This is a genomic window from Polaribacter sp. YIW18, assembly GCF_057219325.1.
Map to the genome: position 1 here is coordinate 57,672 of NZ_JBXVVE010000009.1, position 47,113 is coordinate 104,784.

The 47,113-nt window shown below is 30.0% G+C and carries 49 protein-coding genes, 1 tRNA gene and 2 pseudogenes (1 of these 52 running past the window's edge); 33 read left to right on the plus strand and 19 right to left on the minus strand.

Annotated features, from left to right (window positions below; translation table 11 throughout):
• Window positions 1–581, minus strand: partial view of a hypothetical protein gene (locus AC2D6T_RS10215; protein WP_484681427.1) — the 5' end (the start) only. Its footprint begins 832 nt before the window's first position; the window shows 581 of its 1,413 coding nt (coding positions 1–581); it begins with the start codon at window positions 579–581; its stop codon lies beyond the left edge, outside the window.
• 462 nt (window positions 582–1,043) lie between these two features.
• On the opposite strand from AC2D6T_RS10215, the gene AC2D6T_RS10220 reads away from it, so the two are divergent.
• From AC2D6T_RS10220 to AC2D6T_RS10240, 5 genes are all read left to right on the plus strand, one after another.
• The gene (locus AC2D6T_RS10220; protein ID WP_484681428.1) at window positions 1,044–1,931 is read left to right on the plus strand and encodes an AraC family transcriptional regulator; all 888 of its coding nucleotides are present in this window, start codon (window positions 1,044–1,046) and stop codon (window positions 1,929–1,931) included.
• Between the two features lie 214 nt (window positions 1,932–2,145).
• Window positions 2,146–2,544, plus strand: coding sequence for an IS6 family transposase (locus AC2D6T_RS10225; RefSeq protein WP_484681429.1), 399 nt, complete (start codon window positions 2,146–2,148; stop codon window positions 2,542–2,544).
• Between the two features lie 1,092 nt (window positions 2,545–3,636).
• A complete protein-coding gene (locus AC2D6T_RS10230) occupies window positions 3,637–4,491 on the plus strand; it encodes a hypothetical protein (RefSeq protein WP_484681430.1) in 855 nt (284 codons plus the stop codon).
• Between the two features lie 78 nt (window positions 4,492–4,569).
• Window positions 4,570–4,737 (plus strand): hypothetical protein, encoded by a 168-nt coding sequence (locus AC2D6T_RS10235; protein ID WP_484681431.1) that lies wholly within the window; start codon window positions 4,570–4,572, stop codon window positions 4,735–4,737.
• A gap of 6 nt (window positions 4,738–4,743) precedes the next feature.
• Window positions 4,744–6,336, plus strand: a complete 1,593-nt coding sequence (locus AC2D6T_RS10240; RefSeq protein ID WP_484681432.1) for a recombinase family protein — start codon at window positions 4,744–4,746, stop codon at window positions 6,334–6,336.
• Here the strand turns inward: AC2D6T_RS10240 and AC2D6T_RS10245 are convergent.
• The 3 genes from AC2D6T_RS10245 to AC2D6T_RS10255 all read right to left on the minus strand — a co-directional run bounded on the left by AC2D6T_RS10245 (window position 6,302) and on the right by AC2D6T_RS10255 (window position 6,828).
• Window positions 6,302–6,375: transfer RNA gene (locus AC2D6T_RS10245), tRNA-Arg, on the minus strand. The genes AC2D6T_RS10240 and AC2D6T_RS10245 overlap by 35 nt on opposite strands.
• A 58-nt stretch (window positions 6,376–6,433) precedes the next feature.
• Entirely contained in the window at window positions 6,434–6,664 is a 231-nt protein-coding gene (locus AC2D6T_RS10250) for a putative signal transducing protein (RefSeq protein ID WP_298947074.1), read from the minus strand.
• 11 nt (window positions 6,665–6,675) lie between these two features.
• Window positions 6,676–6,828, minus strand: coding sequence for an SsrA-binding protein (locus AC2D6T_RS10255; protein WP_438989548.1), 153 nt, complete (start codon window positions 6,826–6,828; stop codon window positions 6,676–6,678).
• Between the two features lie 466 nt (window positions 6,829–7,294).
• Between AC2D6T_RS10255 and AC2D6T_RS10260 the strand changes: the two genes are divergently transcribed.
• From AC2D6T_RS10260 to AC2D6T_RS10275, 4 genes are all read left to right on the plus strand, one after another.
• Window positions 7,295–8,245, plus strand: coding sequence for a calcium/sodium antiporter (locus tag AC2D6T_RS10260; RefSeq protein WP_484681433.1), 951 nt, complete (start codon window positions 7,295–7,297; stop codon window positions 8,243–8,245).
• A gap of 448 nt (window positions 8,246–8,693) precedes the next feature.
• Window positions 8,694–13,034: a DNA polymerase III subunit alpha gene (dnaE, locus tag AC2D6T_RS10265; protein WP_484681434.1), complete on the plus strand. Its 4,341-nt coding sequence runs from the start codon at window positions 8,694–8,696 to the stop codon at window positions 13,032–13,034.
• Between the two features lie 152 nt (window positions 13,035–13,186).
• The gene (locus AC2D6T_RS10270) at window positions 13,187–14,512 is read left to right on the plus strand and encodes a D-arabinono-1,4-lactone oxidase (RefSeq protein WP_484681435.1); all 1,326 of its coding nucleotides are present in this window, start codon (window positions 13,187–13,189) and stop codon (window positions 14,510–14,512) included.
• Window positions 14,499–15,158 carry an HAD family hydrolase gene (locus AC2D6T_RS10275; RefSeq protein ID WP_438989216.1) on the plus strand — a complete coding sequence of 220 codons (660 nt, stop codon included), beginning with the start codon at window positions 14,499–14,501 and terminating at the stop codon, window positions 15,156–15,158. Before AC2D6T_RS10270 ends, AC2D6T_RS10275 begins: the two co-directional genes overlap by 14 nt.
• A 185-nt stretch (window positions 15,159–15,343) precedes the next feature.
• Here the strand turns inward: AC2D6T_RS10275 and gldA are convergent, their stop codons facing one another.
• The 4 genes from gldA to AC2D6T_RS10295 form a co-directional block, all read right to left on the minus strand.
• Window positions 15,344–16,237, minus strand: coding sequence for a gliding motility-associated ABC transporter ATP-binding subunit GldA (gene gldA, locus AC2D6T_RS10280; protein WP_438989217.1), 894 nt, complete (start codon window positions 16,235–16,237; stop codon window positions 15,344–15,346).
• Window positions 16,238–16,318: 81 nt separating this feature from the next.
• Window positions 16,319–17,089 (minus strand): hypothetical protein, encoded by a 771-nt coding sequence (locus tag AC2D6T_RS10285; protein ID WP_484681436.1) that lies wholly within the window; start codon window positions 17,087–17,089, stop codon window positions 16,319–16,321.
• Window positions 17,090–17,163: 74 nt separating this feature from the next.
• On the minus strand, window positions 17,164–19,956 hold the full coding sequence (locus AC2D6T_RS10290) for a carboxypeptidase-like regulatory domain-containing protein (RefSeq protein ID WP_484681437.1): 2,793 nt from the start codon (window positions 19,954–19,956) through the stop codon (window positions 17,164–17,166).
• Between the two features lie 23 nt (window positions 19,957–19,979).
• Window positions 19,980–20,855 (minus strand): GLPGLI family protein, encoded by an 876-nt coding sequence (locus AC2D6T_RS10295; protein ID WP_484681438.1) that lies wholly within the window; start codon window positions 20,853–20,855, stop codon window positions 19,980–19,982.
• 175 nt (window positions 20,856–21,030) lie between these two features.
• On the opposite strand from AC2D6T_RS10295, the pseudogene AC2D6T_RS10300 reads away from it, so the two are divergent.
• Window positions 21,031–21,248: pseudogene (locus AC2D6T_RS10300) on the plus strand (winged helix-turn-helix domain-containing protein); the annotation flags it as partial.
• A gap of 65 nt (window positions 21,249–21,313) precedes the next feature.
• Window positions 21,314–21,931: a deoxynucleoside kinase gene (locus AC2D6T_RS10305; protein ID WP_298947091.1), complete on the plus strand. Its 618-nt coding sequence runs from the start codon at window positions 21,314–21,316 to the stop codon at window positions 21,929–21,931.
• 241 nt (window positions 21,932–22,172) lie between these two features.
• On the opposite strand, the gene AC2D6T_RS10310 is transcribed toward AC2D6T_RS10305, so the two are convergent.
• Window positions 22,173–22,628, minus strand: a complete 456-nt coding sequence (locus AC2D6T_RS10310; protein ID WP_298947094.1) for a DinB family protein — start codon at window positions 22,626–22,628, stop codon at window positions 22,173–22,175.
• Window positions 22,629–22,668: 40 nt separating this feature from the next.
• On the opposite strand from AC2D6T_RS10310, the gene AC2D6T_RS10315 reads away from it, so the two are divergent.
• Window positions 22,669–23,016, plus strand: a complete 348-nt coding sequence (locus tag AC2D6T_RS10315; protein WP_298947096.1) for an arsenate reductase family protein — start codon at window positions 22,669–22,671, stop codon at window positions 23,014–23,016.
• Window positions 23,017–23,033: 17 nt separating this feature from the next.
• Here AC2D6T_RS10315 and AC2D6T_RS10320 read toward each other — a convergent pair whose 3' ends face one another.
• From AC2D6T_RS10320 to AC2D6T_RS10330, 3 genes are read right to left on the minus strand one after another with little or no spacing between them, the layout of a single operon-like run.
• Window positions 23,034–23,507 (minus strand): hypothetical protein, encoded by a 474-nt coding sequence (locus AC2D6T_RS10320; protein WP_298947097.1) that lies wholly within the window; start codon window positions 23,505–23,507, stop codon window positions 23,034–23,036.
• A gap of 21 nt (window positions 23,508–23,528) precedes the next feature.
• Window positions 23,529–24,518, minus strand: coding sequence for a glycosyltransferase family 4 protein (locus AC2D6T_RS10325; protein WP_438989220.1), 990 nt, complete (start codon window positions 24,516–24,518; stop codon window positions 23,529–23,531).
• Between the two features lie 47 nt (window positions 24,519–24,565).
• The gene (locus AC2D6T_RS10330) at window positions 24,566–25,420 is read right to left on the minus strand and encodes a hypothetical protein (RefSeq protein WP_438989221.1); all 855 of its coding nucleotides are present in this window, start codon (window positions 25,418–25,420) and stop codon (window positions 24,566–24,568) included.
• 120 nt (window positions 25,421–25,540) lie between these two features.
• Here AC2D6T_RS10330 and AC2D6T_RS10335 point away from each other — a divergent pair, with 120 nt between their 5' ends.
• The 3 genes from AC2D6T_RS10335 to mscL are packed head-to-tail and all read left to right on the plus strand — an operon-like array spanning window position 25,541 to window position 27,766.
• Window positions 25,541–26,200, plus strand: coding sequence for a thymidine kinase (locus tag AC2D6T_RS10335; RefSeq protein WP_484681439.1), 660 nt, complete (start codon window positions 25,541–25,543; stop codon window positions 26,198–26,200).
• A gap of 5 nt (window positions 26,201–26,205) precedes the next feature.
• Window positions 26,206–27,306, plus strand: coding sequence for an alanine racemase (gene alr / locus AC2D6T_RS10340; RefSeq protein ID WP_484681440.1), 1,101 nt, complete (start codon window positions 26,206–26,208; stop codon window positions 27,304–27,306).
• A gap of 46 nt (window positions 27,307–27,352) precedes the next feature.
• The gene (mscL, locus tag AC2D6T_RS10345; protein WP_438989224.1) at window positions 27,353–27,766 is read left to right on the plus strand and encodes a large conductance mechanosensitive channel protein MscL; all 414 of its coding nucleotides are present in this window, start codon (window positions 27,353–27,355) and stop codon (window positions 27,764–27,766) included.
• A gap of 3 nt (window positions 27,767–27,769) precedes the next feature.
• Here the strand turns inward: mscL and AC2D6T_RS10350 are convergent, their stop codons facing one another.
• Both AC2D6T_RS10350 and AC2D6T_RS10355 read right to left on the minus strand, forming a co-directional pair.
• Window positions 27,770–28,300: a TlpA disulfide reductase family protein gene (locus AC2D6T_RS10350; RefSeq protein ID WP_484681441.1), complete on the minus strand. Its 531-nt coding sequence runs from the start codon at window positions 28,298–28,300 to the stop codon at window positions 27,770–27,772.
• Between the two features lie 50 nt (window positions 28,301–28,350).
• Window positions 28,351–29,133: a S1/P1 nuclease gene (locus AC2D6T_RS10355; RefSeq protein WP_438989226.1), complete on the minus strand. Its 783-nt coding sequence runs from the start codon at window positions 29,131–29,133 to the stop codon at window positions 28,351–28,353.
• 122 nt (window positions 29,134–29,255) lie between these two features.
• On the opposite strand from AC2D6T_RS10355, the gene AC2D6T_RS10360 reads away from it, so the two are divergent.
• From AC2D6T_RS10360 to AC2D6T_RS10410, 11 genes are all read left to right on the plus strand, one after another.
• Complete coding sequence (locus AC2D6T_RS10360; RefSeq protein WP_484681442.1) at window positions 29,256–30,116, plus strand: SPFH domain-containing protein; 861 nt, start codon at window positions 29,256–29,258, stop codon at window positions 30,114–30,116.
• Window positions 30,117–30,170: 54 nt separating this feature from the next.
• Window positions 30,171–30,329, plus strand: coding sequence for a DUF4177 domain-containing protein (locus tag AC2D6T_RS10365; protein ID WP_484681443.1), 159 nt, complete (start codon window positions 30,171–30,173; stop codon window positions 30,327–30,329).
• 2 nt (window positions 30,330–30,331) lie between these two features.
• Window positions 30,332–30,829 carry a hypothetical protein gene (locus AC2D6T_RS10370; protein ID WP_484681444.1) on the plus strand — a complete coding sequence of 166 codons (498 nt, stop codon included), beginning with the start codon at window positions 30,332–30,334 and terminating at the stop codon, window positions 30,827–30,829.
• A complete protein-coding gene (locus AC2D6T_RS10375; RefSeq protein ID WP_438989280.1) occupies window positions 30,829–31,275 on the plus strand; it encodes a DUF1648 domain-containing protein in 447 nt (148 codons plus the stop codon). Before AC2D6T_RS10370 ends, AC2D6T_RS10375 begins: the two co-directional genes overlap by 1 nt.
• Window positions 31,272–32,195: an alpha/beta hydrolase gene (locus tag AC2D6T_RS10380; RefSeq protein WP_438989229.1), complete on the plus strand. Its 924-nt coding sequence runs from the start codon at window positions 31,272–31,274 to the stop codon at window positions 32,193–32,195. The genes AC2D6T_RS10375 and AC2D6T_RS10380 overlap by 4 nt, the downstream gene beginning before the upstream one ends.
• Window position 32,196: 1 nt before the next feature.
• Window positions 32,197–32,361, plus strand: coding sequence for a type II toxin-antitoxin system antitoxin (locus tag AC2D6T_RS10385; RefSeq protein ID WP_484681445.1), 165 nt, complete (start codon window positions 32,197–32,199; stop codon window positions 32,359–32,361).
• 118 nt (window positions 32,362–32,479) lie between these two features.
• On the plus strand, window positions 32,480–35,647 hold the full coding sequence (locus AC2D6T_RS10390) for a WD40/YVTN/BNR-like repeat-containing protein (RefSeq protein WP_484681446.1): 3,168 nt from the start codon (window positions 32,480–32,482) through the stop codon (window positions 35,645–35,647).
• A 4-nt stretch (window positions 35,648–35,651) separates the two neighbouring features.
• Complete coding sequence (locus AC2D6T_RS10395; protein WP_484681447.1) at window positions 35,652–36,326, plus strand: DUF2490 domain-containing protein; 675 nt, start codon at window positions 35,652–35,654, stop codon at window positions 36,324–36,326.
• A 3-nt stretch (window positions 36,327–36,329) separates the two neighbouring features.
• A complete protein-coding gene (locus AC2D6T_RS10400; RefSeq protein ID WP_484681448.1) occupies window positions 36,330–37,634 on the plus strand; it encodes a DUF819 family protein in 1,305 nt (434 codons plus the stop codon).
• Between the two features lie 38 nt (window positions 37,635–37,672).
• Window positions 37,673–38,377 carry a DUF4369 domain-containing protein gene (locus tag AC2D6T_RS10405; RefSeq protein ID WP_347186473.1) on the plus strand — a complete coding sequence of 235 codons (705 nt, stop codon included), beginning with the start codon at window positions 37,673–37,675 and terminating at the stop codon, window positions 38,375–38,377.
• 48 nt (window positions 38,378–38,425) lie between these two features.
• Window positions 38,426–38,578 (plus strand): hypothetical protein, encoded by a 153-nt coding sequence (locus AC2D6T_RS10410; RefSeq protein ID WP_298947115.1) that lies wholly within the window; start codon window positions 38,426–38,428, stop codon window positions 38,576–38,578.
• Here the strand turns inward: AC2D6T_RS10410 and AC2D6T_RS10415 are convergent.
• Complete coding sequence (locus tag AC2D6T_RS10415; protein WP_438989234.1) at window positions 38,575–39,030, minus strand: DUF4442 domain-containing protein; 456 nt, start codon at window positions 39,028–39,030, stop codon at window positions 38,575–38,577. The genes AC2D6T_RS10410 and AC2D6T_RS10415 overlap by 4 nt on opposite strands.
• 153 nt (window positions 39,031–39,183) lie before the next feature.
• Here AC2D6T_RS10415 and AC2D6T_RS10420 point away from each other — a divergent pair, with 153 nt between their 5' ends.
• From AC2D6T_RS10420 to AC2D6T_RS10435, 4 genes are all read left to right on the plus strand, one after another.
• Window positions 39,184–39,612, plus strand: a complete 429-nt coding sequence (locus AC2D6T_RS10420; protein ID WP_484681449.1) for a DUF4870 domain-containing protein — start codon at window positions 39,184–39,186, stop codon at window positions 39,610–39,612.
• A 10-nt stretch (window positions 39,613–39,622) separates the two neighbouring features.
• Window positions 39,623–39,967 carry a PadR family transcriptional regulator gene (locus tag AC2D6T_RS10425; RefSeq protein ID WP_298947118.1) on the plus strand — a complete coding sequence of 115 codons (345 nt, stop codon included), beginning with the start codon at window positions 39,623–39,625 and terminating at the stop codon, window positions 39,965–39,967.
• Window positions 39,960–41,633, plus strand: coding sequence for a PspC domain-containing protein (locus AC2D6T_RS10430; protein WP_484681450.1), 1,674 nt, complete (start codon window positions 39,960–39,962; stop codon window positions 41,631–41,633). The genes AC2D6T_RS10425 and AC2D6T_RS10430 overlap by 8 nt, the downstream gene beginning before the upstream one ends.
• A 96-nt stretch (window positions 41,634–41,729) precedes the next feature.
• Entirely contained in the window at window positions 41,730–42,458 is a 729-nt protein-coding gene (locus tag AC2D6T_RS10435; RefSeq protein ID WP_484681451.1) for a head GIN domain-containing protein, read from the plus strand.
• Window positions 42,459–42,609: 151 nt separating this feature from the next.
• On the opposite strand, the gene aat is transcribed toward AC2D6T_RS10435, so the two are convergent.
• Window positions 42,610–43,239, minus strand: a complete 630-nt coding sequence (gene aat, locus AC2D6T_RS10440; protein ID WP_484681452.1) for a leucyl/phenylalanyl-tRNA--protein transferase — start codon at window positions 43,237–43,239, stop codon at window positions 42,610–42,612.
• A gap of 123 nt (window positions 43,240–43,362) precedes the next feature.
• Between aat and AC2D6T_RS10445 the strand changes: the two genes are divergently transcribed.
• Both AC2D6T_RS10445 and AC2D6T_RS10450 read left to right on the plus strand, forming a co-directional pair.
• A complete protein-coding gene (locus AC2D6T_RS10445) occupies window positions 43,363–43,992 on the plus strand; it encodes a YqaA family protein (protein WP_484681453.1) in 630 nt (209 codons plus the stop codon).
• Between the two features lie 17 nt (window positions 43,993–44,009).
• On the plus strand, window positions 44,010–44,255 hold the full coding sequence (locus tag AC2D6T_RS10450; RefSeq protein WP_484681454.1) for a DUF1456 family protein: 246 nt from the start codon (window positions 44,010–44,012) through the stop codon (window positions 44,253–44,255).
• Between the two features lie 121 nt (window positions 44,256–44,376).
• Here AC2D6T_RS10450 and AC2D6T_RS10455 read toward each other — a convergent pair whose 3' ends face one another.
• Both AC2D6T_RS10455 and AC2D6T_RS10460 read right to left on the minus strand, forming a co-directional pair.
• A complete protein-coding gene (locus tag AC2D6T_RS10455) occupies window positions 44,377–44,748 on the minus strand; it encodes a DUF3127 domain-containing protein (RefSeq protein WP_298947125.1) in 372 nt (123 codons plus the stop codon).
• Between the two features lie 14 nt (window positions 44,749–44,762).
• On the minus strand, window positions 44,763–45,623 hold the full coding sequence (locus tag AC2D6T_RS10460) for a flavin reductase family protein (protein WP_484681455.1): 861 nt from the start codon (window positions 45,621–45,623) through the stop codon (window positions 44,763–44,765).
• A gap of 157 nt (window positions 45,624–45,780) precedes the next feature.
• Between AC2D6T_RS10460 and AC2D6T_RS10465 the strand changes: the two genes are divergently transcribed.
• Complete coding sequence (locus tag AC2D6T_RS10465) at window positions 45,781–46,932, plus strand: sensor histidine kinase (protein WP_484681456.1); 1,152 nt, start codon at window positions 45,781–45,783, stop codon at window positions 46,930–46,932.
• A 69-nt stretch (window positions 46,933–47,001) separates the two neighbouring features.
• Here AC2D6T_RS10465 and AC2D6T_RS10470 read toward each other — a convergent pair.
• Window positions 47,002–47,113: pseudogene (locus AC2D6T_RS10470) on the minus strand (IS982 family transposase); the annotation flags it as partial.

Here is a 47,113-nt window from a genome sequence, read left to right on the forward strand (position 1 = left end):
TCTAAAGATTTGCTGTATCTATAAGTAGCCGAACCATTTAAAGCTATTGTTTCATTTAAAATATCACTTTCAATCTTAAACTCAGACAACTCCCTATCAGTTAAATCAACATCAAAACTTATTTCATCACCATTACCTATTAACACGGTAGACGCATCTAAAGGACTATTAACCATTATTACTGGTGCAGCTATATCTTTATCTAAAGTCACCACCACATCTTTTATAGTAGCTACATCACCTGCGTTAGTTACGGTAACAGAAATTTTATGAACACTAAATTCATCTTCGTCATCAGGAACTTTAAAACGATAAGACAAATTATAAATATCCGGCAAAGAATCTTTAACAATTGTTTTATCTAAAAACCATTTATCATAATTAATATTAATAGATTTTACACCTGCTGGGTCAGAAATTACTGCTTCTAAAGTAATTACTTCACCAGGCAAAGAAGAAATATCTTCTAGAAACGAATTAAATTCTGGTTCAGAATCAATCCTTAAAGAATCATCATTACAACTTACTATAACTACTATTAAGTAGAATATGCAAAGTAATTTTGTTTTAACTGTTTTCATTTTTTAATTTAAATTTAAGTTCTACTCTTTTTAATATCGGCATAGAAAAAGAAGCTATAAACTAACTCCATAAAATACCTAATTAATTACAATGACCAAATCTCTTCTTTATTAAAATGATTATTATATTATTAATAAATTGAGAATATCTTACAAAAGTACAACTTACAAGCACTCAAACAATAGACAAAAAAAGCACAAATATGGATAATATCACTTTTAATAGTTGTATATCACTCCAAAAGGAGAATTGAAGAGACTAGAAATTTATGAATTACTAATAAAAAAGGAATCTATTAAATATCCTCAATAAACACAATATAAAATTGAATAAAAAAAAATTAACACGAAGTAAAAACAGTCAATTAAATAAAAAATAAAAAAATGTAATATATTTTGTTATCTTTATTCTATGTAATATTAACTTTATTAAAATCTAAAAAACACATTAATAACAATTAAATGGATGAAAACACTTTAAAAGAAGGGTTTCTTGGACAAAAAATGATAGCTTTTCCAAAATCATTTTTAGTGGATATAAAAAACAATCCTATTTCAAGAAATTTTTACATTAGTGATTTGGGATATTACCCTGTTGCAAGCCATCATTATAGATTAAGAAAAAAAGGGGCTAAAGAATATATTTTTATATACTGTACCAAAGGAAAAGGAATAGTTATTATTGAGGATCAAAAAACTTTAATCTCACCGAATCATTTTTGCATAATACCAAAAAACACTAGACACGAATACAGGGCTGATGATAATGATCCATGGAGTATTTATTGGATTCATTTTCAGGGTTCTTTTAGCGAAAATATATATAATCGATACTCAAAAAGCAATATTAATAACTATAAAAATATCCCTTTCTCAAAAAGCACTATAGACAAATTTAATAAAATTTTCGATTTATTAAATAACAATTATTTATTAAATAGTATTGAATATGCAAATTTATTAGGTCTGAATTTTATAAGCTCATTTGTTTACCATAAACTTAATTCGATTAATACAACACACCCAAAAGAGAATCTAATTAACTCTGTCAAAGAATTTTTAATGAATAATCTAGATAAGAATTTTACACTCGATAATATCGCATCTAAGTTCAATTACTCAAAATCTTACCTACACACAAAATTTAAATTAGAAACCGGTTACCCTATACTTGTATTTTTTAAATTAAAAAAGGTTCAAAAAGCTTGCGAATACCTTAGCTATACAGATTTGAGCATAAAACAAATTAGCTATAAAATTGGTTTTGACGACCCGCTATATTTCTCCAGAACTTTTAAGAATTATATGGGAAAATCTCCCAGAAATTATAAGCAATGTCAAAGAAAATAAATTCAGTTCTATTTCAGTAAAAAATACTTTCTCTTTCATTTAAACTGAAAATTAAGCTATAGAGATCAGTAGTTACTTACCTATTAATTGATTTTAATAATTGTTTCAAAACCATTCTAGGACAAAACTTAGAATCTTTATAACCATCAATAAATACGTTTCTGTCGCATCTAATGTAAGAAAAAATCAATTTTTTATATTTACAATAAAAAAGATGTTCAAAGGTCACTGTTTTCCTAAAGCAATTATATTACAAGCTGTTTACTTCAAATTAAGGTTTAGTCTTAGCTACAGATATGTAGAAGAACTTTTATCTATCAGAGGAACCAAAGTGAATCATGCTAATATTAAACGCTGGGTATTCAAATTCACACCACTTGTAGAACAACAATTCAGAAGAAGAAAAAAATTAGTTGAAAAAAGGTGGAGATTAGATGAAACCAATATTAAGGTAAAGGGTGAGTGGAGATATTTACACAGAGCAGTTGATAAAGAAGTGAATACTGTAGACTTTTTGTTAACTAAAAAAAGACAACGTATATCTGCACAGAAATTTTTAATCAAAGCCATAGAGAATAATGGACTACCTAATAAATTTGGTATAAATTTTTAAGCTACATTTTCATTATTTTAAATGGAACTCTTAATGGGTTTGATACTTTAATTTTATTAAAATATCATCAAAAATAACAAGCACAAACTAACAAAGCAAAACCCCCATAAAATCAATAGTCCAATTGACGATAAAATATAAGGTTCTCAATGAAACCAATGCTTAAAATTAATTGATTTTAAAGATATTGAAATTCACAATGAAAAAAATATTATTTACCTTGTAAAAAAGAAGTAAAAAAGGTAATAAAAACTTAAATATTATCTCCTAGAATAATTTTAAAATATTCAATTCCTTTTTTGACCATGATTGTCATTGTTTTCAATGGAACTTTTAATAGGTTAAATGCTTTAATTTTATTAAAATTAATCAAAAATGATAAGGAAAAACAACCAAAGGAAAATCCCAGTAAAACCAATTGCGGAAGAGGTTTTGAAATAAAAAAAAAACAATGAAAATCAATATGTATTTACTTTAGAATACGTCCTTTACAATAAGTTATTTTTTAACTCTTTTAAAAACCGAGATATCTATTGTTTTTTTTTAGAGTAAAAAATCAAAACGCAGCCTAAATACTGTCAACATCGCTTTATTTTAAAAAAGCCAGTTGCTTTATTTTAAAAATAAAAATTATTTTAGGTTACAAGAAAAAAAGAGTCCCCGGTTTAGTCCCCGAGCGGTTTTTGAGATTGTGAGAAAATAGTGAAATTTTACCCCGTAAACAATTGAAAAGCAATAGTTTCCTTGATATAAAACCAAAAAAGCATCTCTTAAATGAGATGCTTTTGCGGTCTGGACGGCACAATACCAAATTGTATATCAGTTCCGATAACGACACATTATACTTCTCTGCCATACGTTTGAGCATAATCTTCTCATCAGATGCTAATTTTAGACTTAGTGTCAAATTTCTGAATTTTGTCATTTCCTTTTCCATCTCTTTTTACTTTAGATTAATGAGGTACACCTGTAAAATCTAACTCTTTATTTTTAACACCTATTTCAAGGCGTTTTCAATACAAATACACTAATTTTAATTACATGTTTTAGTTTTTTATATTTTATTTATTACATTTGTGTAAAATATAATTAATGAAAGACCATATTACTCTTAAAAATAACCTTCTAGAACAACGGTATACAATACCAAAACATCTTGGTATTAGTTCACGCATGGTAACCTACTGGAAGAGCAAACACATCCTACCTTTTTTTCAGGCACGTAAAAACGGACGCATGAATATTCCTCAGGCTGTTTGGCTTCATTTAATCCAAGAGCTAAGTGCATTTGGAATCAATACTAAGAAACTATCGGAACTTGCCAGTTTGGTATGGCAGACTCCACGTGAAAGAGGCTACTTTAAACAAAAACTTGAGAAGGCCATTTTATCTCTTGAAAGAAAAAAGGGTTCTAATGAGGCTTTAGAAGCTTATAAGAGTATTATCAAAGACTCCATACTTTTAGATACATTAGGTCAGGAAATCAATCCTTTTGTCGATGCAGTTATAGATAGTATTTTAATTGATAAAAAACCGTTGTCCTTCTACTACTTTCCTAAAAGTGGCGAATGTTATGTCAGGGATGGCAACTCACTGATTAGTGAAAAGCTTATAGGTATGATTAAAGATGAAGCTTACCTGTGTATTCCACTTATGGGATTTATCAAAAGTATTGTTAGCGTAGAATTTAAATACGTTAAAAAAGATCTTGACTACCTGTCTCAGGTGGAAAATCAAATACGGGAGATTATTATGTTTAAATCACCTAAATATATCGAATTGCTTGTTGATGATAATTCTATCAAACCACTAATCATTAGAGAAGATCATAAAAAAGCTGAACAATTGGCAACTTTCTTTTTAAATAACAAGCTACCGAGAACAGCAAGACTACTCATTGAGCCTAGAGCACAGAATAATTATAAGCTCACAATTTTAACCAAATAAACAATTCATTAATCATGAAAATAGATGTATCACCTTATCGGTCCCTGAGAATCCAGCCCGAGTTAACATTAGCTCGTTATGGACCAAAGAGATTCTTATACATTAGAAGATGATAAACTTACCAAACAGAAAAGAGAGGCTGCAAAACAAAAGCTTTCTCTTATCTGTGGAAAAGATGATGATATCAATGAGATTTTGAATTCGCTAGAGGCCTATTGCCTCATAATATTAAATACCATTAAATAATTATACATGAAAACGCTGGAGAGATTCAAAGATTTTGCACCTAAGAAGCATCAGCTTGGTCAGAATAGAAATGCTATCATCTATACACGAGTTTCCACAAAAGAGCAGGCTGACACAAACACATCCCTTGAAACCCAAAAAAAGTATTGTGAGAACTACGCAAAATCAAACGGTTATAAGGTTGTGGGCTATTTTGGAGGAACTTACGAGTCTGCAAAGAGTGATGAACGCAAAGAGTTTAAGAGAATGCTAAAATATGTCAAGCAGAGTAGTTCGGTTGGATATATTATCGTGTACTCATACGATAGGTTTTCAAGAACAGGTAGCAGTGCTGCTCAGATATCTCAAGAGCTCTTTGAAAGGGGTATCCAAGTCAAGGCAGTCACACAAGAGGTAGATACAACTTCTGCTGCTGGTAAGTTTCAGCAAAATTTATTTTTCATGTTTAGTCAATTCGATAACGAGCTCAGAAGGGACAAGACCGTTACCGCTATGACAGACCTTTTGCGCAAAGGCTATTGGTTGTGGAACCCTCCAATCGGTTATGTAAATAAAAAGAAATATCACAAAGCTGTAGACTGGGAAATTGCACTCTCTAAAGAAGGGAAACTACTTAAGAAAGCTTTTCTATGGAAATTAAAAGGTATTTATACCAATGTGGAAATTATTGATAAGTTAAAAGGGTTAGGTATGGAAATTAACGAGCGTAGGTTGAGTGAAGTATTCAAAAACCCTTTTTATTGTGGTATCCTTATCAGTAAAATGATTCCTGGTGAGATTATAATAGGAAGACATGAACCAATTGTCTCTAAAGAAAATTTTCTGAAAATTAATTCCGCAGAAACTCATCACCCAAAACAACATAAATCGGAAAACGACAACCTCCCCTTAAAACAGTTTATTTATTGTGAGAGTTGTAAGCTTCCTTTAACAGGCTATCTTGTAAAGAAAAAGAATCTTTACTATTACAAATGTAGAACCAAGGGATGTTCGTGCAACAAATCAGCAAAGGTTTTACACAAAACTTTTATAGATAGATTAAGTGCTTATCAAGTGGATACTAAGTACAACGATATTATCAAGGAAGTAATGGCGTATACTTATGATAGCGCAACAAAAGAAACAAGAAATCAGAATGCTGGATTAAAGAAAAACCTCACAGAAATAGAAAGTAAAATAGAATCGATTGAGGAACGCTATGCTCTTGGTGAAATTGATACAGATATCTACCAAAAGTTTAAAGATAAATATGAAGGGCAAAGAAAGGAATTACTATCAAAAATAAAAAATCCTACTATGACCAGTTCGAACCTTAATAATGCAATTGAAAAGGCAGTTCAACTATCAGGTTCTCTCCAGGATATATGGGTAAATGGCGATTTAAAACAAAAACAAAAAATCCAACATCTAGTGTTTCCTAACGGTTTGGGTTATGATAAGCCAAATGATAGAGTTCGAACCACAAAGGTGAACACTATTTTTTCTGTAATCCCTTCATTATCAAAGAAAATAGAAGGCATAAAAAAAGGAGAATCGATTCCTGTGAATCAATTCTCCGATTTAGTGACCATGACAGGATTCAAACCTGTAACCTCTTGAGCCGTAATCAAGTGCGCTATTCAGTTGCGCCACATGGCCTTAAAATGGGTGCAAATATAACAGAGTTTTTTTAATTTAGAAAGTCAAAGTTACTTTTTTATAAATTAATTTCTGCTTTATAAGCATCTACAATTGGTTGTGCTTTTTCTTTATCTGTATTACGTATAAATACCTCAACAGAATTAAGTTGCTGAACATGACCACCTAATCTTGCTGATTCAAAGTTGTCTTTAATAATGCAGTGTATCCCCTTTTCATCTAATAGATTTTGTAAACCTTTAACGATAATAGATGATCCTGAAAATATTTTAATATGTTCTATATTCATAATTTATTGTTTTACGGTAATGCGTTTTTTGTCACAAAAGCTCTCCAACCAATAATTGCCAATTGTAATTTAGTTGCTTTAGAAATATCTAAACCTTTTTTTGTAAAAGAGGGTAGTAAGGCCTTATTTACTTTTGCTAATAAAATAAATATTTTCTTTTTCATTAAAACTTATCTTATCTCAAAATTAATAAAAATAAGTAATTTCTAGGGTTAGAATGCTATTTAATTAAATACTAACAGATATAATAAAGTCAACAATGTCTTTTAGCATTTTTGTAATAATAAGTATCATTATAATTTTTTTTGGGGTTAATAAATATGATAATTTCAAAATTATAAATTCAATATATCAGAATTGTAAACACTCTTCTAAATAAAAGTAAACTATTAAAAAAATTAAGCTATCATATGATGCTAAAATATACAATAAGTTTTAATATTTGCTTGCATAAAGTCTTAAAATATTATTTTCTTATAAAAAAATAATGCTATTAGGCTTTAAAGTCTTTGTTTTGAGGGTTTTTTAGTGAGAAAGGAATTGGTATTTGTAAAAGATAAATTTTCGGCTTTCTATTTTTTCCTTTTACCTTACATTGATAAAAATGTATCTTCGTAAAAAATAAAATAAATGAGTTTTTTATATGTATTTTTAGGTTTGTCTTTACTAATACTAGGTGGCGAGTTTTTGGTAAGATCTTCTATAGCCTTATCCTTTAAATTAAATATTTCTAAAATGGTTATTGGTATGACAGTGGTTTCTTTTGCCACCTCTGCACCAGAACTATTGGTTAGTTTACAAGCGGCTTTAGATGGTTCTCCAGCAATTTCTATAAATAATGTTATTGGCTCTAATATTGCTAATATTGGTTTGGTATTGGGCATTACAGCTATTATTGGGCCTATTATAGTTAGTAAAGATTTTTACAAGCTTAATTGGCCGGTTATGCTACTTTTTTCTCTCTCACTCTACTATTTTTTATCTAATGATAATGTTTTGTCTCAAACAGAAGGTTTTATACTTTTAGTTGCATTAGCTATTTTTCTATATATACTTATTAAAACAGCAAAAAAAGAAGACGTTTCTTTAGAAGAAATAGATGATTCATTAGCAGATACTAGTTATTTTAAAATAGTTGTTTGGTTAATAATTGGTAGTGTTTCATTGTATTTTGGTTCAGATCTTTTAGTAGAAGGTGCTAAAAAAATTGCTACAAATATGGGTGTTAGCGAAGGTGTAATCTCTATAACCATGATTGCTATTGGAACTAGTGTACCAGAATTAGCAGCATCTGTAATTGCTGCTGTTAGAGGAGAAAAAGCAATTTCTTTAGGAAACTTAATTGGCTCTAATATTTTTAATATTGCCTCTGTCTTAGGGTTTACATCTTTAATAAAACAAATACCTGTTACAGAACCGCAAATACTATCTAGAGATATTTTTTGGATGCTGGGTTTTGCAGCGGTGTTACTTCCTTTGGTTTTCTTGAAAAAGAAACTTGTTTTAAGTAGGTTTAAGGGCTTATTTCTTTTTTTGGGTTATCTCGTATTTATTTACTTGGTATTTAAAACAACCCTTTAAATTTGTGAAATCTTAAAATAGGTTTATAAAATTAAAAATTAGTATTTTTCCACTATTTTTTTGTTATTCTAAGAATTTCTTTCAATTTACTTTTGTTTGTGCATTTGATTAAGCGTTAGCATATAATTAGGTAAATATGGTCTATAATTATAGCAAATCTGAAGCGATAACAGCCTTAGTACCCTATCTGATTTTAAATCCACAAAAATCAAAACTTCATAAATTTGTCACTTTGGTATGTTAGTAGAAGTCATATAAAATAGCGAACACATTGTTAAGCAAATTTATAAGATTTCTTTATTTTCGAAAAGGTAAAACAGTATAAAAACAAAAGATAATTTATTTCTATTGTTGATAAAAGCCAATAACTCTAGGCTGCTTTTTAAGAACAAATTTCTATTTTTACAATTCGCTTAAGCAGTTAAATAATTCAAGGTTTACAAAAAACATGTACTTAATTTTCGATACAGAAACCACAGGTTTACCCAAAAGTTGGAATGCACCAATTACCGACACAGACAACTGGCCTAGGTGTATTCAAATTGCTTGGCAATTGCATGATAAAATGGGGAATGTTTTAGAACATAACGATTTCTTAATTAAACCAGATAATTTTAATATTCCTTTTGATGCAGAAAGAATTCACGGTATTTCAACAGAACTTGCCCAAGAGCAAGGTATCGGTTTAGAAGAAGGCTTACAGTTATTTAATGAAGCCTTAAAAAAAACTAAGTTTATTGTTGGTCAAAATGTTGGTTTCGATATCAATATTATGGGTTGTGAGTTTCATAGATTGGGGGTTGAAAATAATTTAACTACACTCCCACTTTTAGATACTTGTACAGAAAAAACAGCACAAATGTGCCAAATTCCTGGCGGACGTGGAGGGAAATTTAAACTACCAACCTTAACAGAATTACACAATCATTTATTTGGTGTTGGTTTTGGTGAGGCCCACAATGCAACAGCAGATGTTGAAGCTACAACTCGTTGTTTTTTAGAATTAATTCGTTTAAGAGAATTTACCAAAGAGGAACTAGATGCAGAGGATGATTACTTTAAAAATTTCTCAGAAGCCAACCCAAAACCGATTCAGGTAATTGGTTTAAAACACATCAACCTAAAAAAGGAAAGTGATAAAATACGCAAACGTCTAGATAAATTAAAAGACGTAGAAGATACAAAATCTACTTCTGAAGGTTTAGCAGAATTAAAAGATGTACAATTTGCACATTTACACAATCACACACAGTTTTCTGTACTGCAATCTACCATGCAAATTGGCAACATTGTAAATGCTGCTGCTGCAGATAATATGCCAGCTATTGCCATGACAGACACTGCAAATATGATGGCTGCTTTTCATTTTGTAAACGCTATTTTAACACATAATAAAAATGCAGAAAACCCCATAAAACCAATTATTGGGTGTGAGTTTAATGTTTGTGAAAACCATAAAGATAAATCTCAAAAAGACAATGGTTACCAAGTAGTTTTGTTGGCAAAAAACAAAAAAGGGTATCATAATTTAGCAAAAATGTCTTCCATCGCTTATGTTGATGGTTTTTACTATGTACCAAGAATCGATAGAGAAATCATCAACAAATACAAAGAAGATATTATTGTTTTAACAGGTAATTTATATGGTGAAGTACCTAGTAAAATTTTAAACCTTGGAGAACACCAAGCAGAAGAAGCATTACTTTGGTGGAAAGAACAATTTCAAGACGATTTATATATAGAGTTGATGCGTCACAATCAACAAGATGAAACGATTGTGAATGAAACTTTACTAAAATTTTCTAAAAAGCATGATGTAAAAATTGTAGCAACCAATAATACTTTTTACTTACATAAAGAAGATGCAAATGCACATGATATTTTGTTGTGTGTAAAAGATGGCGAAAAACAAGCTACTCCAAAAGGAAAAGGACGTGGTTATAGATATGGTTTGCCAAATGAAGAATATTATTTTAAGTCTACAGAAGAAATGAAAACGCTTTTTGCAGACTTGCCAGAAGCCATCATCAACATACAAGAAATTGTAGATAAAATAGAAATTTTTACACTTGCAAGAGATGTTTTATTACCTGCTTTTGACATTCCAAATGAATTTAAAGATGCTAAAGACGAAGAGGATGGAGGAAAACGTGGAGAAAACAATTTCTTACGACATTTAACGTACGAAGGTGCCAAAAAAAGATATGGAGAAATTACAGAAGCTATTAAAGAACGTTTAGATTTTGAGTTAGAAGTTATTGAAAAAACAGGATATCCTGGTTATTTTTTAATTGTAGAAGACTTTATTAGAGAAGCTAGAAATATGGATGTTGCTGTAGGTCCAGGACGTGGTTCTGCTGCTGGTTCTGTAGTTGCCTATTGCTTATGGATTACCAATATAGATCCTATTAAATACGATTTACTTTTTGAGCGTTTCTTAAATCCAGAACGTGTTTCTATGCCAGATATCGATATCGATTTTGATGATGAAGGTCGTGGACGTGTTATGGATTATGTAATTGATAAATATGGTGCCAATCAAGTAGCACAAATTATTACTTACGGAACCATGGCTGCAAAATCATCCATTAGAGATACCGCCAGAGTTTTAGATTTGCCCTTGTTTGAAGCAGATAGAATTGCCAAATTAATTCCTAACATCAAACTAAAAAATATTTTTGGTGATGATGCAAAAAGCAAAGGAAAAGTTGATAGTTTGCGCGCTGAAGAAAAAGAATTGGTAGAAGAATTACGCCACATTTCTTTTGGTAACGATTTGGCATCAGAAACTGTAAACAAAGCAACTATTTTAGAGGGTTCTGTTAGAAATACGGGTATTCATGCCTGTGGTGTAATTATTACTCCAGGAGACATCACCAATTATGTACCTGTTGCTTTGGCTAAAGATTCTGACATGTATGTAACTCAGTTTGACAACTCTGTAGTAGAATCTGCAGGTTTGTTAAAAATGGACTTTTTAGGTCTAAAAACACTGACGTTAATTAAAGACACTGTAAAAATTGTTAAAGCCAGACATCATGTAGATTTAGATCCAGAAAATTTTCCTTTAGATGATGAAAAAACCTACGAATTATTTCAAAGAGGAGAAACAGTTGGTATTTTTCAATATGAATCTCCAGGGATGCAAAAACACATGCGTTCTTTAAAACCAACTGTTTTTGCAGATTTAATAGCCATGAATGCCTTGTATAGACCTGGACCAATGGAATACATTCCAAGTTTTATCAACAGAAAACATGGTACAGAAGATATTGAGTACGATTTGCCAGCAATGGAAGAGTATTTGGCAGAAACTTATGGAATTACAGTCTACCAAGAGCAGGTAATGTTACTCTCGCAAAAACTAGCAGATTTTACAAAAGGGGAAGCTGATGTTTTGCGTAAAGCCATGGGTAAAAAGCAAATTGCTGTGCTAGATAAAATGAAACCTCAGTTTATAGAACAGGCAGCTGCAAATGGACATGATGCAGATAAATTAGAAAAAATCTGGAAAGATTGGGAAGCCTTTGCAAGTTATGCTTTTAACAAATCTCACTCTACTTGTTATGCGTGGATTGCTTATCAAACAGCTTATTTAAAAGCCCATTATCCTGCAGAATATATGGCTTCTGTACTTTCAAATAACATGAAAGATATTAAAGCCGTTTCATTTTTTATGGAAGAATGTAAACGAATGGGATTAGAAGTTTTAGGACCCGATTTAAATGAATCTTTCTTAAAATTTTCGGTAAACAAAGAAGGTGCAGTACGTTTTGGAATGGCAGCTGTTAAAGGTGTAGGTGCTGCCGCAGTAAGAGCCATTATTAAAGAAAGAGAAGAAAACGGAAATTATTCGTCTATTTTTGATTTGGCAAAACGTATCGATTTAAGAGCTGCCAATAAAAAATCTTTTGATAGCTTAATTAAAGCAGGTGCTTTTGATTCTTTTACAGACACACACAGAGCACAATATTTTGCTACAGATGAAAAAGGGCAAACCTTTTTAGAACGTGCTATGAAATTTGGAAGTAAGTTTCAAGAAAACGAGAATTCTGCGCAAGTTTCTATGTTTGGTGAAGCCTCTACAATTCAGTTTCCAGAACCGGATATTCCAGATTGTGACACTTGGGGTACTATGGAACTATTATCGCAAGAAAAAGAAGTAATTGGTATTTATATTTCTGCACATCCTTTAGATGATTTTAAAAACGAACTAAAATTTTGTAACGGTACTTTAAAATATTTTAAAGGTGATATTGGCAAATTTGTAGGTATGAATTTGGCTTTTGCAGCCATAGTTACAGATGTACAACACCGTGTTTCTAAAGCTGGTAAAGGTTGGGCAATGTTTACTGTAGAGGATTATGGAGACAGTCACGAATTTAGAATTTTTGGAGAAGATTACTTAAAAATGAAACATTTTTTAGTACCCAATTCTTTCTTGTTTGTAAGATGTACGATTCAACCTGGTTGGATGAATAAAAACACTGGGGTTATGGGCGAACCTCGTTTAAAATTTACAGAAATGAAATTGTTGCACGATATTATGGACGAATTGTGCAAAAAAATAACCATTCAATTGCCTTTAGAGGATATTAATGCAAATACCATTTTAAACTTAGAAAGCATTTTAAAAAACAACCCTGGTAAACAAAATTTAAATTTTACAGTTTGGGACGAAAAAGAGAAATTAGAAGTTAGCCTACCTAGTAGAAATACTAAAATACATATTTCTAATGAATTATTAAGTACTCTAGAGAGTCAGCAAATTAAATATAAGTTGAATTAAAATAGGATATTCTGCAATTAGCAGAACAATAATGTCATTTCAATAAAAATAAACCTTTTTTTTATTACAAATTCAATTTGGTTTTTCTTAACATTTAAAAAATACTAAAATTGGTTTAATTCTGTAATTTTGTTTAACATTAAATAAATATAATGAAACAAGAAAAAAACGGAACTTGGGTTAGTTGGAATGAAAATTTAAAGTACAATTTTAAAGAAATGTATCATATTTCTAATGAAGAAGAACTTCAAGAAATAGTATCTAGCAGAGATAAAATACGTTTTTTTGGAAGCAAACAGTCATCAGCAGATATTGCAGCAGGTACAGATGTACTTATCAATATGACTAACTACAACAAAATTGTTTCTTATGATTACAATCAAAAAACAATTACAGTACAATCGGGTTTAAGTTTAAAAGAATTATTAGAAGCTATAGAATCTGTAGGTTGGTGTATTCCTTGTTTACCAGACATTAACACCATAACCATTGGGGGTGCATTAGCAACTGGAACTCATGGCACAAGTGGAAAATTATTGTGCGAATATATGACTGAATGTAGATTAGTACTGGCAGATGGAAGTGTAAAAACAGTAACAAAAGATGACGATTTAATAGATGCTGTTCGTGTTTCTTTAGGGATGTTAGGGGTTATGTCTACTGTTACCTTTCAGTGCGAACCTTCTTACACATTACACATTAAAGAAGGTCCAGAAAGTGATAAAGAATGGTTACCAAAAATAAAAAGCCGATTAAAAAAGCACGATTTTTTAAGAATCTTATGGTTACCACATACCAATAAAGGGTATGTAATAACTGGTGATAAAATTGACCCAAATACAAAAGTTTATGAAGATTTAGGTCCAAAATATTTAAAACATAGACGTAAAGCTTCTAAAATTTTGTACAAATACACCCATATCTTCCCTTGGTTAACGGCCATTGCTAACAAACTTTTATACAAAGGATTTTTTAGCACTACAAAAGAGCACAAAGGTACTTTATACCAAGCAACCGTTACAAAATCTAGAGGTTCTACTTTAGAATTAGCAGAATGGACAATTGCTTTAGATAAATTCCCACAAGTGTTTAAAGAGTTGAAAACAGAAATCAATAAGTGGAGTAATAAGTCTTTTATTCATATTCCTATGGATGTTCGTTTTGTGTACAAAGACAAAAGTTGGCTAAGTTATGCCTACAAACAAGACACGGTAACTATGGGTTGTGTATCTAGAAACGCAGCTACAGCAGACACTTATGAGGCTTTTAAAAGTATCGAAAAAATATTTATAAAACATGGTGGAAGGCCACATTGGGGCAAACGCTTTAAAGCAAAAGATGCTGAATTATCTAAAATTTACCCAAAATGGGAAGCTTTTAAAGAGTTAAGATCAGAATTAGATCCAACAAATAAGTTTTTAAATCCGTATTTAGCTAAATTGGTAAATGCAAAAAAGCTAGTAAATGAAACTGCCTAAAGGTTTTTTATTCGATTTTGATGGTGTTGTAGTAAACAGTTTTAAAAGCCATGGCAATGCTTGGAGTAGCGCTTTTAGAGAATTATTTAATAAAGAGATAACCCCATTTCCCAAACATCTTTCAGGAAAATCCCCTATGATTATTGCAGAATATTATTGCAGTATTATTGGCGAAGAAAAAAAAGCTGAAGCTTTGTTTCTCTTAAAAGATATTCATTTAGACAAACATTATACAAAACCAGATGTATTGCCAGGTGTACATGAAATTACAACATTTTTAACTGATAAAAATATTTCTTACGGAATTGCGAGTAACGCAACCAAACAATTTTTAAGAAACAGTGTAGAAAAACTACACTTAAATTTTACAACCGTTTTTGGAGTTGAAGATTATGTAAAACCAAAACCAGCACCAGAAGCATATATAACTTTAGCAAATGCTTTAGGTTTTCATAAAAAGGATTTTAAAGATCTTTGGGTTTTTGAAGACAGTTTAACAGGCACAGAAGCTGCGAAATTAGCAGGTATGGTTCCTGTAGGAATCTTAACACAATATTCGGAAGAGGAATTAAAAAATGCGGGGAGTCAATTGGTATTTCCAAGCTTGTTAGAAGCTTATCACTATTTACAAAATAACACCTATTAAAGCGCGCTCTTTCATGTAAAATTGTAGTTTATCTTAAAGCTTATCATAATAAACTGACTTTTTTTTAAAAAAAAGAGTTCAAACATTTTTTTTTGAGCTTGAAGAAAGGCGTGATATTTTTTACACAATAAGACTTCAGAAGTTTTAGAACTGTAAGGTGTTTATTTTAGAAGCAAATTGGTTTATTATAAAGTCAATTCTGTAAACAAACTTTCTAAAGTTTTATTTTCTGAACTTAATTCTAACACTTTAAAAGCATTTTCTTGAGCAAAATCGAAGATTTTAGAACGCATGTCTTCTTCTGAATTAAAAGTAAGTTGCCAAGTATTATTTGCTATATTTTCTGATACAACAAGGTTTTTAAGTGTTTTAATTTGAGATTCTTCTACTTCTAAATTAAAAATAACCTTTATGATTTGTTGATTGTTTTTTTGCAACTCTAAAAGGTTTTTATCAATAATTAGTTCGCCTTTTTTTATAATAATTACTCGATCACAAACAGCTTCTACTTCTTGCATAATATGTGTAGAAAAAAGTACAGTTTTGTCTTTTCCTAACTCTTTAATCAAAGCTCTAATTTCTACCAATTGGTTTGGATCTAAACCAGTTGTAGGTTCATCTAAAATTAAGACAGAAGGATTGTGTAAAATGGCAGCTGCTAAACCCACTCTTTGTTGATATCCTTTAGATAATTGATTTATTTTTTTATGGGCTTCTGCAACTAAGCCTACTTTTTCTAGGCAAGCTTCTATATTGCTTTTATCAACCCTATAAATACTTGCTTGAAATTGCAAATATTCACGAACATACATATCTGAATATAAAGGGTTATGCTCTGGTAAATATCCAATGGTTTTTTGCGCCTCTAATGGATTTTTCAAAACATCAACATCATCAATAAAAACCTTACCTTCATTAGGTGTTATAAAACCCGTTAAAATTTTCATCATGGTAGATTTTCCGGCACCATTTGGACCTAAAAAACCTATAATTTGTCCGTTATTAACTTCAAAAGAAACGTTATTTAACGCTTTTTGTGCTTGGTAGTTTTTTGTAACTGATGATACTTTTATGGACATTTTAAATATTTACAAATAATTAGATTTCTAAATCAATTAACCTGACAATTAATATATTATGGTAACGAATCTAAGTAGCTTTTAGTTTACAGCAACCAACGTTTGATTTCTTATTTTTCTGATATTTTTCACTCTTGCCCAAGTTAATTTATGACGTTGTTTGTAAAACCATAATGAGCCTAAATCTAGTAAAAAATAAAAGAAACTAATACCACTTGGTGGATTATGACTAGGTAAAAAATCGAAAACACCCCATGCTGTAGCTGGCCATTTCCAACATAAATAGTTAGTACCAACAATTTCTAAAAAAGCGACAGTGATATACATTGTTAAGTAGAACAAACGTTCTCTTGGTTTGTTTCTTAAAATGAATAGAGTTGCAATCGTCATTACAAAACCAAAAACATCATTTTTAAAAATTAAAAACAACAATGCATATATAAAAATAAAAATTGCAAATACTTTTTCTAGTTGTGTTCTGTATTTAATAATAGCACTAGCTTTAGAAAAATATAAAACAGCAATATATACCAATGCATGTCCTGGAGGTACATAATGTGGCACATTACCTAATCTATAAGTATACATTACCATAGCAATTGAAAATAAATACTCGCCAATAATAGCAATTAAGATAGCAGAAATCATTTGTTCTTTACAACGTTTGGTTACTTGTAAAAAAACAATAGTGGTTACTATAAACATCACTGCATTGGCATACCATTGTGCATTTGGCGTTATTTTTACAAAATGATAACTATCTAAATACAAACCCGTTAACAAAAAAAAGAATAATAAACCTATACTTTTTCCTGCTGCATACCAAGGAGATTTTGAAGCCAATAAACTCATAGTGCTAAAATACTAAAGTAAATAAAAAATGACTCAATAAATTGAGCCATTTTTTATGATTGAAATTGTTAATTTTATAATTGATAACGTACTCTAAATGTTACCAACCTTGGTAAAATAAAAGTCTCATTAATTGAGTTTGAAATGGCACCATTATTAACACTAACTCTAGATTCTGTTCCTAAAATGTTACTTGCTTGAAACTCATACTCCCATTTTGCCTCTTTATCTTTTCTATATGACATTGAAAAATCCCATATTTTAAAAGAGGTTTGATGTTGCCCATTTTGCCTTACTTCATTGTAAGAAAAATCTGAAGTTATAGTTAGTGAATCCCAAATATAAGCATCAAAATTTATAGAAGGTGCATGTGTTACAGATTTAAAATTAGAGGTGTTTCCTGTGCTTAATTGTGTTCTGTTTTGATCTGAAAAAGAAGCCCTATAGTTTAAACTAACGTTAGGTGCTTTTATAAAGTTTGTTCTAACACTAGGTCTAATTGTATAATTTTGAGTATTCAATTTTGTTGTTTCTGCTCCAAATAATTGATACGCTTGAGCATCTGAAAAGTCTGCCCTTAAACTGGTTCTAATCTTTCTAAACGTTTTTGTAAAACGTCCAAAAGCATTAATAGATTCTATATCATAAGGCAAGTTTAAATTAGTGTTTGTAGAAACATTAGATCTAATATTTGGATTATTTACATCAGGAACAAAATTTGCAATTGAAGCAATTTGCTCCATAGTTTTGTTATAAGTTAACCCCCCAAAAATAAACGTATTATTAAATAAATTAAAGCTACTATAATTTAAGCTCATGGTTTCTAATCTTGCATTCATGATATCATTATTCCCATAGAAAAACGAATTAAAATTTCTAGCAACTATAACTTCTGCAAGTTGATTTACGTCTGTAAAATTAACTTGCTGTCTGTAGTTAAAGCGTAAACTTTCACTCTTTTTAAATTGTGCGATAATATTTAATTCTGGTAAAATTTTTGTAAAAGAATCTTTAAAATCATTTGTAATAGCTACTTGAGTATTATTTATGTTATAAGAATGTGCAGTAAAACCTGGTCTAAAAGTAAAAATACCTGCTTTTACACGATAACGCATACCTGCATAAATATCGGAAAAATTATATTCTACATCATTTGTAGTACTTGCGTTTGCAACATTTGGTATATTCAAAGTCGGGTCTAATGTACTGCCATTGTCTAGCAATTGAAAAAATCTAGAATCAAAGTTTTGTTTACTTAAAATAGTACCTCCTACAAAGTTAAAATTACTCTTATTATTTATAATATAATAGTAATCTAACTTAGCATCTAATTGATTTGATTTTACTCGCCTATCTTGTTCTAAAGTATAAAACTGTTGTGTTTTATCTAAACCTAAAACATCTGCAGCAGCATCAAAACCATCTGCATTGTTGCTTGGATCTTGATCTAAATTCTCTATAGAAGAAACATAAAAAGGATCTTCATCTTGCAGTTGATGTTGTACTTCTAATGCAAAAATATTGTTTTCGTTTGCAGTATAAAAGTAACTTAAATTTTGATTGATTGTAAATGGTGTGGCATTTTCGTTTTCTACAATAGGTACATTATTACCTATTATTTGAGACGTACCATTATCTAATCTAAACTCGTTTGTAAAACGACCATTTAAATCATAATTTAATTGATTGTTTATATTTTTCTTATAAATTGTTTTAAAGTTAAACAATCCAGAATTACTAGTTTGATCTGTTGTGTTATCTGTTACATCATCTGGAATTGTAGGATCATTATAATTGACAATATTTCTATTTCTTTGCCCATTACTATTGCTAGACCAAATTAAATAACCACTTAAGTCTAGTTTTTTATTTGGTGAATAACTAAAATTTAAAGCTGTTAATTTAGTTTCAATTCTATTGGCATTTCTTGCATTTGGAGTTAAAAAACCAATACCTGCACTTGCTAAATTTATATTTGTTCCATTTGACGGACTTTGACTTCTAAAGCCACCTCTAAAACTTCTTAAATCTCTTCTGTTTAAAACTGCTTCTCCTAAATTATTAATATCTCCAATTACATTTAATGTATATTTTGGGTTATAGTAAAATAATTTGGGTTGAAACAGATATAAATCATCACTTGGTGTAAAACCAGCACCAGCATACACATCTCCAAACCAAAAGTTCTTTTTACCTTCTTTTAACTTTATGTTAATAGCAACTCTATCTTGATTATTCTGTACACCACTTAATTGATTTACATCAGAAAAATTTCTTAATACTTGTATTTTATCTACAGCGTTAGATGGTATGTTTTTAGAGGCTAGTTTAGTATCTCCACTAAAAAATTCTTTACCATCTACTGTAATTTTTTCTACAACTTTACCTTCAACTTCAATCTGGCCAGCATCGTTTATTTCTACTCCAGGTAGTTTTTCGAGTACGTCTTCTAATTTACGTTCAGAGCCATTTTTAAAAGAATCTGCATTGTAAACAATAGTATCTCCCTTAATAGTTACAGGCATTTTAGAAACTACTGTAATTTCATCTAAAGAGTTATCTTCTTTTAAAGTAACATTTTTTACAATATTTTCAGTTTTAGTAGTTACCACAAAATTGGCAGTTTTAAAACCTATGTAACTAATTTTGATATCAAATGTGCTATTTTTATCTAAGTCTAACTTATAGCTTCCTTTAGCGTCTGTAAAACCATAAGAAGCCATTTTTTTAGTGGTTTTATTAATGGCTAATACATTTGCCATTTCTAATGGTCCACCAATACTATCTTTTACAACTCCTGTTAGTGTAATTTGGGCATTAGTAATAAATGAAACCATAAAAATGGTTAATAGTAGTAATTTTTTCATTGTGTTTTTTTAGTTTTTTTTAATTAGAATCTTCCTCTTCCTCTTCCTCTTCCTCTACTTCTAAAATTTTGTCTCATCTCCTCCATCTTTTTTGTAATGATACTTACATATTCTTTTCTTGTAACTTCATCACCTTTTGTAGGCTTCGTTATTTCTATTTTTTCTGATGGATTTAGTACAATTTCTGTACATAAAATAGTAGTTCTACCTTCGTTAATTTCTAAAATTAAACCCGGTAATCCCCAATATTCTCCTGGGCCATTACTTACTGGTATTTGTGGTGTATACCATGCTGTAACTGTAATTTTTTTTGGTATTTCTATGTCTTCTGTAACTTTTACAGTTTCTGTAGAATCTTTTTTAGCTTCATCTTTTTTCTTATCATCCTCTCTATTTCTTCTTCTCATGTTTCTCCAATCTGTAGCATCTACATCTTTGGTAAGTGTTGCTTTGTAACAAACATATTCTCCAATTTTTTTAGTTTCGCTACCCAGCTCCCACTGTGGCATTTCCATGGTATCAGAAATGAGAAAGTTTTTTCCAAAAAATTCTGTAGCTTCTAAAGCCACTAAATCTTTAGTGTTTTTATATTTAGTTCCTCCACCAGTCATTCCTCCAAATCTCATACCACCACTAGCACCAGGTGCAGATAATTTTTCATCCTCTTTATAAATAGATGCTGTTTTATCAAAACTTAAAATGAATGTTTTTTCTAACATCGATTTCATTCTTGCTGCAATTTGTTTCTTTTGCGCTTCAGACATGCTGTTCATTCTGCTTCCCCAGCTACTCATATCTACGGTAGTTTTAGACATATAAGTTGCTTTTCCTTGAAAGTTTTTCTGCGCAAATGTACCAACTGTAACAAAGGCTAAGAGTAATGTAAATAATTGTTTCATGATTTTTTTATCTAATTTTGTACGAAAATAGTATTATTCGCCTTTCTTAAGACTTAAAAAAACCTTAAAAGTTTAGTTGCTTTTTTTTTATTTATAATATTAGTAGTAGTAAGATGCAATTACACCCTTAATTACACCAAATAAATCCTTATTTTTTTTTGATATAGAGCAGTAACTTACGCATAGAGAAGCACAATTGCTTTTTTATTTACATTAGAAAAAAACGAAGTTTTAGACAGAACATTTAGTTTAAATAAATTGTGGGGTAGTAAAGATTTTTTTAATGCAAGAAGTATGGATGTTTTTAAAACTAAATTAAGAAAGAAGCTTAAAAAAGACGAAAACATACAAATTTTAAACGCACGTGGTTTTGGTTATAAATTAATCTGTTAACACTTTTATAATTACAAAAAATGTGTACCTTTAACCTCACTTTTTTAATCTTATTAATTATATTTATGCACGTTGCAATTGCAGGTAATATTGGCGCAGGTAAAACTACGCTAACCAAACTTTTAGCCAAACATTACAAATGGAAGCCACATTTTGAGTCTGTGGATGAAAATCCTTATTTAGATGATTTTTACACAGAAATGGAGCGTTGGTCTTTTAATTTACAGGTTTATTTTCTAAATAGTAGATTCAGACAAATTTTAGAATTAAGAGAAACTGGTAAAAACATCATACAAGACAGAACTATTTACGAGGATGCTCATATTTTTGCACCCAACTTACATGCAATGGGCTTAATGACCAATAGAGATTACAGCAACTATTCTTCTTTATTTGAGTTGATGGAAAATTTAGTTTCTCCACCCGATTTATTAATTTACTTACGTGCAGATATTTCTACCTTAGTAGGGCAAATACACAAACGTGGTAGAGAGTATGAAAACTCGATTTCTATTGATTATTTAAGCAGATTGAATGAACGTTATGAAGCGTGGATTTCCAAATACACTAAGGGAAAACTATTGGTTATTAATGTAGATAATTTAGATTTTGTAAGCAATCAAGAAGATTTAGGTTACATTATAGATAGAATTGATTCTCAAATTAATGGTCTATTTTATTAATAACTATTTTATATACAAAAAAAAGGGGTGAAATTTAAATTTCACCCCTTTTTGTATTTTTAATTTTATGCGTGGAATGCGCTGTCTAGGTCTATTAACAAATCGTCTACATTTTTTTTACCAACAATCAAATGTAAAAAAAAATCTATAACACCAATTTTTAACGCTCTATTTATATGGTCAAAAATGGCTGATAAACAATCTAAAAAATGTGGTAATTAGAAAATAATCCATTCTTTTTTTAAACTAGTTTTTTGATAGCTCTTATAATACCATAGTGTATTCCTTCATGAAAATTATTAAAAACGATTGCTGTATTTATAGAAGTTAGTACAAAACCTGTACTTGTAGGGTACTCATTATAATTTTCAAAAATACCAGCTTCAAAATCTTCTTCTAAAGTATCTGGCAAACCTATTAATAATTCTTTTACCTCTTTAAACTCCTCTTCTGTAAACGTTTTAGTAGGTAAAGTTCCTTTTTTGTGAGCTTCTATTAAATCATCTGGACACAAACAATTTAAACCAGACAATTTATAGTGTAACAATTGCTGTGTAACTACCAAATGAGCTACATTCCATGCTATATTATTTTTAAATCCTTCTGGAGTTTTATGAATTTGATCTAATGATAAACCCTCTAATTCTTTTGCTACTAATTCACGAGATTTTCTTAAAACATCGAATTGTATCTTCATTTTTATGTTATTTTTGATACCACAAATATAATTGATTAATATGAAGAAAGTATACTTTTTAAAAACTTGCGATACTTGTAGAAGAATTTTAAAAGAAGTAAACACCACAGGTTTTACAGAACAAGAAATTAAAACAAATCCCATAAATAAAGAGCAACTAGAAGAAATATTTCAGCTTTCTAAAAGTTATGAAGCTTTGTTTAACAAACGTGCTAGGTTATATACTTCTATGGATTTAAAAAACAAAAATCTAACAGAAAAAGATTACAAAAAATACTTATTAGAAGAATACACTTTTTTAAAACGTCCTGTTTTTATTATTGATGATGAAATTTTTATAGGAAACAGTAAAAAAGTAGTTGCAGCAGTAAAAGAGAAGGTTGGATAAATAAAAAATATTTTTTTTTAAAAATTCATTGATAGGCTCATAGAACTTCCTTTGAAATTCAAATTTAAAGTTGGTTTATAATAAGATGTTTTATTTGGCATATCAGCATTATAAAGTTCAACTGCTTCTTTCGTTTTTCTATTAAAACCTTTTATAATTGGTATGGTAGCTACAATTAGAGCTGCACCTACACCAGCCAAAACCCATTTTGGATCTCCACCACCAATAGCAGTTCCAATAGGATAACCAACCAATGCACCACCTGATGCACCTAAAACCATACCCCAAGTTTGGTTTGTTTTTGCTGACTTTACAAGTTCAAAAACTTGTTTATTGTCTTTCACTACCTCTTGCATTTGGTTTAATGTTAACATTTTATCATTCTGAGAAAATGTATAACCACCAAATACTTTTTTCATTTCTATTTTTTGAGCGTTTACAGCTGTTAGTGTAATTATTGATAATAACAATACAAGGATACTTTTTTTCATTATTTAAAATTTGTTTTTGATTTAATTTGATTTTGATTTATATACTTTCATTAAGTTTTCGGCTTCTTTTTGAGCACTCCAATTTAACACAATTTCCTCTCTTGCTTGCACTCCTATATCTGGTATTTTTTTGGTGATAAATTGCGTTAACAAATCTTTCAATTCGTTAACATTACCAGCGTTAAACAAATACCCATTTGTATTATTTGTTATTAATGATGAATGAACGCCTACATTTTTAGTAGCTATAACAGTACATCCACAAGACATAGCTTCTGCAGTAACTAAAGAAAAACCTTCAGAAAAACTAGGCACAACCACCAATTTTGAAGCTTGGTAATACTTAACTATATCTGAAGTTTCATTTATAAAATATACTTGATTTTCTATTGCTTGTTTTTTGGCAATTTCTTTTAATTCTTCTAAAAAAGCTGGTTTATCTACTTTACCAACAATCACCAAAACCCAATCTTTATGTTCTTTTAAAATTTCTGAAGCTTCTAATAGAACGACTTGTCCTTTTGCTTTTCTAACTCTACCTGCACAAAGAATAATATTTTTTTTCGAAACATTTTCTAACTGAACATTTTCTTTAGGCACAAATTTATCTGCAGCAACTCCATGACCAACAATGGTGTTTTTTACACCTAAATTAACACTCATACTTTGTATTAAAGTAACTACCCTGTCTGCACTTTTTAAGAGTTTTAAAGTTAATCCAGAAGGTTTTGTTTCTGCATGACGTGTAGCAACTAAAATAAATTTTGCACCCAAAGCTCTATAAACAAGCATTCTAATAATTTCGTTATTTCTGTGGCAATGCACCACTACTTCTCTATCAGAAAATAAAAACTTTCTTAATTGTTTAGGGGTTAAATGTGAACCATTTACGCCATAACCGTATAAATAAGTTTCAAACTTCCTGGAAAAAAAAGGCAACACATTTTCTATGCTTCTAGTAACACCTGTTCTTCTTTTATGAAAATGTGTATGTATTAAAATGGGTTTCAAAATAAGTTTGAAGTTTGAATAATTGTAATTAGAATTTCAAAAAAAAATTACTTATGATAAATAAATTTGCGTTCTACAATTTCTATAAAACGATTTTCTAAATCTTCGTGCTCAGACCAATTATAATCTGGTTTTACCATTTTCTTGATAAACTTTTTTGCTTCTTTTTCTGTTTTAATTGTATTTAATTGAGAAACAACTCTATTAAAATCTTCCTGACTATCATTAAATAGGTTTTTTACAAATGCAATTCTATCATTCAAACCAATTTGTATATTTCCTTGCAACTGGTCATTTAAAGATTTTTGTTGTATCGGCTCAAATAAATTTGCCATTACATCAACAGGAATGGTATCTTTTAATTCGTCTTCTAAACTAGTAACTTTACCTTCATCTGAAGATGCATCTTTAAAATTTTGAGGTTTCGCATCACCAAAAACCAAACCTTCTAACTCAGGTTGCGCTATTTCTTCTTCAATATCCTCTTTATCTGCCTCTAAATATTCACTTTCATTTTCGACCTCTTCTTGCTGTTTTTCAATTTCCTCCTCTTCAAAATCATCGGCTACTTCTGCTGATAGCTTTTCATTTTCAACCTCTAAATACTCATTATTTAAATTAGTCACACTTGTTTGTGGCAATTCTTTTTCAACATCTTCTTTAGTACTTTCTACAACTCTAGTTTTATTTTCTAGTGCTTTTTCTAGAGTAACAGTTAAAGTTTCTTTAGCGTCTTTGGCGTTTGGTATATGATTAACATACTCTTCTACAAAAGCAAGTAACGATAGCCTTTCATAGACTTCTTGCGCTTTTTCTTTTAAAGCAAAAACATCTGTTCTGTTTTTCATTTGTAAAATACTGTGGGCTAAACTCACTAAATCGCTTTCCAATTTTTTGTGCATAAATTTTATTTTATCGGTAAAATGAATTTTATATAAATTATTTATTACTCGTAAATATTGCTAAATTTGTAGCAAATAAAAATAACGTAAATTTATAAATATAAAGCCTAAAATTACAAAATGTTTCTTGAAAATACGGTAAATTATACAGAACAATTTGGTTGGATAGAAGTAATTTGTGGTTCTATGTTTTCTGGTAAAACAGAAGAATTAATTAGACGTTTAAAAAGAGCGCAATTTGCCAAACAACGCGTAGAAATTTTTAAACCTGCTTTAGATACACGTTATGATGAAGAAGAAGTGGTTTCTCACAATGACAATAGAATTAGATCTACACCTGTACCAGCTTCTTCTAACATTAGATTGTTAGCCAATGATGTAGATGTGGTTGGCATAGATGAAGCCCAGTTTTTTGATGATGAAATTGTAGCTGTTTGTAACGACTTAGCAAACCGAGGTATTCGTGTTATTGTAGCTGGTTTAGATATGGATTTTAAAGGCAATCCTTTTGGCCCAATACCTGCATTAATGGCAACAGCAGAATATGTTACAAAAGTACACGCAGTTTGTACACATACAGGTAATTTAGCTCATTATAGCTTTAGAAAAGCACAAAATAATGCTATTGTTATGTTGGGCGAAACCCAAGAATACGAACCTTTAAGCAGAGCTGCTTATTATAAAGCCTTACAAAAACAGCAAGAAAACAATCAACACAAAAAAAGTGATCAAAATAATTTAACAGATACAGATGCTTCCGAAATTACGGAACAGTTTTAAGCCTTATGAATAACCATGTTACTGTTTTAGAAATTGATGGAAATGCCCTATTGCACAACCTAAATTATTTTAAGACAAAATTAAACGAAAAAACTAAAATTTTAGCAGTTGTTAAAGCCTTTGGTTATGGTAGTGATGGTGTTTTAGTTGCCAAATTTTTACAAGACAAAGTAGATTATTTTGCTGTTGCCTATACCCATGAAGGTATTGCTTTAAGAGAAGCTGGTGTAAAAACACCTATCTTAGTTTTACACCCTCAAATTTCAAATTTAGAGGCGATTACTCAACATCATTTAGAACCCAACTTATACAACTTTAAAATTTTTGAAGCTTTTTTACAGTTAGCAGAAAGTATTCCGTTAATAAATTACCCACTTCACATAAAGTTTAATACAGGTTTAAACAGATTAGGTTTTTGCCATACAGATATTGATAAAATAATTACCAAGTTAAAAAATACTAATTATGTTAAAGTACAATCTCTATTTTCTCATTTAGCTGCTAGCGAAGATTTAGAAGAGAAAGATTTTACTGTAAATCAAATAAGTAATTTTACATATACAGCACAGCAGTTTTACAAGCTTTTAGGCTACAAACCTATGTTACACATTTTAAATACATCTGGGGTTGTAAACTTTGCAAAAGCACAGTTTGATATGGTTAGAATTGGCATTGGTTTATATGGTTTTGGTAATGGTGCTAAAGAAACTAATCAACTTAAAAATACACATAATTTAAAATCTATTATTTCTCAAATACACTTTATAGAACCTGGAGAAACTGTAGGATATAACAGAGCTTTTTTTGCAAAAAACCCTACAAAAAGTGCTACAATACCTATTGGGCATGCAGATGGTTTGTCTAGAAAATTGGGAAATAAAAAAGGCTATGTACTCATCAACAATAAAAAAGCAAAAATTATTGGTAATGTTTGTATGGATATGATTATGGTTGATGTTACCAAAATAGACTGTAAAGAAGGTGATGAAGTTATTGTTTTTAACAGTCAAAAGATGTTGCAAGATTTTACCACAGTTTCAGAAACTATTGTATATGAAACTTTAACAGCTATCTCTAATCGTGTTAAAAAAACATTAAAGAAATAATTTTTTTTATCTTAGTTAACAAATTAACTAATTAAAAAACAATAACATGGGAGTACTAAAAGAGTTTAAAGACTTTGCAATGAAGGGTAACCTTGTAGATATTGCAGTAGGTTTTGTTATGGGAGCAGCTTTTAAACAAGTTGTAACTTCTTTTACGGGAGGTATTGTCTCTCCGCTAATTGGATTACTATTTAATGCAGATTTTAAAAATTTAAAATGGATTATTAAAGATGGTATTGCTAACGATGCTGGTAATGTGGTTGGCGAAGTTGCTGTACTTTATGGAGACTTTTTAACAAACGTTATCGATTTTATAATTGTTGCTTTTGTAATGTTTGTAATAGTTAAAGGTATTAACGCAACTAAAAAGAAAAAAGAGCCTGCACCAGAAGTACCAAAAGGACCTTCTCAAGAGGATTTATTAGCAGAAATTAGAGATTTGTTAGCAAAACAAAAGTAATTTTTATTGGTTTAAAAAGGTTTGTAATTCAGTTTGTAGGGCTTTATAATCAAAAGATTGTTCGTAAAACTTACGTTTGTCTTTATTATAAATAATGGTTACAGGTATTGCTCCAGACCAATTTTTATCAATATCTTTTATCCAGACATCTTCGTTAACATCATCTAACAAGACCACTTTAGATTGTAAGTTTTTCTTTTCTATAAACGGAATTAATTTCTTTTCCATTTGTTTTGGAAAGTCTAGACTCACCAATAAAACCTCTACATTTTTATCTGCATATTCTTTATTAATTTTTTCAAAATAGGGTAATTCTTTTACACAAGGTCCACACCAAGTTGCCCAAAAATTAACAACATAAATTTTGTTATCTTTTTTTTCTAAAAGCGGTTTTAACTCTTTATATGTATATGATTTTACTGAAGTTTTTTGAGCAATTTCAACAATTTTTAGGTCTTTATTGTTTACAGTTTCTTTTTTACAAGAAAGAAAACCAATCAACAAAAAAGACAATACATAAACTTTATACTTCATTTCATAAAAATATAAATAATTTAAATATAAAATTAATAATTAACTGATTATTAACCAAATATGTCGTTTAGTATTTTTGCTAAACGAATACCACCAACTTGCAATTGTCTTCTAGCTATACCTAAATGATCGTAAGAATATCTGTAACGTAAATTTTCACCCTCTTTTACAGATTTGTATAATTCCTTGGTAATTTCATGTACTTCATTTACCCATTCTATAACTGTACCTTTTTGAATTGCTTTTATCTGGTTTTTTGATAAATCTTGTGCATTATTTGCCAATTCCACGTAGCTCATATTCCACTCTTCTATCATTTTGGTATCCCAAACTGCATGTAAATTTGTCCCTTTTCCAAACCATTGTACTTGTATAGTATTGCCTCCTTTATCTTCTCTTTGACCAATATGCATAGGTTGATGTAAATCTCCAACAAAATGAACCAATAACTTTAGAAAAAAAGCTTTGTCTTTATCTGTACTATTTTCATCTTTTAAAATGCTAATACATTTGTCAATACCTGTTACTAAATCTCCTTGCGGATTCTTTTCTGCTGTTGCATAGGTTTCATCCAAATCCATATTAATATAATGCCAAGGATAGTATTTACTGTAAGATCTATCTGATTTTATTTCGTCTGCATAGGTAGATACAAAAGCTAAACTTTCTCCTTTTAAAAGTTTGTCAATTTTTCTTTTGGCTCTTCTTGTTAAATGTTTTTCTGCAATTTTACCAGTAACTCTATGTCCATTTTGACCCCAAAAAAAAGCTTCTTCGTTACTAGATTTAGAAATAAAAAAGAATGGTATCAGTAATAAAAGTTTAAATTTCATGAGAAGTAATTTAATTTGTTTTTTGCGAAGTTATAAAATTATTTGTCGAAAATATTTGGAAATCAATAAAATAATTTAATATATTTGTGATATCAATTTAATATCATACTAAATTTTACATTATGAAAGCAGAAAAAATTATTAAACTTGCCAACGGCTATTTAATGTTGGCAATTGTATTTTTATTATTCTTTGGAGGTATAACCATGTCGTTCGTCAAAGAAACACCAGCTTATATACCACTTGCTATTCTAGGTTTTATAGGCTTTTTTGGCTTTATTTTAGTAAACCCTAATACATCAAAAGTAATTTTATTATTTGGTAAATATGTAGGCACCATTAAAGAAAACGGCTTGTATTGGGCAAATCCTTTGTATAGAAAAAAAACCATTTCTTTAAGAGCAAGTAATTTTGATTCAGAAAGATTAAAAGTAAATGACAAATTAGGAAATCCTATAATGATATCTACCATTTTGGTTTGGCGTGTTACAAACACGTATAAAGCTGCATTTGATGTAGATAATTATGAAAATTTTGTACGTGTACAAACAGATGCTGCTGTTAGAAAGTTAGCAAGTATGTATCCTTATGATAATTTTGCAGACGAAGGCCATGATGAAGATATTACTTTACGATCTAGTGTAAATGAAGTTTCTGAAGCTTTAGAAAAAGAAATAGACGAACGCTTAACCATTGCTGGTATAGAAGTTTTAGAAGCAAGAATTGGCTATTTAGCTTATGCAAATGAAATTGCTTCTGCCATGTTAAAAAGACAGCAAGCAACTGCCATTGTAGCTGCAAGACATAAAATTGTACAAGGTGCAGTAGAAATGGTAGAAATGGCTTTAGAAGAACTAAACAAAAAAGAAATTGTAGAGCTAGATGAAGAACGTAAAGCAGCAATGGTAAGCAACTTATTAGTTATTTTGTGCGGTGATAAAGAAGCTTCACCTGTTGTAAATACGGGCACTTTAAGTCATTAATAGTTGTATGCAATATGCAAAAATGAATAATTTTAAAATCTGAAACGAAACAAAATGAAAGAATATAAAGTAGTAACCTTAAAATTAGGGTTTAGAAATAGAATTCAAAATTTTGAAGATTTATTAAACCAATATGCAAGAGAAGGTTGGGTTTATAAAGAAGTACCAAGTGGATGGAATTCTGTAATTTTAGAAAGAGATAAAAACAGGTAAAAATGAAAGTTTTTAGAGAAGAACAACGTTTTACCCAACTTTGGTTAATAGTTTTAATGTCTGTGGGTTTATTTGTACCTATAGCTCTTATTTTTCAAGAGTACAGCAAAGAAAACTCATCTATTAGTATCAATGAACTAATAGGAAGTACTATTGCAATTTTAGCTTCCGGTTTACTCATTTTTTTCTTTAAATTAAAAACAAGGATAGACGAAAAAGGGATTTATTATCAATTTTTTCCATTTCATTTTAAATACAAATTAATATCTTGGTATGAAATTGAAAATGCATTTGTAAGAACTTATGATGCTATTGGAGAATATGGTGGTTGGGGTTTAAAAGGCGGTTTCTTCTGGAGAAAATCCAAAGGAACTTGCATTAATGTTTCTGGTGATATTGGCATTCAATTAGAATTAAAAAATGGTAAAAAACTACTAATTGGTACTCAAAAAAAAGAGGAGGCTATTAGTGTTTTAAAAACGTATATGTATAAAAATTGATGCAAAAACTAGATAAAAATATAGTAATCATCAGCACTCTAATGACAACTTTAGCTTGGTTGTATGTAGTTTTCTCCTACAATAATTTACCTAGCAAAATTGTGGGGCATATGGATTTAGAGGGAAACATTACTAGGTTAGATGATAAAAGTACCATTTGGATTTTACCAATGATATTTACAGGTTTACAAATACTTATTTATTGGTTTTCAAAAAAAATAAAATTCAAAAACAGTAATTTAAAAAATGACGCAGCTCAAAAAACAGTTTCTCTTTTTATGCTTCCTTATATTGCTGTTATTTTATTGGTTGTAGAGATTTTAATAATCGAAAAATCTAATAATCCAACTTTAGATTTAAGTTATTTGCTTTTTGTAATAGTGAGTTTTACTATTCTTTTTTTGATTCTCTTATTTTCGTTTATCTATAAAAATTTAAACACATGATTAGAGTACTAACTTATCTAGTAATATACATTTTAGGAGTTACTATGGCAATTGCACAAGTAAAGTCTGAAAACATCATTTTACAAAATGGCCAAATAGAATTACCTGGTACATTAACCCATACATCAGAAAAGCAACCTTTATTAATTTGGGTGCATGGTTCTGGTAATATAGACAGAAATGGTAATCAGTTAGGTACGCCTGTAAAAGCAAACTACATTAAACAATTTAGAGATGCTGTCAATAAAGAAAATATTGCCTTTTTTAGTTTTGATAAAAGAACTTCCAATAAAAAAAACAGCGCGTTTTTAAAAAACACTAAAATAACAGATTTTGTGTTAGATGTTCAAGAAGTTGTCAAACATTTTAAAAAAGACAAACGTTTTTCTAAAATTGTATTAATAGGTCATAGCCAAGGTTCTTTAATTGCAATGTTAGCTTCAAAAAATGTAGATAAATACATTTCAATTGCTGGTGCAGGAGAAACCATAGACAAAACCATCCTTAAACAATTAAACGCTAAAAACCCAACTTTAGGTAAAGCTGCAAAACAACAATTTGACACCTTAAAAATCAAAGGAAAAATAGAAACAGTAAATCCTTTTTTGATAAGTATTTTTGCAAAACCCAACCAACCTTTTTTACTTTCGTGGATGCAATTAAATCCTACCAAAGAAATTAAAAAAGTTAAAAAGCCAACTTTAATAATTCAAGGTACCAAAGATTTACAAGTAAAAATTGAAGATGCAAAGGCTTTAAATGAGGCAAAACCAAACGCAAAATTGGTATTGATAGAAAACATGAATCATGTTTTAAAACAGATCACTAAAAACGAGGATAACTTAACTTCCTACTATTCTAATACATTTTCCATTTCAGAAAAACTAATAGAAGTTGTCGTAAAATTTGTAAAACAATAAAATGGCAAAGAAGAAAGCTTTCGCATTGCGAGTTAATGAAGATATGTTAAAAACCATAGAAAAATGGGCTGCAGACGAATTTCGATCTACAAATGGACAAATAGAATGGATGTTAATGCAAGCTTTAAAAAACGCAAATCGGGAACCTAAAAAAAAGGAGGAATAGAAATGAATTTGAAACCTATTGCTAAAACAAAACTGTTAAAATAAACGCTCAATTTTTATTGAGCGTTTTCTATTTTGTATCTTGTTCCCACTAATTCAAATAATTCAAAGTTTACAAAATGAAAAAACTATTCACACTACTTTTTTTAGCTTGCTCTACCCTACTCTTTTCTCAAGAGTTTTCTATGGATTTGGTAAAAAACATGAAACCAAGAAACATTGGTCCTGGAGGAATGTCTGGTCGTATAACTTCTATTGATGTTGTAGAATCTAACCCAGAAATCATTTACGTAGGAACTGCTTCTGGAGGAATTTGGAAATCTACATCTGGTGGCGTAAAATGGGAACCTATATTCGAAAAAGAATTAACAGCTTCTATTGGGGCAGTTGCTATTCAGCAATCTAACCCAAGTGTGGTTTGGGCAGGTACTGGAGAAGGGAATCCAAGAAATAGTTTAAATGGTGGTTTCGGAATTTACAAATCTTTAGACGCAGGTAAAACCTGGAAATCTATGGGCTTAGAAAAAACACGTCATATTCATAGAATTTTAATTGACCCTACAAACCCAGATATAGTGTATATAGGTGCCATTGGTTCTCCTTGGGGAGAACACAAAGAACGTGGTGTTTATAAAACTAAAGATGGTGGAAAAACTTGGAAACAAATTTTGTTTACCAATATAAAATCAGGAACTGGAGATTTAATTATGGATCCCAAAAATCCAAATAAAATAATTGCTGCCATGTGGGAACACAAACGTGACCCTTGGTTTTTTAAATCTGGAGGAGAAGGTAGTGGTTTATACATTACACATGATGGAGGAGAAAATTGGAAGAAAATTACCGAAAAAGAAGGTTTTCCAAAAGGTGAATTAGGTAGAATTGGTGTAGCAATTGCACCCAACAACACAAATATAATATATGCGTTGGTAGAATCTAAAAAAAATTCCTTGTACAAAAGTGAAGATGGTGGTTTTAAATGGAAAAAAATAAACGACAAACCTGGTATTGGAAACCGTCCTTTTTACTACTCAGAAATTTATGTAGATCCACAAAACGAAAATAGACTTTACACTGTTTTTACCTATGTAAATGTTTCTGAAGATGGTGGTAAAAACTTTAAACAATTAATGCCTGCTTATGGTGTAGACAATGGTGTGCATCCAGATCATCATGCTTGGTGGATACACCCAACAAATGGTAAATTTATGATAGATGGAAATGATGGTGGTTTAAATATTACCAAAGATGGCGGCAAATCTTGGCGATTTATTGGCAACATTCCTGTAGCACAATTTTATCACATTAATGTTGATAATGAATATCCATACAATGTGTATGGAGGAATGCAAGACAATGGTTCTTGGAGAGGTCCTGCTTATGTGTGGAAAGCTCAAGGAATTAGAAATTCTTATTGGCAAGAAATTTCTTTTGGTGATGGTTTTGATGTAGTTCCAGATAAAGACAATTCTAGATATGGCTGGTCTATGAGTCAGCAAGGTTCTGTGGTTCGTTACGATTACCTTACAGGAAACAATTACTCTGTAAAACCAACTCATAAAGATCCAAATATCCAGTTGCGTTTTAATTGGAATGCTGCTATCAACATAGATCCTTTTGATAATAATACCTTATATTTTGGAAGTCAGTTTGTGCATAAATCAACAGACAAGGGATTAACTTGGTCTGTAATTTCTCCAGATTTATCTACCAACAACCCAGAAAAATTAAAACAATCGGAAAGTGGTGGTTTAACTATGGATGCAACTGGTGCAGAAAATCATTGTACAGTTTTAGTAATAGAACCTTCTCTTTTGCAAAAAGATGTATTGTGGGCCGCAACAGATGATGGGCAAGTACACATCACCAAAAATGGCGGAGAAAACTGGACAAATGTTGCAAAAAACATTAAAGGTTTGCCAGAAAACAGCTGGATTACGCAAATTAAAGCCTCTAACAAAAATAAAGGTGAAGCTCTTTTAATTGCCAATGATTATAGACGTTTTAACTACACACCATATGCCTACAGAACTAAAAATTACGGTAAAACTTGGCAACGTATTGTAGATGAAAAAGATGTACAAAGTTACACCCTGTGTATTATAGAAGATCCAGAAAACGCAAACTTATTGTTTTTAGGTACAGATGATGGATTGTATATTTCTGTGGATGCTGGAGATAAATGGACAAAATGGACCAATGGTTTTCCAACAGTTCCTGTAAAAGACTTGGTAATACACCCAAGAGAACAAGATTTAGTAATTGGTACTTTTGGTAGAGCTGCTTGGGTTTTAGATGATATTCGCCCTTTAAGAGCTTTGGCAAATAAAAATGCTACTTCAAAAAAATTACAATTATTTGAACCACCTACCGCATATCAAGCAGTCTACCAACAACCCACTGGTAGTAGGTTTGGGGCAGATGCTATGTATCAAGGAGAAAACAAAAATGGTGGTGCTATGATTTCTTATTTTGTTGATGTGCCTAAGGTTGATAAAAAAGCGAAAAAAAAGAAAAAAGAGGATGTAAAATACGACTCTATTAAACTAGAAATTTTTGATGACGCTACACAAATTAGAACCTTAAAATTTAAAGCCCCTAAAGAAAGTGGTGTACACAAAATAACTTGGTATTTAAGAGAAAAAGGAGTTGCTAGAGCTTCTAGAAGAATTAGAGAATCGAAAAGAGAACCCTCTGGAGTTCAAGTAAAACCAGGAACATACAGATTAAAAATGACTTTTGGTAACGAAGTTTCAGAACAAAATATTAAAGTTGAGTTTGACCCTCGTTTACAGATTTCTCAGGCAGCAATCAACCAAAAATATGCAGCTAGTAAAGAATTGGAAAAATACCAAGAAAAAATTGCTGCAGCTGTAAAACAATTAGTACAAAGTAAAAATACTGCAACTTCTATAAAAAGTGATTTATCTAAAGAAGACAAAAAGAAGTACAAATCAGAAATAAAAAAATCATCAGAAATTATTAAAAAAATTGATGATTTAATTGCTAAATATTTAGGTTCTATAGACAAAAGGCAAGGCATTACCAGAAACCCAGAAATAACCGTAAACCAACGTTTTGGAAAAGCTAGTAGATATATACGTTCTCGTTTTGGCGAACAAACAGCTACAGAAACTATGTTAATGAATCAATTTAAAAATGAATTTACCAAAGTAATTTCTGAAACCAATACCTTTTTTAATAATGATTGGGTTACCTACAAAGCCTCTGTTGAGAATATTAAAATATCTCCTTTTAAAAAGACTAAAATATTTACAAGCAATTAAATGTATGCGTTTTTACCTTTTAATTTTAACCATGTGTTTTCTACTTTGTAAAACACATGCTCAAAATAATACTAAAGATCAATTGGGAACTTGGTATATGTACAATGGTTCTCATAAAGTTTCAAAAAAGTGGACTCTAAAAACTAGTTTTCATGTAAGATATTACGAGTTTATTACAGAATATCAACAAGAAATATACAGGTTTGGTGTAAATTACGCTTTTAATAAGAAAATAAATTTAACCCTAGGCTCTGTGTATTCTATAAAAGATATTTCTTACAAAGAAAATTTACCAGATTTGTATGAATATCGCTTTTATCAAGATTTAAATATGAAAGATAATTGGAGTAATTTTAAAGTAAAACATAGAATTAGATTGGCACAACGTTTTAAAAGACAAAATTTTACAAACAAAACTACTCATAGAATTCGATATGGTTTATTTGTAAAATATCCGCTAAATAATAAGCTAACAACCTATGCCTTTAATGAATTTTTTATAAAATTTGCAAGCAAACCGTTTGGCGAAAACAGAACTGGGTTTGGATTTTTACATCAACTAAATTCTACGTTAAAATTAAATTTTGGATACCAACAAATAAAACTGCCAAATCAAATTCAAAAAAGATTACTTCTCGGTATTGTTATAAACACGAATCACTTTAAAAAATTAACATAAAATATGGAGCCTATTTTCACAAACGACGCCATTGTATTTGGTATTTTAATGATTTCTTTAGGAATTGTTTTTTACACAGAAAGTATAAAAACAGGTTTTTGGCCAAAATTTTACAAAATAGTACCAGGTTTATTTATGGCCTATTTTATCCCTGCTTTATTTACAACAGCAGGTATTATTTCCCCAGAATGGGAAACCATAAATACCGATGGAGAAACGATTGCTGAAAGCTCTCAATTGTATTTTATAGCCAGTAGATTTTTATTACCAGCTGCATTGGTTTTAATGACTTTAAGTATCGATTTAAAAGCCATTTTTAATTTAGGCAATAAAGCATTGATAATGTTTTTTACAGGAACCATTGGTATTATTATAGGGGGTCCTTTAGCTATTTTATTAATCTCTATTTTTTCTCCAGAAACAGTTGGTGGCGCAGATTTTGATGCTGTTTGGAGAGGACTTTCTACTCTTGCAGGAAGTTGGATTGGTGGTGGTGCAAACCAAACTGCCATGTTAGAAATATACAAATACAATCCAGCAAAATATGGAGGAATGGTATTTGTAGATATTGTAGTTGCTAATATTTGGATGGCTGTATTATTAATTGGTATTGGTAGAAAAGATAAAATTAATAAATGGTTAAAAGCAGATACTTCTGCGATAGAAGAATTGAAAGAAAAAGTAGCTTCTTTTTCTAAAAAAGTAAAAAGAAATCCGTCTTTAACAGATTTAATGATTATGCTAGCCATTGCTTTTGGCACAGTTGGTTTTGGTCATTTTGCCTCTAAATACTTAGGCCGTTTTTTTAACAGCTTTGTAAAAGGAATGGAGTCTCAAACATGGCGTAATATTTTTTCATTTTTAGGATCGAGTTTCTTTTGGTTAATTAGTATTTCTACAATTGTAGCTATTCTAATTTCGTATACAAAGGCTAAAAATTACGAAGGGGCAGGAGCAAGCAAATTAGGTAGTGTGTTTATCTATATTTTAGTAGCAACAATTGGTATGAAAATGGATTTAAAATTAATTTTTGAAAACCCTGGTTTAATCGCTATTGGCTTAGTTTGGATGAGTATTCATGCAGGTTTATTAATAGGAATTGCAAAATTAATTAAAGCACCATATTTCTTTTTAGCTGTGGGTAGTCAAGCTAATGTTGGTGGTGCTGCTTCTGCACCTATTGTTGCACAAGCTTTTCACCCGTCTTTAGCAACAGTTGGTGTTTTACTCGCAGTATTTGGGTATGCAATTGGTACAGTTGGTGCTATTTTGTGTACAATTTTAATGGAATTATCTGCTAGCATTTAAAAAAATAAAGCATATTTGCAATCGTAAAAAATCATAGTATGAAACGTATAATTGGTATTATTTTAGTAACTATTTTACTAACAGCATGTTCTTCTAAAAAAGAAAGAAGCATGGTCGTTGAAGGAAACATTAAAGGTTTAAAAAAAGGAGTTTTATATCTTCAAAAAATGAAAGATACTGTTTTGGTTTCTATAGATTCTGCAAAAGTGATTGGAGATGGAAACTTTAAATTAACAGATGATGTTGATTCTCCTGTAATGTATTACATCACATTTAAAGGAAATACTACCGATAAAAGAATTCTATTTTTTGGTAATAAAGGAACTATTACTGTAAATGATAATATTGAAACTTTTGGTTTTAATCCAGAAATTATAGGATCTGAAAACCAGTTAGTTCTTAATGATTTTGCTAAGATTAATAATCAGTTTAAAAACCAAAGTTTAGAATTTATTAAAAAAGAATTTGAAGCAAAAGCAGCAAATGATAAAGAGTTATTAGCTAAAGTGCAAGAAGATTATAATAGAATGGTTCGTAGAAAATACTTATATACTACAAACTTTGCACTTACCCACCCAAGCTCTGAGGCTGCACCTTATATAGCATTAACAGAATTATACAATGCCAACATTAAACTTTTAGACACCATAAACAAGACGCTTACACCCAAAATAAAAGCTTCTGATTATGGAAAACGTTTGGACAACTTTATAAAAAGATTGAAAGAAACCGAAGAGAAATAGAAAAAAAACTGAATCTAAGAATTCAGTTTTTTTTATTAAATTTATAAGATGAAATACTTATCTCCAGAAATTGAAGCATTATCAAAACAGTTTGAAGAAACAAAATCTTTAGCGAGAATTGGAGTTTCTTGTGGTATTTTTCAAGATTGTGATTATACAGAAGAGAGACCTAAACCTATTTTAAGAAATAAAGAAGATTAATTTTTTACTTTTAAACTCCACTCAAAACTAAATTTAGACACCACGTCTCCTTCTTCATTTTTTCCTCGAGAAATTAAGGTAATCACTTGCCCTTCTTTTGTTTCAATAGATTTTTCAATTGCTTGTTTTATTGTATGACCACCTTTACAAGTAAACATAATTTTACCAGTTGCCTTTTTATAAAACTCTGCTTCTTGTTTGGTAACTAACATAGATACTTTCTGATTAGATTGAGATATAGCATACATCACCAAAGCACCAGTTGACATTTCTGCAGCCATACCTTGGGCAGCCCAAAACATACTTTTAAACGGATTCTGATTTATCCATTGATGCTTAATTTGTACAGTACAAACACCATCCTTTAAGGTTTTTACCCTTAAACCAGAGAGCCATCCCAAGGGTAGTTTAAAAAACATAAAAGAATTGATACGGTTGGGTGTTATTTTCATCTTATCTTGTATTTATTAGCAATTTACCATTTTTTTAATAAATCAAACGAAGAATTTAAATGTTAATATTTTGTTAATTACAGTACTATGTATTACATAATACCTTTTTAAAGACATATATTTGCATAAGAAAGTATTATATACAATTCAAATATGAAACATAACACCCAAAACACAAACGCTTTTTTAATTCATATTTCTGCTTTTGCAGGTTTTATATTTCCATTTGGTCATATTATTACACCACTTGTTGCGTGGCAAACATTAAAAGAAAGAAGTGCATTTTTAGATGCGCAAGGTAAAGAAGCTGTAAACTTTAATATTAGCTATACCCTATATGCTTTTATATTAACCTTACTATTTATTCCTTTTGCTTTTGGGTCTTTTTTTAGAAACCTAATTGCTGGTCATCATTTTCATTTCGACTTAGATTTTACCCCAAATATTTTAGGTGTTATTGGCTTAGGTTCTGCAGCAGGTATTATTTATTTAGTTGGTATTGCTTTAGTTATTATTGCCTCTTTAAAAGCTAGAGATGGCGAAAACTACAAATATCCATTTACAATAAATTTCATAAAATAAACCACAATATATGAAGATAGAAAACACAAAAGCACAAATGAGAAAAGGTGTTTTAGAGTACTGCATTTTATCCATTTTAAAAAATGGAGATGCTTACACTTCTGAAATACTTTCAACTCTAAAAAATGCAGAAATGATTGTGGTAGAAGGCACGATTTACCCATTATTAACCCGTTTAAAAAACGCAGGTTTATTAACCTACAGATGGGAAGAATCTACCTCTGGCCCCCCAAGAAAATATTACGTTTTAACAGAAAACGGAGGCATGTTTTTAAAAGAATTAGACAAAACATGGAGCAATTTAGTTAACGCAGTAAACCAAGTAATTAGCACAAAAACAACTTCAAATGAATAAGACAATAAATATAAATTTAGGCGGATTTTTCTTTCATATAGATGAAACTGCTTATCAAAAATTAAAAAGATACTTAGAATCTATCTCTAGATCTTTAAGTGAAGATCCGCAGGGAAAAAACGAAATTATTGCCGATATAGAAGCACGTATTAGCGAGCTTTTATCAGAAAAAATAACAGACGTAAGACAGGTTGTAAATGAAAGCGATATTGAAGATATTATTGCAATTATGGGACAACCAGAAGATTATGCAGAAGCAGAAGAAACCTATTCTGATGCCAATTACGCTTCCCAAAAAAATAACGTATCTGGTAAAAAACTATTTAGAGATGGTGATGACAAGTTTTTAGGTGGTGTTGCTTCTGGTATTGGACACTATTTTGATATTGATGCAATCTGGATACGTTTAGGCCTATTAGCCTTATTTTTTGGAGCTGGTTTTGGTATTATTCTTTATATCATCTTATGGATTTTATTACCTGAAGCTAAAACCACTGCTGAAAAATTACAAATGGAAGGCGAACCTGTAAATATAGATAACATAGAAAAAAAAATTAGAGAAGAGTTTACACATGTTTCTGAAAATGTAAAAGATTTTGCCAACAATGCGTCTTTAAAAATTAAAGATGGTGCAAATGAGTTTTCAGAAAAAATAAATAAAACTTTTTCAGCAAAGACAAAAAAAAATAATGGTATAGAAGATTTTTTAAATACTATTGGTAACCTATTTCTAGTGCTCTTTAGAGTTATAGGAAAGTTTATAGGTGTTATTCTAGTATTTATAGCTGCTGCTGTTATTTTATCTCTAATTATTGGAGGGTTTTCTGTAGGTAGCATAGAGTTTTTAAACATCGATGGCAATTTTATAAACTATCCGCATTTTTTTTATGATGCTAGTTTACCAAAATGGGTGTTAACTATTTGCTTGTTTACCTTAATTGGTATTCCATTTATTGTACTGTTTATTTTAGGATTAAGAATTTTATCAAGCAATGTAAAACAGTTTAGCAAAACCACTTCTTTAACATTATTAGGTATTTGGTTAATTGCCTTATTAGCTATCATTTTTACAGGAATCGAGTTTGGTACAACCCATGCTAATTATGGTAAATATGTAGAAAAACAAGAGCTAAATATTACTAAAAAAGATACACTAATCTTAAAAATGGTAAATGATGATAGCATTTATTACAGACATAATCTAAAAAGAACCTATAGTAAACAAGAAGTAGAAATAGAAAATACTATAAAACTGTATTCTAATTATTTACGAGTAGATGTTGAAAAAAGTAATACAGATAAAGCTTATTTTGTAATACAAAAAGAATCTTATGGTAGAAGTAGCATTAAAGCTCGTAAAAATGCAGAACAAATTAATTACAAATACAACTTTACAAATAATCAAGTAGTATTAAACGCTTTCTTCTTATCAGATGTAAAAAATATTTTTAAAGATGAAGAAGTAAAAATCACCTTCTTTGTTCCTGAGAAAACCACAGTATATTTTGATAATTCTATGAGATATTTTTTAATGAATGTTAGAAATAAGGATGGTATTGATGAGAGAGAGATGGGGAATCATCACTTTAGAATGAAAAAAAATTATTTAGAATGTACAGATTGTAAAAAGGAAGAAGAAAAAATAGAAATTAAAGCAACTATATAATTACAACTCAACCGAAACAATCAACAACTGGGCTACTAAATTTAGAGGGTAAGCGTCTATTATGAGATATTTACCATCAAAATTAAAAGCATTATTATGAAAACAGCAATCAATCGAATTTTAACAGTACTTTTTATAACTACTTTACTTGCATCTTGTAGTGTAGGCATGTTTAACAGCGTAAATGGCAACAGAAATGTTGTAACAAAACAACGAACTTTACAACCAGATTTTATGGGGATTAACGTAAGTAATGGTATCGATTTATACATCTCTCAAGATGATAATACGGCAATATCTGTAGAAGCAGATGAAAATTTACACGACATCATTGTTACTGAAGTTGAGAACGGAATTTTAAAAATATACACAGAAAAAAATATTTGGCAAGCAAAGGCTAGAAAAGTATTTGTTACTATAAACCAATTAAACTCTTTAAAAGCCAAAAGTGGAAGTGATGTGTATGGAGAAGGCATTATAAAAGCGAATGAAATTGCCCTATCTAGTTCTAGTGGTGCAGATATAAATATAGAAATTGATGCTAAAAATATATCTACAAGCGCTTCAAGCGGTGCTACTATAGAAATAAGTGGAAAAGCTATCAATCATGCATCTAATGCTGCAAGTGGCAGCTCTATAAATGCCTATAATTTAAAAAGTAACAATGTAATTGTAAGTGCAGCAAGTGGTGCCGATATAGATGTTTTTGCTTCAGAAAAAATAGAAGCAAAAGCTTCTAGTGGTGGTGATGTAGATTTTAAAGGAAATCCGAAAAAAATATCTAAGAAAAGTTCTTCTGGTGGAAGCATTTCTCAAAAATACTAATTGGAAATTAAAAAGGGTGCTTAATTATAAGCATCAACCTTATACTGAATAAAAATTTATTAGAAAGCTAACTTCTAATATAGTTACTAATACTTGGTTTTATTAGTTTACTTGGTAAGACGCTGTTTTTTTTTAAAACAGCGCTTACTTTTTAGTATGTTTTTAAAATTTCTAAAAAAGTAGTTCTATCAATTTCTTTGGCGCCCAAACTGGCTAAATGATCAGTATAAACTTGGCAATCTATTAATTGATACTTCTTGTTTTTAACCAAATGGATAAAGGCTAATTTAGAGGCATTAGAAACTTTACTAAACATACTTTCGCCACAAAAAACGCCATTAATTTCCAAACCATAAAGACCACCAACCAATTCTGCGTCCTTCCAAACCTCTACAGATTTTGCAATTCCTTTTTTATGTAAGTTAATGTATGCTTGCTCCATATCATTTGTAATCCAAGTACCCAAATCATCTTTTCTATCGATACTTTTACAGTTGTAAATCACCTGTTCAAAAGCTTTGTTTTCTGTTATTATATATTCTTTTTTTTTGATGATTTTCTTCATGGATTTAGATACTTTTAAATCATTTGGAAACAGTACCATTCTTTCAAAAGGGCAATACCAAATAATAGGATCTCCTTGAGAATACCATGGGAAAATTCCGTTTTTATAAGCATGAATTAATCGTTGTTCAGACAAATCGCCACCCAAAGCAATAATGCCTTCTTCTGTTGTAAATTGATATGGTGGAAATGCAATAGTATCTGAAAGCCAAATCATTTAAAATCTATCTTTTTTTTTGCAAATTTAACCATTTCACAAAAAACAGTTAATCTATTATAATACACGCAATTTATTTAGAATTAGTTCTTACTTTTGTAAGCTCATTAAAACGCTATTTTTTTGAATAAAAAGAAGAAAAAAAGGAAAAAGAACACTGCTTTTATTGGCAAAAGATTACATATTTACTATGGCAGAACAGGTTTTTATCTATTTGTTTGGGAAAGTTTAAAAAGAGCTTTTTTACCTATTGTTTTGGTGGTTTTACTCTTATTTTTATTTAATAAGTATGTTTACGATGTTAATGAGGGTTTAGAAACTATTACAGAAACTTTTTCTAGAATTGGTATTTTAACTACTTTTTTTATTTCAGAAACACTTTTGGGTTTAGTACCACCAGAAATGTTTATAGCCTGGACTAAAAAAACTCCAGAACCGATTTTAAATTTATCCATCTTAGCAACACTATCTTATTTTGGTGGTTTATTGTCTTATTTTTTAGGTAAAATGACTTTAAAAATACCTGCTGTAAAAAAATATTTAGAAGTAAAAATGGCTGCCAATTTAAAAAACACTAAAAAATGGGGTGGCTTTTTAATTTTAGTAGGTGCATTATTACCTTTACCTTTCTCAATAGCGTGTTTAGCTGCAGGTATGATTAAATATCCTTTTAAAAATGTGGTTGTTTTTGGGGTATTTCGTTTTTTACGATTTGCAGTTTATGGGTGGGCAATTTTTAAAGTAGTTACTTAATAGTTTACATTTGTATTATGGGATTAACAAACAACGATATTTTTAAAAAATTACGTGTAGCGCATAAATTGCGAGATACAGATATTATAGAAATCTGCAAATTGGTAGATTTTAAAGTAAGTAAAGGTGAATTAGGGGCTTTTTTTAGAAACGAAGACCATCCAAAGTATATGGAATGTGGTGATCAAATTTTAAGAAACTTCTTAAATGGCTTAATTATACATTTACGTGGGCCAATGCCAAAGAAAGACGGTAGTCGTTAGTTTTTAGTTTTTTTTAATAGAAAAACTGAAACTGACTAATAATAAAAAAGAGTACAATTTTAAAAATTGTACTCTTTTTTATTGATTATTATTGTCTATCGTCTAAAGACTACTGACTATTTTAGAATGGTAAATCATCTGGTTCTTCGTCAGAAACTTTACTTGCTGGCTCAAATTGGTCTACTGGAGGTAAATTTTGATTTTGAGATGCGGTTTGAGATAAGTTCTCAATTCTCCAACCTTGTACAGAATTAAAGTATTTCGCTTCACCTTGTGGGTTTATCCACTCTCTACCTCTTAAATTAATAGAAACTTTTACATCTTGGCCAACATTATAGCTATTTAACAAATCTGTTTTGTCTTGCACAAACTCAATCATAATCATTTGCGGATATTGCTCGTCTGTAGTAACAACTAATTCTCTTTTTCTAAAACCATTAGAACCAAAAGTTTGTACCTCTCCAATTAATTTTATTTTCCCGATAACTTCCATAATATAAATCTTAACTATTTAATTAAAAGCACTTTCCAAGCACTTTCTACATCATTTTTATTTAAAAACTCTTGCGCAAATGTATGTTTTTTTAGGGTTTCTAACCCAATAAATTGCGGATGTTCTTTTGCAAAGTTATTAACAGTTTCTTTTGTTGGCAACTGTTCTACATTACCTAACATACCTAAATTATTGCCTGTTAAAATAGGACTATTTCTAATTTCTTTGGGTATTTGATCTACACCAATCCCTAAAGTACGAATGGGTTTGGGTATTTCAAAAAAGCCATCTCTTGCTCTAGAATAGTAGCTACCTCCTGCTCTTGCAACCAAATCTATTTTATGTTGATCTATGCCTCCATTGGCATCTAAAACATCTTCAGAAATATGCACTTTTACAACTTCGCAAATAATTAAATTTCCTGCTCCAGCTTCATCACCTGTAAAAATAACATCATTTACTTTACACTCTAATTGCACAGGAGATTCTGCAACTCTAAATGGTTTTATTTTGTCTGATTTTAGCATGGTAAATCCTGCTTTTTCAAACTCGTTTACACCTGCTGGATACTCTGTAGAACTTAAAGACATTTGTTGTACAATAGCATAATTTACAATATTGATAACCACTTCTTTTGTAGCCAAAACATTCTCTAAAGTATGTTTTGTAGTATTATCTCTAACTCTTCTTGCTGGAGAAAATATTAAAATAGGCGGATTTGCTCCAAAAACATTAAAAAAACTAAATGGTGATAAATTGGGCTTGCCATTAGTATCAATTGTGCTAGCAAATGCGATGGGTCTTGGTGCAATACTACCTAATAAATAACTATGTAATTTTCCTGTTGATATTTCTTTTGGATCTATACTTAACATAAAAATTGTAATTTTTTAAAATGTCTATTAAGGCCCAATTGAGAACTATATCTTTTAACCGTACCAAAAAAACATTTGTTTAGTAAAAAAATGTCTTGTAAAGATACTATCAAATTAACAAATGAGTTATATCCTTGAAACCTTTATATTTGTTTTTATGAATTTTACAACCAATACCTTTTTCTTTAAAAGAGTTGCTGTTTTAACTTCTTTGGTTATCGTTTCTCTCGTTTTATGGAATACGTTTATCTTTTTCCAAAAATTTAAGAAAGAAGAAAGAATTAAAATAGAAATTTTAGCAGCTGCACAAAAAGAATTGGCAACAAATTCCGATTTAAATGCAAGTGTAGATTTACCTTTAAAAGTAATTGAAAGTAGCAATAACATTCCTATGATTTTGGTAAATGCTAAAGGTGAAATTTTAGAGATACAAAACTTAGATCCTGTAAAGTCTTTAGATAAAAACTATGTAGCGAAACAGTTGCAAATTATGAAGTCTCAAAACAAACCCATAGAAGTAAGTTATAAGGGAAAAAACAAACAATTTGTATATTATAAAGATTCTGAACTACTAGACAAACTAACCTATTACCCAATTGCTTTAATTTTAATTTTAATACTATTTTTAAGTGTAATTTATTTATTTTACAATTCTAATAAAATTGCAGAAACCAATAAATTATGGACAGGAATGGCAAAGGAAACTGCCCATCAAATTGGCACACCTTTGTCATCTTTATTAGGCTGGATTGCCATTTTAAAAATGGAAAAAGTAGATAATAAGTATGTCGAAGAAATAGAAAAAGATGTTAGTAGATTAAACACTATTGCCAATCGTTTTTCTAAAATTGGTTCTACACCCGAATTGAAAAAAGAAAATATTGTTACCATTACAAAAACAGCTTTCGATTATTTAACATCTAGAAGTTCTAAGCAAATTTCCTCTACATTTTGGGCTTCAGAAGATGTTATTTACACAAACTTAAACACAGAGTTATTTGGTTGGGTGATAGAAAATTTACTAAAAAACGCTATAGATGCTATGTCTGGCAAAGGCAGTTTACAAGTAAAAATAGAAAATACACAGAAAAAAGTAAAAATTACAGTTTCAGATACAGGAAAAGGCATGCCTAAAAAAATGTACAAACAAATTTTTAAACCAGGTTTTACTACAAAAAAACGTGGTTGGGGCTTAGGCTTATCTTTGTCTAAACGTATTGTAGAAGATTACCACAAAGGAAAAATATTTGTCCAAAAATCTGAAGTTGGTAAAGGAACTACATTTGAGATGTTGTTGGAAAAGTTTTAAAAATTACAAAATATAGAAAGAGTAATTGTAGTTAATAAAAACCAAAAGTTTCTAATAACCTGAGTTCGATTAATAAAATGCAAGTTGATTTGTTTTGACTGTCTGGTATTTTATGGACGGCTTTTTAGGTAAAAAGCTATAGGCAATAAGCCCTGCAACAATATTAGACAAGAAATTAGTA

What these genes read in the sequence shown, in the direction of transcription:
- AC2D6T_RS10220 (WP_484681428.1), top strand. Translation starts at nt 1,044, where the DNA reads ATGGATGAAAACACTTTAAAAGAAGGGTTTCTTGGACAAAAAATGATA.
- AC2D6T_RS10225 (WP_484681429.1), top strand. Translation starts at nt 2,146, where the DNA reads ATGTTCAAAGGTCACTGTTTTCCTAAAGCAATTATATTACAAGCTGTT.
- AC2D6T_RS10230 (WP_484681430.1), top strand. Translation starts at nt 3,637, where the DNA reads ATGAAAGACCATATTACTCTTAAAAATAACCTTCTAGAACAACGGTAT.
- AC2D6T_RS10235 (WP_484681431.1), top strand. Translation starts at nt 4,570, where the DNA reads ATGGACCAAAGAGATTCTTATACATTAGAAGATGATAAACTTACCAAA.
- AC2D6T_RS10240 (WP_484681432.1), top strand. Translation starts at nt 4,744, where the DNA reads ATGAAAACGCTGGAGAGATTCAAAGATTTTGCACCTAAGAAGCATCAG.
- AC2D6T_RS10250 (WP_298947074.1), bottom strand. Translation starts at nt 6,664, where the DNA reads ATGAATATAGAACATATTAAAATATTTTCAGGATCATCTATTATCGTT.
- AC2D6T_RS10255 (WP_438989548.1), bottom strand. Translation starts at nt 6,828, where the DNA reads ATGAAAAAGAAAATATTTATTTTATTAGCAAAAGTAAATAAGGCCTTA.
- AC2D6T_RS10260 (WP_484681433.1), top strand. Translation starts at nt 7,295, where the DNA reads ATGAGTTTTTTATATGTATTTTTAGGTTTGTCTTTACTAATACTAGGT.
- dnaE (WP_484681434.1), top strand. Translation starts at nt 8,694, where the DNA reads ATGTACTTAATTTTCGATACAGAAACCACAGGTTTACCCAAAAGTTGG.
- AC2D6T_RS10270 (WP_484681435.1), top strand. Translation starts at nt 13,187, where the DNA reads ATGAAACAAGAAAAAAACGGAACTTGGGTTAGTTGGAATGAAAATTTA.
- AC2D6T_RS10275 (WP_438989216.1), top strand. Translation starts at nt 14,499, where the DNA reads ATGAAACTGCCTAAAGGTTTTTTATTCGATTTTGATGGTGTTGTAGTA.
- gldA (WP_438989217.1), bottom strand. Translation starts at nt 16,237, where the DNA reads ATGTCCATAAAAGTATCATCAGTTACAAAAAACTACCAAGCACAAAAA.
- AC2D6T_RS10285 (WP_484681436.1), bottom strand. Translation starts at nt 17,089, where the DNA reads ATGAGTTTATTGGCTTCAAAATCTCCTTGGTATGCAGCAGGAAAAAGT.
- AC2D6T_RS10290 (WP_484681437.1), bottom strand. Translation starts at nt 19,956, where the DNA reads ATGAAAAAATTACTACTATTAACCATTTTTATGGTTTCATTTATTACT.
- AC2D6T_RS10295 (WP_484681438.1), bottom strand. Translation starts at nt 20,855, where the DNA reads ATGAAACAATTATTTACATTACTCTTAGCCTTTGTTACAGTTGGTACA.
- AC2D6T_RS10305 (WP_298947091.1), top strand. Translation starts at nt 21,314, where the DNA reads ATGCACGTTGCAATTGCAGGTAATATTGGCGCAGGTAAAACTACGCTA.
- AC2D6T_RS10310 (WP_298947094.1), bottom strand. Translation starts at nt 22,628, where the DNA reads ATGAAGATACAATTCGATGTTTTAAGAAAATCTCGTGAATTAGTAGCA.
- AC2D6T_RS10315 (WP_298947096.1), top strand. Translation starts at nt 22,669, where the DNA reads ATGAAGAAAGTATACTTTTTAAAAACTTGCGATACTTGTAGAAGAATT.
- AC2D6T_RS10320 (WP_298947097.1), bottom strand. Translation starts at nt 23,507, where the DNA reads ATGAAAAAAAGTATCCTTGTATTGTTATTATCAATAATTACACTAACA.
- AC2D6T_RS10330 (WP_438989221.1), bottom strand. Translation starts at nt 25,420, where the DNA reads ATGCACAAAAAATTGGAAAGCGATTTAGTGAGTTTAGCCCACAGTATT.
- AC2D6T_RS10335 (WP_484681439.1), top strand. Translation starts at nt 25,541, where the DNA reads ATGTTTCTTGAAAATACGGTAAATTATACAGAACAATTTGGTTGGATA.
- alr (WP_484681440.1), top strand. Translation starts at nt 26,206, where the DNA reads ATGAATAACCATGTTACTGTTTTAGAAATTGATGGAAATGCCCTATTG.
- mscL (WP_438989224.1), top strand. Translation starts at nt 27,353, where the DNA reads ATGGGAGTACTAAAAGAGTTTAAAGACTTTGCAATGAAGGGTAACCTT.
- AC2D6T_RS10350 (WP_484681441.1), bottom strand. Translation starts at nt 28,300, where the DNA reads ATGAAGTATAAAGTTTATGTATTGTCTTTTTTGTTGATTGGTTTTCTT.
- AC2D6T_RS10355 (WP_438989226.1), bottom strand. Translation starts at nt 29,133, where the DNA reads ATGAAATTTAAACTTTTATTACTGATACCATTCTTTTTTATTTCTAAA.
- AC2D6T_RS10360 (WP_484681442.1), top strand. Translation starts at nt 29,256, where the DNA reads ATGAAAGCAGAAAAAATTATTAAACTTGCCAACGGCTATTTAATGTTG.
- AC2D6T_RS10365 (WP_484681443.1), top strand. Translation starts at nt 30,171, where the DNA reads ATGAAAGAATATAAAGTAGTAACCTTAAAATTAGGGTTTAGAAATAGA.
- AC2D6T_RS10370 (WP_484681444.1), top strand. Translation starts at nt 30,332, where the DNA reads ATGAAAGTTTTTAGAGAAGAACAACGTTTTACCCAACTTTGGTTAATA.
- AC2D6T_RS10375 (WP_438989280.1), top strand. Translation starts at nt 30,829, where the DNA reads ATGCAAAAACTAGATAAAAATATAGTAATCATCAGCACTCTAATGACA.
- AC2D6T_RS10380 (WP_438989229.1), top strand. Translation starts at nt 31,272, where the DNA reads ATGATTAGAGTACTAACTTATCTAGTAATATACATTTTAGGAGTTACT.
- AC2D6T_RS10385 (WP_484681445.1), top strand. Translation starts at nt 32,197, where the DNA reads ATGGCAAAGAAGAAAGCTTTCGCATTGCGAGTTAATGAAGATATGTTA.
- AC2D6T_RS10390 (WP_484681446.1), top strand. Translation starts at nt 32,480, where the DNA reads ATGAAAAAACTATTCACACTACTTTTTTTAGCTTGCTCTACCCTACTC.
- AC2D6T_RS10395 (WP_484681447.1), top strand. Translation starts at nt 35,652, where the DNA reads ATGCGTTTTTACCTTTTAATTTTAACCATGTGTTTTCTACTTTGTAAA.
- AC2D6T_RS10400 (WP_484681448.1), top strand. Translation starts at nt 36,330, where the DNA reads ATGGAGCCTATTTTCACAAACGACGCCATTGTATTTGGTATTTTAATG.
- AC2D6T_RS10405 (WP_347186473.1), top strand. Translation starts at nt 37,673, where the DNA reads ATGAAACGTATAATTGGTATTATTTTAGTAACTATTTTACTAACAGCA.
- AC2D6T_RS10410 (WP_298947115.1), top strand. Translation starts at nt 38,426, where the DNA reads ATGAAATACTTATCTCCAGAAATTGAAGCATTATCAAAACAGTTTGAA.
- AC2D6T_RS10415 (WP_438989234.1), bottom strand. Translation starts at nt 39,030, where the DNA reads ATGAAAATAACACCCAACCGTATCAATTCTTTTATGTTTTTTAAACTA.
- AC2D6T_RS10420 (WP_484681449.1), top strand. Translation starts at nt 39,184, where the DNA reads ATGAAACATAACACCCAAAACACAAACGCTTTTTTAATTCATATTTCT.
- AC2D6T_RS10425 (WP_298947118.1), top strand. Translation starts at nt 39,623, where the DNA reads ATGAAGATAGAAAACACAAAAGCACAAATGAGAAAAGGTGTTTTAGAG.
- AC2D6T_RS10430 (WP_484681450.1), top strand. Translation starts at nt 39,960, where the DNA reads ATGAATAAGACAATAAATATAAATTTAGGCGGATTTTTCTTTCATATA.
- AC2D6T_RS10435 (WP_484681451.1), top strand. Translation starts at nt 41,730, where the DNA reads ATGAAAACAGCAATCAATCGAATTTTAACAGTACTTTTTATAACTACT.
- aat (WP_484681452.1), bottom strand. Translation starts at nt 43,239, where the DNA reads ATGATTTGGCTTTCAGATACTATTGCATTTCCACCATATCAATTTACA.
- AC2D6T_RS10450 (WP_484681454.1), top strand. Translation starts at nt 44,010, where the DNA reads ATGGGATTAACAAACAACGATATTTTTAAAAAATTACGTGTAGCGCAT.
- AC2D6T_RS10455 (WP_298947125.1), bottom strand. Translation starts at nt 44,748, where the DNA reads ATGGAAGTTATCGGGAAAATAAAATTAATTGGAGAGGTACAAACTTTT.
- AC2D6T_RS10460 (WP_484681455.1), bottom strand. Translation starts at nt 45,623, where the DNA reads ATGTTAAGTATAGATCCAAAAGAAATATCAACAGGAAAATTACATAGT.
- AC2D6T_RS10465 (WP_484681456.1), top strand. Translation starts at nt 45,781, where the DNA reads ATGAATTTTACAACCAATACCTTTTTCTTTAAAAGAGTTGCTGTTTTA.